The 57671-nt window shown below is 71.4% G+C and carries 49 protein-coding genes and 2 pseudogenes (1 of these 51 running past the window's edge); 41 read left to right on the top strand and 10 right to left on the bottom strand.

Annotated elements, in window-relative coordinates; all coding sequences use genetic code 11:
* Window positions 1–331, bottom strand: partial view of a YbaB/EbfC family nucleoid-associated protein gene (locus ETD85_RS12220; protein WP_138689779.1) — the 5' portion only. Its footprint begins 116 nt before the window's first position; the window shows 331 of its 447 coding nt (coding positions 1–331); it begins with the start codon at window positions 329–331; its stop codon lies off the left edge, out of view.
* A gap of 36 nt (window positions 332–367) precedes the next feature.
* A complete protein-coding gene (gene eccD, locus ETD85_RS12215; RefSeq protein ID WP_240779103.1) occupies window positions 368–1846 on the bottom strand; it encodes a type VII secretion integral membrane protein EccD in 1479 nt (492 codons plus the stop codon).
* A gap of 145 nt (window positions 1847–1991) precedes the next feature.
* On the opposite strand from eccD, the gene eccCa reads away from it, so the two are divergent.
* Genes eccCa through ETD85_RS12200 form a run of 3 tightly spaced genes read left to right on the top strand, consistent with a single transcriptional unit; the run spans window position 1992 to window position 7420 of the window.
* The gene (eccCa, locus tag ETD85_RS12210) at window positions 1992–5927 is read left to right on the top strand and encodes a type VII secretion protein EccCa (protein ID WP_240779102.1); all 3936 of its coding nucleotides are present in this window, start codon (window positions 1992–1994) and stop codon (window positions 5925–5927) included.
* A 21-nt stretch (window positions 5928–5948) separates the two neighbouring features.
* Window positions 5949–6263, top strand: coding sequence for a hypothetical protein (locus ETD85_RS12205; RefSeq protein ID WP_138689777.1), 315 nt, complete (start codon window positions 5949–5951; stop codon window positions 6261–6263).
* Entirely contained in the window at window positions 6260–7420 is a 1161-nt protein-coding gene (locus ETD85_RS12200; RefSeq protein ID WP_206058264.1) for a transglycosylase SLT domain-containing protein, read from the top strand. Before ETD85_RS12205 ends, ETD85_RS12200 begins: the two co-directional genes overlap by 4 nt.
* 60 nt (window positions 7421–7480) lie before the next feature.
* Here ETD85_RS12200 and ETD85_RS12195 read toward each other — a convergent pair whose 3' ends face one another.
* Together ETD85_RS12195 and ETD85_RS12190 are read right to left on the bottom strand one after the other, a co-directional pair.
* Complete coding sequence (locus ETD85_RS12195; RefSeq protein ID WP_138689776.1) at window positions 7481–8209, bottom strand: hypothetical protein; 729 nt, start codon at window positions 8207–8209, stop codon at window positions 7481–7483.
* Window positions 8209–8529 (bottom strand): hypothetical protein, encoded by a 321-nt coding sequence (locus tag ETD85_RS12190; protein ID WP_138689775.1) that lies wholly within the window; start codon window positions 8527–8529, stop codon window positions 8209–8211. Before ETD85_RS12190 ends, ETD85_RS12195 begins: the two co-directional genes overlap by 1 nt.
* Window positions 8530–8654: 125 nt before the next feature.
* Between ETD85_RS12190 and ETD85_RS12185 the strand changes: the two genes are divergently transcribed.
* Entirely contained in the window at window positions 8655–9077 is a 423-nt protein-coding gene (locus tag ETD85_RS12185) for a YbaB/EbfC family nucleoid-associated protein (RefSeq protein WP_138689774.1), read from the top strand.
* A 60-nt stretch (window positions 9078–9137) separates the two neighbouring features.
* Here the strand turns inward: ETD85_RS12185 and ETD85_RS12180 are convergent, their stop codons facing one another.
* The 3 genes from ETD85_RS12180 to ETD85_RS12170 form a co-directional block, all read right to left on the bottom strand.
* Window positions 9138–11144: a protein kinase domain-containing protein gene (locus tag ETD85_RS12180; protein ID WP_170246639.1), complete on the bottom strand. Its 2007-nt coding sequence runs from the start codon at window positions 11142–11144 to the stop codon at window positions 9138–9140.
* Window positions 11145–11238: 94 nt separating this feature from the next.
* Complete coding sequence (locus tag ETD85_RS12175; protein ID WP_170246638.1) at window positions 11239–12285, bottom strand: S8 family serine peptidase; 1047 nt, start codon at window positions 12283–12285, stop codon at window positions 11239–11241.
* 426 nt (window positions 12286–12711) lie between these two features.
* Complete coding sequence (locus ETD85_RS12170; RefSeq protein ID WP_138689771.1) at window positions 12712–13704, bottom strand: AraC-like ligand-binding domain-containing protein; 993 nt, start codon at window positions 13702–13704, stop codon at window positions 12712–12714.
* Between the two features lie 475 nt (window positions 13705–14179).
* On the opposite strand from ETD85_RS12170, the gene ETD85_RS12165 reads away from it, so the two are divergent.
* From ETD85_RS12165 to ETD85_RS12125, 9 genes are all read left to right on the top strand, one after another.
* Entirely contained in the window at window positions 14180–14794 is a 615-nt protein-coding gene (locus ETD85_RS12165; RefSeq protein WP_240779101.1) for an acyl-CoA-like ligand-binding transcription factor, read from the top strand.
* Between the two features lie 109 nt (window positions 14795–14903).
* Window positions 14904–16475 carry an MDR family MFS transporter gene (locus ETD85_RS12160; RefSeq protein ID WP_138689770.1) on the top strand — a complete coding sequence of 524 codons (1572 nt, stop codon included), beginning with the start codon at window positions 14904–14906 and terminating at the stop codon, window positions 16473–16475.
* A 260-nt stretch (window positions 16476–16735) separates the two neighbouring features.
* A complete protein-coding gene (locus tag ETD85_RS12155; protein WP_138689769.1) occupies window positions 16736–17500 on the top strand; it encodes an HAD family hydrolase in 765 nt (254 codons plus the stop codon).
* Between the two features lie 31 nt (window positions 17501–17531).
* Window positions 17532–18737, top strand: a complete 1206-nt coding sequence (locus ETD85_RS12150; protein ID WP_206058263.1) for a questin oxidase family protein — start codon at window positions 17532–17534, stop codon at window positions 18735–18737.
* A gap of 11 nt (window positions 18738–18748) precedes the next feature.
* The gene (gene upp, locus ETD85_RS12145; RefSeq protein WP_138689768.1) at window positions 18749–19411 is read left to right on the top strand and encodes a uracil phosphoribosyltransferase; all 663 of its coding nucleotides are present in this window, start codon (window positions 18749–18751) and stop codon (window positions 19409–19411) included.
* Window positions 19412–19500: 89 nt separating this feature from the next.
* Window positions 19501–23238 (top strand): non-ribosomal peptide synthetase family protein, encoded by a 3738-nt coding sequence (locus ETD85_RS12140; protein WP_206058262.1) that lies wholly within the window; start codon window positions 19501–19503, stop codon window positions 23236–23238.
* Window positions 23238–23468, top strand: coding sequence for a tautomerase family protein (locus ETD85_RS12135; RefSeq protein ID WP_138689766.1), 231 nt, complete (start codon window positions 23238–23240; stop codon window positions 23466–23468). The genes ETD85_RS12140 and ETD85_RS12135 overlap by 1 nt, the downstream gene beginning before the upstream one ends.
* On the top strand, window positions 23465–24394 hold the full coding sequence (locus ETD85_RS12130; protein ID WP_138689765.1) for a pseudouridine-5'-phosphate glycosidase: 930 nt from the start codon (window positions 23465–23467) through the stop codon (window positions 24392–24394). The genes ETD85_RS12135 and ETD85_RS12130 overlap by 4 nt, the downstream gene beginning before the upstream one ends.
* A 15-nt stretch (window positions 24395–24409) precedes the next feature.
* The gene (locus tag ETD85_RS12125) at window positions 24410–25549 is read left to right on the top strand and encodes an LLM class flavin-dependent oxidoreductase (RefSeq protein WP_138689764.1); all 1140 of its coding nucleotides are present in this window, start codon (window positions 24410–24412) and stop codon (window positions 25547–25549) included.
* Window positions 25550–25567: 18 nt separating this feature from the next.
* Here ETD85_RS12125 and ETD85_RS12120 read toward each other — a convergent pair whose 3' ends face one another.
* Window positions 25568–26395: a nitroreductase family protein gene (locus ETD85_RS12120; protein ID WP_138689763.1), complete on the bottom strand. Its 828-nt coding sequence runs from the start codon at window positions 26393–26395 to the stop codon at window positions 25568–25570.
* An 80-nt stretch (window positions 26396–26475) separates the two neighbouring features.
* On the opposite strand from ETD85_RS12120, the gene ETD85_RS12115 reads away from it, so the two are divergent.
* The 6 genes from ETD85_RS12115 to ETD85_RS12090 are packed head-to-tail and all read left to right on the top strand — an operon-like array spanning window position 26476 to window position 33426.
* A complete protein-coding gene (locus tag ETD85_RS12115) occupies window positions 26476–27678 on the top strand; it encodes an acyl-CoA dehydrogenase family protein (protein WP_138689762.1) in 1203 nt (400 codons plus the stop codon).
* Window positions 27679–27690: 12 nt separating this feature from the next.
* A complete protein-coding gene (locus ETD85_RS12110) occupies window positions 27691–28872 on the top strand; it encodes an acyl-CoA dehydrogenase family protein (RefSeq protein ID WP_138689761.1) in 1182 nt (393 codons plus the stop codon).
* Window positions 28869–29900, top strand: coding sequence for a BMP family ABC transporter substrate-binding protein (locus ETD85_RS12105; protein ID WP_138689760.1), 1032 nt, complete (start codon window positions 28869–28871; stop codon window positions 29898–29900). The genes ETD85_RS12110 and ETD85_RS12105 overlap by 4 nt, the downstream gene beginning before the upstream one ends.
* Before the next feature lie 6 nt (window positions 29901–29906).
* On the top strand, window positions 29907–31430 hold the full coding sequence (locus ETD85_RS12100; RefSeq protein ID WP_138689759.1) for an ABC transporter ATP-binding protein: 1524 nt from the start codon (window positions 29907–29909) through the stop codon (window positions 31428–31430).
* Window positions 31427–32515, top strand: a complete 1089-nt coding sequence (locus ETD85_RS12095) for an ABC transporter permease (RefSeq protein WP_138689758.1) — start codon at window positions 31427–31429, stop codon at window positions 32513–32515. The genes ETD85_RS12100 and ETD85_RS12095 overlap by 4 nt, the downstream gene beginning before the upstream one ends.
* Complete coding sequence (locus ETD85_RS12090; protein ID WP_206058261.1) at window positions 32512–33426, top strand: ABC transporter permease; 915 nt, start codon at window positions 32512–32514, stop codon at window positions 33424–33426. Before ETD85_RS12095 ends, ETD85_RS12090 begins: the two co-directional genes overlap by 4 nt.
* Here the strand turns inward: ETD85_RS12090 and ETD85_RS12085 are convergent.
* On the bottom strand, window positions 33411–33956 hold the full coding sequence (locus ETD85_RS12085; protein WP_138689757.1) for an OsmC family protein: 546 nt from the start codon (window positions 33954–33956) through the stop codon (window positions 33411–33413). The genes ETD85_RS12090 and ETD85_RS12085 overlap by 16 nt on opposite strands.
* Window positions 33957–34061: 105 nt before the next feature.
* Here ETD85_RS12085 and ETD85_RS12080 point away from each other — a divergent pair, with 105 nt between their 5' ends.
* The 22 genes and pseudogenes from ETD85_RS12080 (at window position 34062) to ETD85_RS11985 (ending at window position 56001) form a co-directional block, all read left to right on the top strand.
* Window positions 34062–35072: a helix-turn-helix domain-containing protein gene (locus tag ETD85_RS12080; protein WP_138689756.1), complete on the top strand. Its 1011-nt coding sequence runs from the start codon at window positions 34062–34064 to the stop codon at window positions 35070–35072.
* A gap of 84 nt (window positions 35073–35156) precedes the next feature.
* Window positions 35157–35633 carry a MarR family winged helix-turn-helix transcriptional regulator gene (locus tag ETD85_RS12075; protein ID WP_206058260.1) on the top strand — a complete coding sequence of 159 codons (477 nt, stop codon included), beginning with the start codon at window positions 35157–35159 and terminating at the stop codon, window positions 35631–35633.
* Between the two features lie 85 nt (window positions 35634–35718).
* Window positions 35719–36531: an SDR family NAD(P)-dependent oxidoreductase gene (locus ETD85_RS12070; protein WP_138689754.1), complete on the top strand. Its 813-nt coding sequence runs from the start codon at window positions 35719–35721 to the stop codon at window positions 36529–36531.
* 116 nt (window positions 36532–36647) lie between these two features.
* Window positions 36648–36773 (top strand): hypothetical protein, encoded by a 126-nt coding sequence (locus tag ETD85_RS66780; RefSeq protein WP_276617216.1) that lies wholly within the window; start codon window positions 36648–36650, stop codon window positions 36771–36773.
* A pseudogene (locus ETD85_RS12065) lies at window positions 36773–37585 on the top strand (YeiH family protein); the annotation flags it as partial. The gene ETD85_RS66780 and the pseudogene ETD85_RS12065, both read left to right, overlap by 1 nt.
* Window positions 37586–37743: 158 nt before the next feature.
* Complete coding sequence (locus tag ETD85_RS66775) at window positions 37744–37866, top strand: hypothetical protein (RefSeq protein WP_276617217.1); 123 nt, start codon at window positions 37744–37746, stop codon at window positions 37864–37866.
* 98 nt (window positions 37867–37964) lie between these two features.
* On the top strand, window positions 37965–38846 hold the full coding sequence (locus ETD85_RS12060) for an ABC transporter permease (RefSeq protein ID WP_138689753.1): 882 nt from the start codon (window positions 37965–37967) through the stop codon (window positions 38844–38846).
* Window positions 38847–38884: 38 nt separating this feature from the next.
* Window positions 38885–39913: a taurine ABC transporter substrate-binding protein gene (locus tag ETD85_RS12055; RefSeq protein WP_138689752.1), complete on the top strand. Its 1029-nt coding sequence runs from the start codon at window positions 38885–38887 to the stop codon at window positions 39911–39913.
* Window positions 39897–40679, top strand: coding sequence for an ABC transporter ATP-binding protein (locus tag ETD85_RS12050; RefSeq protein WP_138689751.1), 783 nt, complete (start codon window positions 39897–39899; stop codon window positions 40677–40679). The genes ETD85_RS12055 and ETD85_RS12050 overlap by 17 nt, the downstream gene beginning before the upstream one ends.
* A 40-nt stretch (window positions 40680–40719) precedes the next feature.
* Entirely contained in the window at window positions 40720–41589 is an 870-nt protein-coding gene (locus tag ETD85_RS12045) for a TauD/TfdA dioxygenase family protein (protein ID WP_138689750.1), read from the top strand.
* 209 nt (window positions 41590–41798) lie between these two features.
* Window positions 41799–42563: an IclR family transcriptional regulator gene (locus tag ETD85_RS12040; RefSeq protein ID WP_138689749.1), complete on the top strand. Its 765-nt coding sequence runs from the start codon at window positions 41799–41801 to the stop codon at window positions 42561–42563.
* Window positions 42564–42589: 26 nt separating this feature from the next.
* On the top strand, window positions 42590–42979 hold the full coding sequence (locus ETD85_RS12035; RefSeq protein WP_170246636.1) for a nuclear transport factor 2 family protein: 390 nt from the start codon (window positions 42590–42592) through the stop codon (window positions 42977–42979).
* 13 nt (window positions 42980–42992) lie between these two features.
* On the top strand, window positions 42993–44633 hold the full coding sequence (locus ETD85_RS12030; protein ID WP_138689747.1) for a phytoene desaturase family protein: 1641 nt from the start codon (window positions 42993–42995) through the stop codon (window positions 44631–44633).
* 13 nt (window positions 44634–44646) lie between these two features.
* A complete protein-coding gene (locus tag ETD85_RS12025) occupies window positions 44647–45027 on the top strand; it encodes a cupin domain-containing protein (protein WP_138689746.1) in 381 nt (126 codons plus the stop codon).
* A gap of 27 nt (window positions 45028–45054) precedes the next feature.
* A complete protein-coding gene (locus tag ETD85_RS12020; RefSeq protein WP_170246635.1) occupies window positions 45055–46110 on the top strand; it encodes an extracellular solute-binding protein in 1056 nt (351 codons plus the stop codon).
* A 2-nt stretch (window positions 46111–46112) separates the two neighbouring features.
* A complete protein-coding gene (locus ETD85_RS12015; protein ID WP_138689744.1) occupies window positions 46113–47891 on the top strand; it encodes an ABC transporter permease subunit in 1779 nt (592 codons plus the stop codon).
* The gene (locus tag ETD85_RS12010) at window positions 47888–49027 is read left to right on the top strand and encodes an ABC transporter ATP-binding protein (RefSeq protein WP_138689743.1); all 1140 of its coding nucleotides are present in this window, start codon (window positions 47888–47890) and stop codon (window positions 49025–49027) included. The genes ETD85_RS12015 and ETD85_RS12010 overlap by 4 nt, the downstream gene beginning before the upstream one ends.
* Complete coding sequence (locus ETD85_RS12005) at window positions 49020–50330, top strand: M24 family metallopeptidase (protein ID WP_138689742.1); 1311 nt, start codon at window positions 49020–49022, stop codon at window positions 50328–50330. The genes ETD85_RS12010 and ETD85_RS12005 overlap by 8 nt, the downstream gene beginning before the upstream one ends.
* Window positions 50309–52339, top strand: a complete 2031-nt coding sequence (locus tag ETD85_RS12000; RefSeq protein ID WP_138689741.1) for a prolyl oligopeptidase family serine peptidase — start codon at window positions 50309–50311, stop codon at window positions 52337–52339. The genes ETD85_RS12005 and ETD85_RS12000 overlap by 22 nt, the downstream gene beginning before the upstream one ends.
* Before the next feature lie 3 nt (window positions 52340–52342).
* The gene (locus tag ETD85_RS11995) at window positions 52343–53785 is read left to right on the top strand and encodes an aldehyde dehydrogenase family protein (RefSeq protein WP_138689740.1); all 1443 of its coding nucleotides are present in this window, start codon (window positions 52343–52345) and stop codon (window positions 53783–53785) included.
* A gap of 38 nt (window positions 53786–53823) precedes the next feature.
* Window positions 53824–55455: an amidohydrolase gene (locus ETD85_RS11990; RefSeq protein WP_170246634.1), complete on the top strand. Its 1632-nt coding sequence runs from the start codon at window positions 53824–53826 to the stop codon at window positions 55453–55455.
* A gap of 126 nt (window positions 55456–55581) precedes the next feature.
* Window positions 55582–56001 (top strand): HIT family protein, encoded by a 420-nt coding sequence (locus ETD85_RS11985; protein WP_138689738.1) that lies wholly within the window; start codon window positions 55582–55584, stop codon window positions 55999–56001.
* A 157-nt stretch (window positions 56002–56158) separates the two neighbouring features.
* Here the strand turns inward: ETD85_RS11985 and ETD85_RS11980 are convergent.
* Window positions 56159–57671: pseudogene (locus tag ETD85_RS11980) on the bottom strand (ATPase); the annotation flags it as partial.

Below are 57671 nucleotides of genomic sequence, written 5' to 3'. Positions count from 1 at the left end.
GGTATTTCATGGGGTTGTCGCCGGAGTCGCCGAATGTCGCGCTCATGGCCTCATGGATCTGCTGCTGGAAGTCGCGGGCGGCGTCCTTCAGCGCCGCCTTGATGAGGTCGGCAAGCTCTCCGGAGGAGAGGCGCAGAGCCTTGGGGTGCAGATCCAGCTCGCGGACTCCTTCCTGACCGTACTCGACGGTGACCAGACCGTGCTCGTCCTGTGCCCGGCCGACATAGGAGTCCAGCTTCTTCTGAAACTCCTCCATGAGCGCGAACTGCTCGCCGGCCCCCTTGAGCAACCTGTCAATGTCGATGTTCGCGAAGTCTCCGAACTCCTGCACAGTCTCCACTCCTCCCACAAAAGGGCAAGCAACGCATTAACCAGACAATCTGCGCACCCAGCCGTATATCTCCAACACGCCGACCGCGAGTGGGAACAACTCGACGATCAGCAGCAGTTCCAGAATGTCCCCGGCCCTGCCCCAGAACGGCGAGGGCTTTCCCGCAGCCAGGCTCATCCCGATTCCCACCGTCAGCAGGGAGACCCACAGCACGCAGATCGCCACAGCCAGCGCACCGGTGATCCCGCCCTTGAAGCTGAGTGCGAAGGCCACCATGACAAACCCCGCCATGCCGGAGCCGATCAGCCAGATCCGCTGGCCGAGACCTGAGAAGACGCGGGCGCGCATGATGAGCGTCAGGGAGAGCGTGACGGCCATGATGTAGGCCACCAGGCCGTCGTGCAGCACCAACAGTGCCTGAGCCGCCAGCGCGGCCAGTCCAATGGCGGTGATGAAACCTGTGGCGTAGCGCTGAGCGATCACGGTGCGCTCCTGGATCGCCGCCGCGTCTAGCCGCTGATTGTCAGCGCGCAGTTCTTCGGCCGTGGTGGGCATTGCCGGCAGCGGCACCCGGGCCAGCCGGAATGAGAGCGTCGGCACCAGCGGGCTCAGCGCCAGCAGCGCGGCGATGGCCACGGCCGCCACCCCGGCCGGCATGGCTCCCGTCACCATGACCACGGCCGCGCCGACCGCGCCGCACGTCGCGGCTATGGCCGTACCGAGGAAGCCGGGAATGCCGTGCGAGATCGCCATCCCGGCGACGGCGGCGCCTAGGGCCGTGCAGGCGAGCGCGGCGAGCAGGTGCGGAGCACCGATGCCGGCCAGGCTGCCCTCGCCGGCCGGGGCGAACAGCCCGGCCAGGAAGGCGTGCGGCAGCGCCGCGTGGCCGATCAGCGCGCCGGCGGCGGAATCGCCCATGGCACGCGCCAGCACGCTTCCCGCAAGGATCAGCACCAGCGAGAGCACTCCGAAGACGATCGTGCTGATCAGCGGGGGCAGGTCGGCCAAGGCGACACCGACGGCGCCGAGGACCAGGAGTCCCGTCGCACCGGCGGCACCGAGAGACCTGGTGTGCGCCGCCGTCCACGTGCTCGATCCGTTGACGCCCCTGGCGACGACGTCCGCCACGTCATCGAAGATCGCGGGTGGCAGGATCGACTCGCGTGGCCGGAGATAGAGGATCTCGGCGTCGAGCACGCCAAGCGTGCCGAGGCTCTGCTCCAGGTCGAGCGGAGCCCCACCGAGCCGCTGCAGCACCCATCCCGGGGACGACGTGGCGTCACCGCCCACTTCGCCGAGCACGCGCAGCAGCCCAGGCAGTACGTGCGGCAGCGGTATGTCGGCGGGCAGCGTCAGGTCGGCCTTCCGGCCGGGACCCACGATCGTGACATGGCACAACACCGGCAGGGGCAGCGGTATCTGCGCAAGGGCACCCTGCTGGATCGGCTCCGAATGCGTCGGCATGGGCGACTCCGCATCAGGCACAGACTCGGGCAGCGGCGGCTTCTGAACCATCGAATCCACGGTCCACTCCGTCCCACAAGCATCACGGACAGCACAGAACATAGCGGGTCACATCTGGTAGGAACGTCGCGTGAGCAAAGTGGTTGTCCGGCGCCCGGAGCGCCGCCCCGGCCCCAAGCCACCTCGCGGGGAAGTCATGCTGGAGTCTCCACCGGAGATTCCAGAGGTCCAGGGCCAGGGCTTCATGCTGGTACTCGCCTACCTGCCCATGGTGGCGGGGGCCGCGGCGATGGCGCTGATGTTCACCGCGGGGGGAAACGCCAACCCGATCATGTACGTCGCCAGCGGCCTGTTCGCAGTCTCGATGGTCGGCATGACCGTCAGCCAGATGGGGCGTCAGGCGGGCGAGCGTAAACATCGGCTCAACGGCGCTCGCCGCGACTACTTCCGCTATCTCGGTCAGGTCCGCAGGAAAGCCGGGCGCGCCGCCAAGCAGCAGCGCGAGGCTCTGGAGTGGAGCGGCCCCGAGCCGGACTCGCTGTGGTGGATCGCCATGGGACCCCGGTTATGGGAGCGCCGCCCCCGAGACGAGGACTTCAGCACCATACGGGTCGGCACCGGTGTGCAGAAACTGGCCATCCAGCTCTTCCCACCGGACTCCAAGCCCGTGGAGGACCTGGACGCGCTGTCGGCCGGCGCGCTGCGGAGGTTCATGCGCGCCCACTCCACGGTCTCCCGGCTGCCCGTGGCCGTCGCCCTCGCCTCCTTCGCCCGCATCCGGCTCACCGGCGACCTCACGGCGATACGCGGTCTCGTGCGCGCACTGGTCGGCCAGATCACTGTCTTCCACTCCCCCGACGACATGCGGATCATGGTCTGCGCAGGCCAGGAGCGCATGCCCCACTGGGAGTGGGCCAAGTGGCTCCCGCACGCCCTCCACCCAGACGCGCTCGACGCGGCCGGACCCGTCCGGCTGATGGCCCACAACCTCGGCGAGTTGGATCGGCTCGTCGGCGGCGAGCTCAGGGAACGGGCCAGATTTCAGCCGGGCTCGCCCTCTGACGCGCTGCCGTACCACGTGGTGATCGTGGACGGCGGGCACATTCCGCATGACTCGCAGCTCGGCAGCGACGCCATCCAGGGCGTGACCGTCATTGATCTGACCGACTCCACCGGCGCCGTCGAGGAGAGCAACACGCTGCGGCTGGACGTCCAGCAGGACGGCCTGCACATGGTGAAGATCGACCACGCGGGAAAGGAGCGGAAGACGAGGCTGGGCGCGCCGGACAAGTTGGCCTTCGTGTGGATGGAAGGGCTGGCCAGACAACTGTCCCCGCTCAGGGCCTCCTCTGTGAGCGGCGGCGACGGCGAGGACATGCTGGCCATCAACACGACGCTCACCGACCTGCTGGGCATCGGCGATCCCCGGAGGCTGGACCCGGCGATCACCTGGCGGCCACGGGCCGGTCGCAACAGGCTGCGGGTCCCGATCGGGCTCGGTGCGGACGGCCGCATGGTCGAGCTTGACATCAAGGAGTCGGCCCAGGGCGGCATGGGCCCGCACGGCCTGCTGATCGGAGCCACCGGCTCCGGAAAGTCGGAGCTGCTGCGTACGCTGGTGCTCGGGCTGGCCGTCACCCATTCCTCGGAGATCCTCAACTTCGTCCTGGTCGACTTCAAGGGTGGCGCGACCTTTCTCGGCCTCGACTCCCTCCCGCATGTCTCCGCTGTCATCACCAACCTGGAGGACGAGCTTCCCCTGGTGGACCGCATGCACGACGCGCTGCACGGCGAGATGGTGCGCAGGCAGGAGCTCCTGCGGGCGACGGGCAACTACGCCTCACTCCGCGACTACGAGCGCGCCCGTGAGCAGGGCGCCAACCTGTCGCCGCTGCCCACGCTCTTCGTCGTGCTCGATGAGTTCAGCGAGCTGCTGTCCACCAAGCCCGAGTTCATCGACCTGTTCGTGATGATCGGCCGCCTTGGCCGATCGCTCGGCGTGCATCTGCTCCTGGCTTCCCAGCGCCTGGACGAGGGCAGGTTGCGGGGGCTCGACACCCATCTGTCCTACCGGATCGGCCTCCGCACGTTCTCGGCCATGGAGAGCCGGGCCGTGCTGGGCGTGGCCGACGCCTACGAGCTGCCCTCGGCGCCGGGCAACGGCTATCTCAAGTTCGACACCACCGGTATGACCAGGTTCAAGGCCGCTTATGTCTCCGCCGCCTACCAGCCGGACACCAGGCGGGTGGCGGACGACGGGCAGCCGGCGGCGCGCGAGATCGTCGAGTACGGGTCGAGCTACACCCCGCTCCCCGTCGTCGAGAAGCCGGCGGAAGAGGCGCCTGCGGAGGCGGAGGAGAGCGGCCCTCAGCCCAGCCTGCTCGACGTCGTGGTCGGCCGGCTGCAGGGACGCGGCCCCGCCGCACATCGCATCTGGCTGCCGCCGCTGGGCGAGCCGCCGGCCTTGACCCACCTGCTGCCACGGTTGTCCGTGACTCCCGAGCTGGGGCTGTCCACGCCGGACTGGGACGGCAGAGGGCGGCTGCACGCCGTCATCGGCATCATCGACAGGCCCTTCGACCAGCGCCGCGATCCGTACTGGCTGAACCTGTCCGGCGCGGCCGGGCACGTCGGCGTCGCCGGCGGCACGCAGAGCGGCAAGAGCACCCTGCTGCGCTCTTTGATCAGCAGCATGGCACTCACCCACACCCCCCGTGAGGTGCAGTTCTACTGCCTGGACTTCGGCGGCGGCACGCTCTCGGCGCTGGAGGGGCTGCCGCACGTGGGCGGCGTGGCCAACCGGCAGAACGCCGACAGGGTCCGGCGTACGGTCGCCGAGATCTCGACCATCCTCCAGCAGCGCGAGCGGGACTTCGCCGACCAGGGCATCGACTCGATCGCGACCTACCGCAAGCGACTGGCCGAAGGCGGCATCGAGGGCGACGGCTGGGGCGATGTGATCCTGGTTGTGGACGGCTGGCTGACGATCCGGCAGGAGTACGAGCACCTGGAGCAGGTGATCACCGACCTGGCGGCGCGCGGGCTCGGCTACGGCATCCACGTCATGGCGACCACGAACAAGTGGTCGGAGTTCCGGCCGGGCATCCGCGACCTGTTCGGCACCAAGATCGAGCTCAAGCTCGGTGACGCCTACGAGTCGGAGATCGGGCGGAGCGCGTCGCTGGCGGTGCCCGAGGGCACGCCGGGTCGCGGGCTCACCAAGGACGGCATGCACTTCCTGTCGGCCCTGCCCCGTATCGACGGGCTGCGCCGCGCCGACGACCTCGCCGACGGGTTGCGCGCCCTCGTGGAGAGCGTCGACGCCGCGTGGCAAGGCCCGGCCGCTCCATCTGTGCGGCTGCTCCCGACGCTGCTGCCCGCGGCCGGCCTGCCGGGCCAGGAGGAGACCGGCAAGGAGCGGATCGCGATCGGCATCGACGAGGCGGCGCTCTCTCCGGTCGCCGTCGATCTGAGAACCGATCCGCACTTCATCGTCTTCGGCGACACCGGGTGCGGCAAGTCGAACGTGCTGAGGCTGATCATGGAGGGCCTCGTCGCACGCAAGACGCCCAAGGAAGCCAGGATGGTCGTGATCGACTACCGCCGGTCGCTGCTGGACACGGCGGTCACCGACCATCGCATCGGCTATGCCGCATCGAGTGCCGCAGCCGCCGAGCTGGTGCAGGAGATCCGGGTGGCCTTGCTCAAGCGTCTCCCGCCCGCGGACCTCACCCCTGAGCAGCTTCGCGCGCGCAGCTGGTGGAAGGGCTCCGACCTCTACGTCGTGGTGGACGACTACGACCTGGTGGCCACCTCCTCCAACAGCCTCCTGCAGCCGCTGGCCGAGCTGCTGCCGCAGGCCCGTGACATCGGATTGCACCTGATCGTCGCCCGTCAGATGGGCGGCGCCAACCGGGCCATGTACGACCCGGCGGTGCAGCGGCTCAAGGAGATGGCCAGTCCGGCGCTGATCATGTCGGGCAACCGGGAGGAGGGCGTGCTGTTCGGCAAGGTCCGGCCGCAGCCTCTCCCGCCCGGCCGGGGTTTCTTCGTGGACAGAAGACTCGGGGACCGGCTGATTCAGACGGCATTCCTGGAAACGGAGGAGCACGAGTCCCACGAATCTCACTGATGTCCACTATGCTCCGTCGGCATGGGCACAGGCTTCGTTGATGTTTCCTACCAGGCCTTCGACGAGTGCAGAACACGGGTCCGGACAGCGTCCAAGGAGTTCGATCTCGGCAACGTCCTCAAGGACAGCAAGTCGAAGGCTCCGGCCGAGCCGACGAGTGCCACGCTGTTCGGCACGCTGGACGGCGCACACGAGCTGGCCGCCAAGATGGACGCGGCCTGGACCGGCATCCGCGTTGAGATGAACAGCGGCCAGATCAAGCTGGAGAGCGTCGAGCGGGCGCTCGACGGTGTGGAGACCAACCTCCGCACGGCCGCGGCGGCTTCGGGCGCATGAGCATCCGCACACCGGACATCACCGAGTTACCCGGCGGCCAGGAGCTGGCGGGCCTGCTCCTGAAGGTGACGGGAAACCCTCAGGGCATCAGGGACATCGCCTCGGTCTGGCGGGCGTGCTCGTTCCAGACCGCGGACGCCACCTCCGCTCTCGTCAGGTTCGTCAACGACGTCGACCTGAAATGGGAGGGGGGCTCCGCGGACGCTTTCGACCGGCACATGCGTCTCTACCCGAAGGCGGGCGAAGGGTTCAACACGGCGGTCCGCGCCTGCGCCGAAGCGCTCGACAACACCGCCCAAGCGCTGGAGAAGGCCCGTTCCGACATCGACGGGCTCTGCAAGCAGGCGGTCACCAGCGCGGTCACGCACCTCCAGGACCACCTCGACAAGAACCCTGGCAAGACCGAGGCCGAGGCGATGGCCGCGCTGTGGGCCGGCGGTACCATGACCGGTCTCATGAACGGCAACATCGAGCTCGCCAAAGGGCATGTCAAGGCGGCCGAGGAGTCCGTCAATGCCGCCAGGACCATATTGGGTGGCCACGTCAAGATCGGTGGATCCGGAGAGAACGCCGGATTCGGCTTCTTCACCGGCATTCCCTTTGCCGGCGGGGCGGACTTCGATCCGGGTGACAAGAAGGTCGTCTGGACGAGGACGCCCGTTCAGGAGCAGACGCGACTGTCGGGTGGCGGCTCGGGCAACGGCTCCGGGGCGGGTGGCGGAGCCTCGTCGGGAGGGGGCGCCCCCGCGCCCAAGGCCGAGGTCGTCGAATGGATCAAGCAGGCGCTCACCATCATCAAGTCGCCCGAGATGGCGGGCACCATGCGCGAGCGTGGCATCGACGTCAGCGATCTGGACGCGAACGACGCCGACGATGTCCAGCGCATCTGGACGATCATCTATCACGAATCCGGCGGCGACCCCGGCGCCGTCAACACCTGGGACATCAACGCCAAGAACGGCGTGCCGTCCCAGGGCCTGATGCAGACCATCCCTCCGACGTTCAACGCGCACGCCCTGCCCGGCCACGGCAAGATCCTCGACCCGGTCGACAACATCATCGCGGGAGTCCTCTACACCTACAGCCGCTACGGCAACCTCGCCGGTCACCCCGGCATCGCCTCCCTCGCGCAAGGCGGTGGCTATCAGCCCTACTAGCACCGCTCTCCAGCGTCATCGCCGAGGCCGCCGATCTGACGAAGTGAGGGAAGTCACCGCTCATTCGGGCTTCGTGTCCGGTTCCTTCCAATCGAAGCGGCCGGCGTCCGGAGGCAGCTCTCCCGGCCTCGCCGGCGCCTGAAACGATGGGAAGGCGTTCACGTCGATGGCGGCCTGGGCGAAATTGATCTTCCCCGGGCCGGCCGGGGCCACATAGCTGAACTGGTGATCCTTCTTCACGATCGTCGCCATGACCTCGCCCGCGCCGCGCATGCTGGACACCAGCGTGAGCGTGAGCACGGCCACCGCACCGTTGAGCCCCGAGGCGATGAACTTCTCCAGCAGGCCGCCCCAGAGCGCGGTGTGCGGCGATGCCTGCAGCCGCTTGGCGAACATCAGCAACGTCCCGGCGGTCACGCAAAGGCTGGCGATCTTGAGCCAGTAGCCGCGGTATCCGGCTGCGACTTCGTCCATCATGCCGCCGACGTCGCCCAGCACCCCGCGCAGTACGCCGATCTCCCGATGGAACAGCCAGACGACCCGCTCGAACTCCTGCTGGTCCAGCGCGACCCAGCCGGCACGCGAAGTGTTGACCAGCTGCGGAAGGAGCTGTTTGATCCCGTCGTCGAGGCGCCCGGAGATGCCGTGCTTCCAGTTGGACGCCGCCTGGGCCATGCCCGGCTCGTTGGCGACGGCGGTGCCCGCGATGGTCGCCGCCGCCACCGTCCAGGGCGAGATCTTGCCCAGACGCTGGAGCATCCCCACCACACGTGGGCCGAAGGGATTCATCAGACGTACCGCACCTTGCTGGCGCTTTCCGCGGCGCGCCAGTTGAGCTCGGCCTGAGCCAGCGCCGCGCTCCATCCGTCACAGACGGCCTCGGCGTTGCCGATCTGCTTCTCCGCCCATTCGCGGAGGTCCTCGTACGTGCCACCCATCACCAGCTCACCCAGTACGCCGAAGCCCGGCGAAGCCACGCTCGTCGTGTCACAGAGGTCTTTGACGAAGGTCAGTGCCACCTTGAGCTCGCTGTCGACCCGGCCCCTCAGGGCGCCGATCGAGGTGGAGGTGACATAGAGGTCGCGTCCTGGGACGGCATCCGCGTTCATGTGCACGGATCTTCATGGACGAACCGGCGTCCCGGGTGCCGGCTCATGACGGGTTCATGATCAATTCGATCTCTGGACAGCCTGCGATCGGCGTCGGTTAACCGGAGGTCGATGGCGTGGCCGCCATGGATGCAGACGACACGCGACTCACCGAGCTGGACAAGTTCGTACAGGCGAGCGAGCGTTCGATGCGCGAGCTCGGGCAGGCCATGCAGGGCCTGCGCCGGCTTTCCGGCGCAGGCGAGAGCGCCACCGGCGCGGTCTCGGCACGTGTGGACGCCGACAGCAGGCTCGTCGACCTGGCCATCAGCCCGAGAGCGATGAAGCTCGGCTCCCACGATCTGAGCCGCGAGGTGATCGAAGCCGTCGCCGCAGCTCAGCTCGATCACGAGCGCCAGGCCAAGGCCCTGATCGCCTTCCTACCTGACGGCGACGGCCTGCTGGACGCCTTCCAGCGTGATCTGACCGAGGTGCAGGACACCTACACGGCCGAGACGCACGAGCGGCTGGACCGGATGCGTCATGCCCGGAGCCGCCTCCGGGACTGACCGCCCGCAGCGACGACGGCCTTGCCCGGAGGACTCCGGGCAAGGCCGTCCCGCGCTGAGTCAGCTGCAGTTCGCCCAGCCTGCGGCGGTACTTCCCGCACCGACGCTGCCGGAAAACTTCACGCACTTGCCTGGCGCGGAGAGCTTGACCGGTCCGGCGTAGTACTTGAAGTTTCCGCTGTCGGTCGCGCTGCCTCCGTCTTGGACGTCGAGCGTCGCGCTGACGGGGCTTTCCTTGCCCACGCCCACATACTTCATTGTCACCACGCAGTTCTGCTTGGTGCCACTGTTGTACAACTGGAAGGTCTCACCGCCGTTGAACGACTGCGAGCGCTGCACGTAAAACCCGGAGCCGCACACCTGCGCCGGCGTGTAGGGGTTCTTCGGCTCCGGCTGCGGGGGCGGTGGGGCCGCGGTCTTGGTCGGCGCCGGCGCGGGAGCGGGCGCCTCGGTCGTTGGCGCGGGAGCGGGCGCCTGCGTGGTCTTGGCGGGAGTCGGGGTCGGAGGCGGGGTCTCGGTGCTCTTCGCGGGAGTCGGGGTCGGCTCCTGGGACTGCTCCGGCGTCTTGGTGCTCTTCTCCGTCGGCTTCTCCGTCGCCTTCTCCGTGACCGTCTTGGTCGCCTGCGGAGTCTTCGCCTGCGTGGCGGTCGCCTGCGGGGTCTTCGGCGCTGTGGTCGTGGCCTGCGGAGTGGGAACCGGCTGGGTCGGCAGCGGGGAGGGCGTCGGCACCGTGCTGTAGACAGGCGGGGTCGGCACACTCGACCGCTCGTCCGTAGGCAGGATGAGCGGGCTCACGTCGTACGGATCGGCGCTGGGAGAGGTGGCCCACGGCACGGTCACCTCGGGCTGTGGCTGGTCGCCGTTCGGGTCGCTCAGCTGCGGAACCGTACCGTCGTGGAGGTTGGTCACCGCGCTCTTCCCCACGCCGGCCGGCTCGGGGGCATCGTCGGTGGCCTTGCCGTCGGCCGCGACGCCGACCGAGTTGATCCGCTGGGCGTCCGTGTAGCGGCTGGCTCCCCAGAGGCCCACACCTGACAGCACCATGAGCGCGGCGACCGAGGCGGCCAGGCCCACCGGGAATTTCCGGCGTGGGGCAGGCGTCCCCGCGACTTGTGCTTGCCACACCTTGGGCCGCGGCGGCTCCTGCATCGGCGGCTGCGGCGGACCCCACGACTGCGCGGGCGGTGGCAGCGGCGGGGGCGGGGGCTGCACCGGCACGCCTTCGAGCGGCTCGCCGCCGCCCGCCGGCAGCAGCGCGGGGGGGTCGTACATCCGTGGCGGAGCCGGGACTCCCGCCGGTGGCAGCTTTGCCGTGACCTCCGGCTCCAGTCCCTGGCCACCGAGCAGGCGCAACATCGCGGCGTAGGTGGTCGGTCGCTGGTCGGCGTCCTTCGACAACGCCGCGAGCACCACACCGCGTAAAGGCTCGGCCAGGGTGCCCAGCTCGGGCACGCCGGTCAGCACCGCGTCGGACTCATGGGCGAACGGGGCCTTCCCGGTGGCCGCGAAGACCACCGTGGCCGCCCAGGCGAACAGATCCGCGGATGAGCTGTACGGCTCGTCCTTCAGCTGTTCGGGCGAGCGGTAGCCGATCTCGCCGGCGGCTTCGCCGAGATCCAGGTCGGTCACCCGGAGACCGTCGGCGCCCATGATCACATTGTTGGGGGTCAGCCCGCGGTGCGTGATGCCCGCCAGATGCGCGGCGGTAAGCGCGGTCAGCGTGCCGATGGCCACGCGTTCCACCCCGTCGGCGCCGAGCGGCCCGTCGGCCGCCACCGTCTCGGCGAGGCTGTGCCCCTCCACATGCTCTCGTACGACGTACGGATGGCCGTCGTGCAGGCCGGTGTCCACCGTCCTGGTGATGTACGAACTGGAGATCCGCCGGACTCCGGTCGAGCGCGCGATCGCCTCGGATTCCGGCAGGCCGGTCAACAATTTGATCACCCGGAGAGGCGCGTTGTCCGACTCCTTGCCGAGGAAGGCCGCCCCGCGCGGTCCTTCCGGCAGCCGTCCGGACAGGACGTAGTCGCCAAGCCTCTTCGGGTCACCCGGCTGTAACGGGTGCATGTGTGGTCCCTTCATTTCGAAGCGCGGTAAGGCCGGATGACGAGCCAAATCAGGCTCGCTGCAGTCAGTGATCTCAACAGCCGGATCGGCGGCGCTAAACCGGCGGGCCAGCCCGCCGGAGTCGGCCCCTGCCACGTGGCAGCACCACCCCGAGCGCGCCGGCCACGGCCGCGAGGGTCAGCGCTCCCGCCGTCACGGCCAGCGAGATGTTCCGGGTCACGACGTCCTCCGCTGGCACCTTGGCGATCGCGTCCGCAGGGATCGGCGCCGGCGCAGGCGCGGCCACCACCGGTCGGCCCGCGGGCTCGAAGGGCAGCACGGCACTGACCGCCAGCACCGGATTGACCATGCCCGCCCCTGTGCCTTTGCCGACGGAGCCATCGGCCGTGGCGATGATACGCCGCCGCACCTGCTCTTGGTCAAGATGCGGGAACCTGGCGCGCACCAGGGCCGCTGTCCCGGACACGTAGGCGGCGCTGAAGCTGGAGCCCTCAAGGTCCAGCTTGTACGAGCCGCGCGGCCACGGGGCGATGATGCCGACGCCCGGTCCCAGGACACCCACGGGGGTGGCCGTGTTGGAGGAGTCGGCGCGGCGCCCGTCGGGAGTTGCCGAGCCGACGGCCAGTACTCCCTCGTAGGAGCCCGGATAGGCGGGCACGTCCTCGTTCTTGTCGGTGATGTTGCCCGCGGCGGCGACGATCACGATGTCTCTGGCCAGGGCGTTCCGGACGGCCGCCTTGAGGATGGGATTGTCGGCCGCCTTGATCGAGATGTTGATGACCTCGGCCCTCAGCTGAACCGCCTTGTCGATGGCCGCGGCCAGATTGGCGACGTGGCCCTCGGCCTGGTTGCTCTGCTTGAGCTCGATGACGGTCGACTGCGGGGCTACGCCGTGGAAGGCGACGCCCGGATAGACGCGCCCGGCGATGATCCCGGTGACGGCGGTGCCGTGACCGACGCAGTCGGTGTATCCGGTGCCGGTGAAGTCAATGAAGCTGGATAACCCGCGCAGCTGCGGATGTTTGATGTCAAGGCCGCTGTCGATGATCGCCACCCGTACACCGGCACCGGTGCTCAGCCGCCATGCGGTCTTGATGTCGAGCCGTTTCTGCGCCCAGGGCTCCCCGCCGGGCAGCTTCACCACACCCGCTGCGGGGTTGCACTCCTCGAACGCCGACGCGACGGCCGCTGGAGGGGCTGCTGCCGGAGCGGTGGCGAGACCGAGAGCCAGCACGGCTGTGGGAAGCACTCGACCGATCATGGCCGAGCACCTTACATTGTCTGGACCTGCCGGTCGATGAGGTGGCCGGCTGCGCTCATTGCCAACACATCCTGCGCTTTTCGCTAACGACAGCGGCAGATCCAGCGGTGCAGGCTGGCTTTCCGACGGATGCGACCCGATCGAGGATTGGTGTGCGTGCACGTGCATGTCAGGGCTGCGGTGCCCGCGCTTCTCGTTGTCCTGCTCGCCGTGCTGGCGCCCCGGATGCGGTGGCGAGGCACGTACGGCGGCGGGCCGTCCGGAGGCGCTGAGCAGCGGACGGCCCGGCGTACGGCAAGAGGTGGTTCATGCGTCCCGCGACCGGGTGGAGCGCTCCTCCCCATCTTGGCCGAGCGCCTGCTGGCGATGCTCTCTCGGGCTCATCCCATAGGCGGCGCGGAAGGCCCGGCTGAACTCCGCGGCGTTCCTGAACCCCCAACGGAGGCCGATCTCTCCGATCGGCCGCTCCCGCAGCAGCGGGTCGGCCAGGTCGGCCCGGCAGCGTTCCAGCCTGCGCCGCCGGATCGTGGCGCTGACGGTCTCCGGCTGCCGTTCGAACAGCACGTGCAGCGTCCGCACCGAGACATGGTGGTGGGCGGCGATGCCGACCGGCCCCAGCTCGGGGTCGCCGAGATGGTGGTCGATGAAGGCGTCGATCCGCGCGACCAGCGCCCGCTGACGGCTTTCGACCGGCAGCCGCCCCTCGGTGCCCAGGCGGCCGGCGAGGAACACGGCGGCCAGATCGACACCGATAGTGCCCAGCCGGGGCAGCTCCGCCGGATCGCAGCCGGTGGCGTGCTCCCGAAGCGCGGTCAGATAGCGGGCCAGCATCGCCCCCGAGCCGGTCCGGGCAGAAAGCTTGCTCGCCAGCAGCCGCTCCATGTCGTCCCGAGGCAGCGGCAGCGCCTCTCGCGGCAGGAACAGGAACGTGAACCGGGTGGACCGGCCGACGTTGAGGAAGTCGGTGGCGAAAGGGTAGGAGGTGTCGAACAACGCGATGTCGCCGGTCTCCAGGTAGGAGTCGTTGCGGCGTTGTTCCAGGCGTACCGGGTTGCCGTGTACCAGGAAGAGCCGGTAGCCGTCGGGGTCGTGCTGACGAATGTGGGCCGGGGTGCGCCGCCCCGTCATCGGCGACACCGCGAACTCCGCCACCCGCAGGCCCCCCAGGTCGACGGAGCTCGCCATGCCGCAGAAGTCGTCGATGTGCTCGGTGGACAGCGCCACGGGGCCGAACTCGTGTGCGCACAGGTGCGTCCACCAATCCAGGCGGTCCTTCTTCGGCACCATGTCGGTGGACACCGAAACCACTGGGCTCTGCTCGACCGTGCGATGGATCCAGGAGGTCCCGTACGAGTGATCGCACGCCGCCTCTACGCTCTCGGGCACCGTCCAAGAGTTGCGCAACTCCAGCCCCAGCCGCAAGACCGGTGGCGATCATGTCACTGGCCGATCCCGGCCACCGGCCTTCCGAGAATCCCGCTTGATCGAACGGGGTTCCGAGGCGTCTGACAGCCGCGAAGCGCCGAGAGCGCCCAGGAGCCTCTCACCCCATGTGTGGACCTCTTCATATTCGCCGCCCGGAGTTCGTCCACGAGCGCCCCCCTACAGATAGATCATTTAGCGAAGCCAGCAATCTCAAATCGGACTTGGCGCAATAACTCGCCCATATCGGGCAAGCCGAAAATCTCGGGGTCGCGGCCCCCATATGTGATCTGCCGCACTTCAGATACTGAAACATTGCAGATTCTGAAAGTTTTTCCCTACCCTGGACATCGTGACCATCGTGGACAGCGCTGACGAGCTCGGCCGGAGGGACCGCAAGAAGCTCGAGACCCGTACGGCGCTGGAGCACGCCGCCCTGACACTGGTGGCCGAGCGTGGCCTGGCGGGGGTCACGGTGGAGGACATCGCCGAGGCGGTGGACGTCTCCTCACGCACGTTCTTCAACTACTTCCCGGCCAAGGAGGACGCGCTCCTCGGCCCCGGCCCGGCGTCCGCCGCCGAGCTGCGCGAGAAGCTGGACGCCCTGCCCGCGGACGTACCGGTGCTGGAGGCGCTGCGGCTGATGTCGCGGATCGAGGCCGAGCACGTCCAGGAGCAGCGCGAGCAGTGGCTGCTGCGGCTGAAGGTGTTCGAGCAGAACCCGTCGCTGCTCCCGCGGCTCGTCGCCGGCGGCACCGAGACCGAACGCGTCGTCACGGAGACCGTCGCCCGCCGGGCCGGCGTCGAGCCGGGCACGACCGGCTATCCCGAGCTGGCCACCGCGGCGGCCATGGCCGCCTTCCGGGTGGCCATGATGCGCTGGAGTGCCGCAGGCGGCCATCCGGCGCTGGCCGACCTGGTCGACGAGGCGTTCTCCCAGCTCGCCGCCGGCCTGCCCAATCCGTGACCACCTCGGCCGCCTCTCCCCCTTTCGACCACCTCCCCTGAACGTCGAGCCGGCGCTGCCGCAGGAGTCCTGCGGCAGCGCCGGTCCCCACCTGAGAGATTGAGGAAAGATGACAACCGCCAGCGCGCAGCCCGAGGCCGCGGCGCCCACGTCCAGGAGAAAGGTCCTGCAGGCTCTGTCGGGGCTGATGGTGGGCATGTTCGTGTCCATTCTCGCCTCGACCGTCGTGGCCAACGCCCTGCCGCGCATCATCACCGAGCTGCACGGCACGCAGACCGTCTACACCTGGATCGTCACCGCGGAGCTGCTGGCCATGACGGCCACGGTGCCGCTCTGGGGCAAGATGGCCGACCTGTACAACAAGAAGCTGCTGATCCAGCTCTCGCTGGGACTGTTCGTGGTGGGCTCGCTGATCGCGGGCCTCACGCCGAACGTGGAGATCCTCATCGTCAGCCGCGTCGTCCAGGGCGTCGGCGCCGGCGGCATGACCGCGCTGGCCATGGTCGTGATGGCCGCCATGATCCCGCCGCGCGAGCTCGGCCGGTACGCCGGCATCTTCGGCGCGGTGTTCGGCGTCGGCACCGTCGCGGGCCCGCTCATCGGCGGCGTGCTCGTGGACACCTCCTGGCTCGGCTGGCGCTGGTGCTTCCTGCTCGGCGTGCCGTTCACGATCCTGGCCATCGTCCTGCTGCAGCGCACGCTCAACCTGCCGGTGGTACGCAAGGACGTCAAGGTCGACTACCTCGGCGCGCTGCTCATCACGGTGGGCGTGTCCACCCTGCTGATCTGGTCGTCGCTGGCCGGCAACCAGTTCGCGTGGGGCTCGTGGCAGACCGCCGCGCTCGTCGGCGGCGGCCTGCTCATCCTCGTGCTGGCCGTCTGGGTGGAGTCGCGGGCGGCCGAGCCGATCATCCCCCTGTCCATCTTCAGGAACCGCACCGTCGCCCTGGCCACCGTGGCCAGCGTGCTGGTCGGTGTGGCCATGTTCGGCGGCACGGTCTTCCTGTCGCAGTACTTCCAGGTGGCACTCGGCAAGTCGCCGACGGTCGCCGGCCTGATGAGCCTGCCGATGGTGTTCGGCCTGCTGATCTCCTCCACCGTGGCGGGCCAGCTCATCACCAAGTGGGGCCGCTGGAAGGGCTTCCTGGTGGCCGGCGGCGTCGTCATGCTCGCCGGGATGGGCCTGCTCAGCACCATCGACGGCCAGACCGGCACGGTGCTGCTCGGCGTCTACATGGCCGTGCTCGGCATCGGCGTCGGCATGCTCATGCAGAACCTGATGCTCGCCGCCCAGAACGACGTGCCCGCCGCCGACCTGGGCGCCACCACCTCGATGCTGACCTTCTTCCGCAGCATGGGAGGCGCGGTCGGCGTCAGCGCGCTGGGCGCGGTGCTGGCCAACCGGATCACCACCCTCATGGCGGAGAAGCTCGGCCCGATGGCCGCCGGCGGCGGGGGCGGCGACAGCAACGCCGTGCCCGACATCACCAAGCTGCCCGCTCCCGTCGTCCGGATCATCCAGGACGTGTACGCGACCGCCACCGCGGACCTGTTCCTGATCGGCGTCCCGCTCACGGCGCTCGCGCTGGTGGCGGTGCTGTTCATCAAGGAGAAGCCGCTCAACACGCTGTCGGGCGAGGAGCGCCTGGCCAGGGAGCGCGCCACGGCCGGCGGTCACTGAGCGGCCCCGGCCTAGCTGCCCGGGCGCCCGGCCGAGCTGCCCGGGCGCCCGGCCGAGCTATCCAGGCACCCGGCCGGCTCCACAGGCTCCCTGCCGTCGGCTCCGCCCCCCCGCGACCACCCCCGTCGTCGGGGGCCAGCTCTTCACGGCGACTCTGACCAGGGGCAACAGAAAATACCCCTAAAACCCACTTGATTTACAGCAAATACCCGCTTACGTTGAAGATCCCAATACCTCATGACCCCTGGCAGGCCCATGTCATGCGCTATTCGACCGTCTTCGACCTCGACGGAACCCTCGTCGACAGCCCCCGCGCCATCGTGGAGACCTTCACCGCGGCGTTCGGCGCGATGAGCGTCGCCGTGCCGGACGCCGGCGCGATCCGAGCCACGATCGGCCTTCCGCTCGAACGAGCCTTCGGCGGCCTGCTCGGCCTGCCGGCGGACCACGAGCTGGTGGCCGGCGGGGTGCGGCACTACCAGCGCCTGTTCAAGGAGATCATCCTGCCGCGCGCCCCCGAGCTGCTCTTCCCCGGCGTCGCCGACGGGCTGGCGGAGCTGCGCGATCTCGGGGTCACGCTCGCGGTCGCGACCAGCAAGTTCCACGCCAGCGCCGACGCGCTGCTCACGGCGGCCGGGCTGCGCGAGCACTTCGCCGTGGTCGTGGGCGCCGACCAGGTCACCCACCCCAAACCCCATCCCGAGTCCGGGCACCTGGTCCTCCGCACGCTCGGCATCCCGGCGGAGCAGGCGGTGATGGTGGGTGACACCGTGCACGACATCCACATGGCGCGGGCCGCCGGAATGCGCTCGATCGCCGTCACGTACGGAATCCACGGCCTGGCGGAGCTGTCCGCCGCCGAGCCCACCTGGATCGCCGGTTCCTTCGGCGAGGTCGTCGCCCGGCTCGGCACGGACCTGCTCCCCACGCCCGGGAGGGCCGGCCCGCCCGGCGTCCGCGGCGGCCGGCGGCCGGTGCCGGCCCGGCCTGCCGTTCGTGCTCCCGGGGTCGAGTCCGCCCTCTGAAGGCCCGTCTCCGACCGAAGGAGAGCCCGAAGTGCCCGACCGAGAACAAGTGATCGACGATCTCCTCGACGACCGTACGTACCACATCGAGTTCAACGGCCACCTCACCAACCACGCCAAGCACGCGGTCGTCGCGCTGGCCGGGCTGGGCGTGCCGGCCGCGGACGTCAAGGCGTACTACGACGCGTACGCGAAGCTCACCTCGTACGGGTTCGGCCTGGAGCCGCCGAAGCCCGACCGGCACCGCATCACGGAGGAGAACTGGCGGGAGCACCTGGGCCGGCGCACGAGTTTCTGGTCCTACTGCGGCTTCTTCGACCAGCGCGAGCGGGAGCTCGGGCTCGACGAGGTCCTGCGCCGCTACATGCCCGTGCTGCTGCCCGGCTGGACGGGGTCCTTCACCCACGCCACCATCCACCTCGGCTGGGCGCTCGACGCCGGCCACCGCTGGATGGCCGTCGAGGGCCTGGCGTACATGGCCTTCTCCTACTCCACGTGCCATCCCGAGCGGGCGGTCGGCCCGGGAACGCCCGACCCGTCCCCCGTGGACTCCCTGCTGCGCCTGGCCGGCGCGTGGGAGGAGCGGCGCGACGAGCTCTCGCACTGGGTGGCGGGGCTCCTCGCCGACACCTCACCCGTGGACGACGGCCGTATCCATCCCGAACTGCTGCGCTCGGGGCTGCAGTTCAGGATCGCCCGCACGCTGAGCGAGGGCCATCCCCTCATCTACGACACGCCCGCCTGGATCGACGGCGACGCGTGGGAGCCGCTGTACTACGCGGTCACCCTGCTCTACCTGTCGCATCCCGGCGACTTCGTGCTGCTCCACCTGATCACCTCGCTGTACGCGGTGGAGCGGATCGCCCGGCGCCTGCCCGCGGAGCAGCACCGGTTCGCGCTGCGCTGCTTCTGGATCGGGCTGCTCGGAACCGTCTTCTCCGGCGGCGACTTCCCCCGCCGCGCGAAGCTCGCCGCGCTGCACCGGCTCTTCGCCGACGCCGCCGACGACACCGCCGACGACGACGGCGGCGGCGGCGGCGGCGGGGTGGAGCAGGAGTGGCGCACCATCGTCGGCCGGGCCGTGCTCGAAGAGGAGGAGCACAACCCCAAGCTCGTCTACGTCCTGCGCCGGATCTGGGAGCGCAGCGGCCGCCGCGCCGTCTACCGGGTCGCCGCCGCCCAGTTCACCGCCACCCCGGACCTTCCGCCCACCTTCGAAGAGCCGCCCGCCGCGTGACAGGACCCGCCATGTCTTCTCAGCCGAACGTCCATCTCCTTCCTCAGACCCGCCAGCTCCGCGCGCTGCACACGGTCGTACGGGACCGGCACGCCGGCATCGACGCCTTCGTCCACCACTCCCGCCGCATCATCCGCCTCCTGCTGGAGGCCGGCCTCGACCAGCTCCCGTTCACGGAGTCCGACGTGACCACGCCGGTGGGCGCCACCTACCGGGGCCTGCGGCACGCCGTGGACGTCTGCGCGGTCGCCGTGGTCAGAGCGGGGGAGAGCATGGAGGCCGAGTTACGCGACATCCATCCCGGCATCCGGATCGGCAAGATCCTCATCCAGCGGGACAAGCAGACCAAGCTCCCGCATCTGTACTACTCGCACCTTCCCCACGACATCGCCGGCGGCCACGTGCTGCTCCTGGAGCCCATGCTGGCCACCGGCGGCTCCGCGAACGCCGCCATCGACGTGCTGCTCAAGGCCGGTGTCCGCGAGGAGCACATCGTCCTGATCGACTTCATCGCCGCGCCGGAGGGCATCCGGGCCGTCAGCGACGCGCACCCGCACGTCAAGATCGTCGTCTCCTCGATCGAGGAACGGCTGAACGACGACGCCTTCATGGTCCCCGGCATCGGCGACTTCGGCGACCGCTATTTCGGCACCACCGACTCGGGGGCACGATGATCACCATTCCTTCAGCCAGACCCGCGAGATCCGCCAGACCCGGCGGGCCCGCCAGACCCGCCAGGCCCGCCCGGCCCGACGGGCTCCGCGTGCCCGTCGGCGTGGGGGCCAGCCTGCCCGACCTCCTGCTCCAGCAGGCGGAGAGCAGGCCCGACGCGGTCGCCGTCACGGGCGCGGGAGGCACCCTCACCTACCGCGAGCTGGTGGCGGCCGCCGGCCGGCTGGCGGCCCGCCTCCAGGACCTGTCCGTAGGCGCCGACGACTGCGTCGGCCTGTACGCGGAGTCCTCGGCCGACCTGGTGACCGGCGTCTGGGGAATCCTCATGGCGGGGGCCGCGTACCTGCCGCTGTCACCGGAGTACCCCGAGGACCGGGTGCGTTTCATGATCGAGGACAGCCGCGCCACCGTCGTGGTGACACAGGGCCACCTCGCCGGGGATCTGGCCCTGCTCGCCCCGCCGGAGACGCGGATCGTCGAGGTCGCCGCCGCCGGGTCCGACCGGCGACCCGACCGGCCCGCCTGGAGGCCCGGCTCGCTGGCCTACGTCATCTACACCTCCGGCAGCACGGGCCGGCCCAAGGGCGTGCTGATCGAACATCACAGCATCGCGTCCCAGATGCGCTGGATGCACACGTGCGGCCACGTCGGCCCGCACACCACCGTGCTCCAGAAGACGCCCGCGAGCTTCGACGCCGCCCAGTGGGAGATCCTGGCCCCCGCGTTCGGCGGCCGGATCGTGACGGCCCCGCCGGGCGCGCACCGCGACCCGCAGGCGCTCATCGACACCATGACGGCGCACGAGGTCACCACGCTGCAGTGCGTACCGACGCTGCTGGAGGCGCTGGTCGAGACCGGCGGCCTGGCCCGATGCACCGCGCTGACCCGGGTCTTCTCCGGCGGCGAGGCGCTCAGCCGGCGGCTGGCACGGGCCTTCTTCGCCGCGCTGCCCGGCGCGTCGCTGATCAACCTGTACGGCCCCACCGAGTGCACCATCAACGCGACCGCCCACGTGGTCGAGCCCTGGAGCGTCGGCGACGGCGGTGGAACGCTCCCGATCGGCGTGCCGGTGGACAACACCCACTGCTTCGTCCTCGACGAGAGCCTGGCCCCGGTGGACATCGGGGAGACCGGCGAGCTGTACATCGGAGGCGTGCAGCTCGCCCGCGGCTACCTGAACCGGCCGGAGCAGTCGCGCGAGCGGTTCGTCCCCTCGCCGTTCGTCCCGACCCAGCGGCTCTACCGCACCGGCGACCTGGCGTACTGGAACCCGGACGGCACCCTCCAGTTCGCCGGCCGCGCGGACGACCAGATCAAATTACGCGGCCACCGGATCGAGCTGAACGAGGTGGCGCTGGCCGTCGAGCGGCACGCCTGGGTACGGCGGGCGGCGGCCGTCGTCGTCCCCGACGACCGGACGCGATCCCCGCACCTGGTGGTGTGCGCCGAGCTGGACCCCAGGGAAGCGGCGCTGATGGACCAGGGCCGCCGCTCGGCCCACCACCGCTCCAAGGCCGACCGGCTCCAGGTGCGGGCGCAGCTCGCCGACGCCGGGCTGCGCCCGGCGGAGGACCTGGCCGGGCGGCGGGTGGTGCCCCTGCGAGGACGGCACGAGTCCGCGGCGCAGCGGCGGGCGGCCTTCGCCCGCAAGACCTACCGGTTCTACGAGGGCGGGCCGGTCACTCGCGCGGACCTGCTGGAGCTGCTCGCCCCCAGGCCCGTCACCGCGCTCAGCCGGCATCTCGACGACCTCGGCCCCGCCCGGCTCGGGGAGATCCTGCGCTGGTTCGGCCAGTTCCGCAGCGACGAACGGCTGCTGCCCAAGTACGCCTACGCCTCCCCCGGCGCGCTCTACGCCACCCAGCTCTACCTGGAGACCAGCGGCGTGGCCGGCCTCTCCCCCGGCGTGTACTACTACCATCCGGCCGACCACGCCCTGATCCACCTCGGCCCGGCCGGCCTGCCCAAAGGACCGCGCCTGCTGGTGCACCTGGCCGGCCGGCGGGAGGCGATCCAGCCGGTGTACCAGGAGAACGTCCACGAGGTGCTCGAGTTCGAGGCCGGCCACATGGTCGGCGTCTTCGAGGACGTGCTCCCCGGGCACGGCCTCGGCATCCGCCCGGTGGACCGGATCTCCTCCGTGCGCGAGCGGCTCGGCCTCGCCCCGGACGACCACTATGTGGGCACCTTCGAGATCCGCCCGCACGACGCCGCGCCGTCCCCGGACCCCGTCGAGCTGTACGTGCAGGCGCATCCCGGCCGCGTGACGGACCTGCGGGCGGGCCAGTACCGCTACCGCGACGGCGGCCTGGAGCGGATCTCGCACGACCTCGTCCAGCGCCGGCACGTCGTCGCCATCAACCAGCAGGTCTACGACCGGGCGGCCTTCGGCCTCACCATGGTAAGCCGGGAGGTCCGGCCCTGGCTGGCGTACGTGGTGCTCGGCGCCAGGCTGCACCACCTGCAGCGCAACGGTCTGGGCATCGGTCTCATGTCGTCGGGCTACAGCTCGAAGAGCGGCCATCCGACGCCCGCCGCGCGCCGGGTGGAGGCCATCCTGTCCGGCGCCGGGCAGCCCGCGCCCGAGGCGATGTACTTCGCCCTCGGCGGCGGCGTCAGCGCCGAGCAGATCCGGGGCGAGGACATGCGGGAGGACGCCGTCCACATGAAGGGGCCGGCGGAGCTGATCAAGGACGAGCTCGCCCGGCTGCTGCCCGCCTACATGCTGCCCAACCGGGTCCTGGTCGTGGACGCCCTGCCGCTCACGGCCAACGGCAAGGTGGACGCCGCCGCCCTGAGATCGCTGGCCGGGGTGCGGCCGGTGATCCCGTACGCGCCGCCCGCGACCCGTACCGAGCGGTGGCTCGCCGAGGTGTGGGGCGCGACCCTGAAGTACGAGAACGTGTCGGCGACGGACGAGTTCTTCGCCTGCGGGGGCGACTCGCTGAGCGCGGTGGCACTGGTCAACCGGATCAACCGGGAGTTCGGCACCCGGCTGCCGTTCCAGGCGCTGTTCGACTCGCCGCGGCTGACGGACCTGGCGGCGCTCATCGACGGCGGGCGGGCCGAGCCGGCCACGCGGCTGGTGTCCCTGGGGCGCGGCACGCGGGGCCGGCCGGTGTTCTGCTGGCCGGGGCTGGGCGGCTATCCGATGAACCTGCGCCGGCTCGCCCGCCAGGCCGGTCACGACCGGCCGTTCTACGGTGTCCAGGCGTACGGGCTCAACCCCGGCGAGGTGCCCTACCCGAGCATCCAGGAGATGGCCGCCGCGGACCTGGCCGAGATCCGGCGCGTCCAGCCGGCCGGGCCGTACACCTTGTGGGGCTACTCCTTCGGCGCCCGGGTCGCCTTCGAGGCGGCCAGGCAGCTCGAGGAGGCCGGGGAGCGGGTGGACCGGCTCATCCTGATCTGCCCCGGCAACCCGGAGGTCCACGTCGCCCGCCACGCCCGCGAGGCGTCGTACGCGAACCCGGAGTTCCTGACGATCCTGCTGTCCGTCTTCACCGGGACGGCCGCGGGACCGGAGCCGGAGCGGGTGCGGGACGAGGACTCGTTCGTGGCTCACGTGCGCGGCCTGCTGCCCGAGCTGGACGAGCCGCTGGTGCGCCGGATCGCCCGCCTCGTGGGGGTGACCTACGGGTTCGCCTACCGGGCCGGGGAGCTGAGCGCGCCCGTGACCGTCATCAAGGCCGCCGGCGACGACGACTCGTTCGCCGAGACCGTCCCCGCCACCGTGACCCATCTCGAAGCGGACCACTACGGCGCGCTCAAGGAGCAGGGCGTCGCCGAGCTGGCCCGCGCCATCCACACGGCCATGAAGGAGTCCTGATGCCGCACGTCACCATCCAGCATTTCCCCCTCGACCTCACGCCCGGGCAGAAGCAGCGGCTGGCCGACTCGCTCACCGCCATCGTCGTGGAGCAGTTCGGCACCTACGCGGGCGCCGTGTCGATCGCGCTCGAACCGGTGGAGCCGGTCGACTGGGCCGAGTCGGTGTACGGGCCGCACATCGCCGGCCGCTCCGACCGGCTCATCAAGGCTCCGGAGTACGAGAGTTGAGCGGCGTTCCCCTGGTCGTCGCCGAGGAGGTCGCCGAGGCGCTGGCCGATGGGCGGGCGGTGGTGGCCCTGGAGTCGAACGTCATCACCCACGGCCTGCCGTACCCGGACAACGCCGCCACCGCGTACAAGGTGGAGTCGGCGGTCCGGGCCGGCGGGGCGGTGCCCGCGACGATCGGGGTGGACGGCGGCCGGCTGCTCATCGGCATGGGCGAGACCGACATCGAGCGCTTCGCCTCGGCTCCCGGAATCCCCAAGGTCGGCAACAGGGACCTGCCCGTGGCGCTGGCGCGGGGCGGGCCGGGCGCCACCACCGTCGCCTCCTCCCTCGTCGCCGCCGGGCTGGCGGGCATCCCGTTCTTCGCCTCCGCGGGCATCGGCGGCGTGCACCGGGGCGCGGCGACGACGATGGACGTCTCCGCCGACCTCATCCAGTTCACCCGCTCCAGGGTGGCGGTCGTCTGCGCGGGCGCGAAGAACATCCTCGACCTGGGCCTGACCCTGGAGTATCTGGAGACCCAAGGCGTGCCGCTGGTGGCGTACCGGTCGGACGACTTCCCGGCCTTCTACTGCGCGTCGAGCGGGCTGCGCAGCCCGCACCGGATCGACGATCCCGAGGTCGTCGCCCGCGTCGTCGAGAACCACTGGGGGCTGGGGAACGACAGCGCCGTCGTCATCACCACCCCGCCCCGCCCGGAGGACGCCGTGGACTCCGGGCTCGCCGAGTCCGCCGTACGGCAGGCCATGGCCGCCGCCGAGCGGGACGGCGTCACGGGCAACGCGATCACCAAATATCTCATGCGGGCCGTGGACGAGGTCACCGGCGGGCGGACCTCGCAGGCGAACATGGCCGTGCTCATCAGCACGGCCGAGGCCGGCGGAGTGCTCGCGGCCGCGCACGCCCGCCTTCTCCAGTCCCGTCGCTGAAAGGGAGCATCCGTCATGCCCGTGGAGTTTCTCGGCATCGCCTACACCAACAACGCCTCGGAGACCACCGCACGCTCCGGCCTGTCCTTCGACAAGGACTACACGCTCAAGCTCGCCCGAGCCCACGAGGACCACGGCTGGGACCGCGTCCTGTTCGCCTACGGCTCCGACACTCCCGTACCGGACCCGGCCGCAGGCTGGCTGGCCGCCAAGGTCGACCGGCTGCACATCCTGCTCGCCCACCGCCCCAATGTCTCCTACCCCACCTACGCCGCACGATCCTTCGCCACCCTCGACCACATCAGCGACGGCAGGCTCACCATCCACTTCATCACCGGCGGCAACGACCACGAGCAACGCCGCGAAGGCGACACCCTCACCAAGGACCAGCGCTACGCCCGCACCCGCGAGTACATCCAGATCGTGAAGAAGGTCTGGACCCGCACCGAGCCCTTCGACCACGAAGGCGAGCACTACCAGTTCCACGACTACATCAGCGACGTCTTCCCCGTGCAGAAGCCGCACCCCGGCATCTCCTTCGGCGGCTCCTCCCCGGCCGCCTACGGCGCCGGAGGCGCCGAAGCCGACGTCTACTGCCTGTGGGGCGAACCCCTGACCGACACCGCCCAGCAGATCGAATCCGTCTGGGCAGCCGCCCGCGCGGCCGGACGCACCGACCGGCCCCGCATCCAGGCGGCCTTCCGCCCCATCATCGCCCCCACCGAGACCCTCGCCTGGGAGAAGGCCCACCGTACGGTCGAAGCCATCCGCCGGCGCCGCGCCCAGGGCCGGCAGGCGCCACGCGGCCACCACCCCGACGGCCCGGAGAACACCGGCGCCCAGCGCCTCATCAGCATCGCCGCCAAAGGCGAACGCTACGACCGGGCACTGTGGACCCCCACCTCCGCGGCCACCGGCGGCGAGGGCAACTCCAACGCCCTCGTCGGCACCCCGGAAACCGTCGCCCAAGCCCTCCTCGACTACTACGACCTGGGCGTGGACATCCTCTCCGCCCGCGGCTACGACCTGACCGGCGACGCCATCGACTTCGGCCGCCACGTCATCCCCATCGTCAGGGAGGAGGTCGCCAAACGCGACCGCGAAGGCGCCGAACGCGGCCCCCACCTGCTGGAGAAGATCCTCGCCACCCACTGACCTGGCCGGGGCGCCGGATCACTTGAGAGGGAAGCCCTGCCGATGGAACGAGTCGCGGATGGTGTGCCGCCCGTCCAGCCCGCCCTTGTCGGCGATCCGCCAGGCGAGGCGGTCCTGTACCCAGTCGGCGGGCTTCTCCTGCTCGGTGTAGTAGCGCCCGATCCGCCGGCGGTAGTCGGCGATCGCGCCGGGGTCCGGCGGCGTGTAGGTCTCCTGGTGCAGGACGACGTCCTGGCCGAGGCGCGGCTTGACGTCGGCCGGGTCGTCCGGCGCGGGCACGCCGATGGCCAGGCCGAAGAGCGGGAACGTCCATTCGGGCAGTTCGAGCTCGGCGCACACCTCGTCCACGCGGTTGCGCAGCGCCCCGACGAAGGTGATCCCGTAGCCGAGGGACTCCGCGGCGACGGCGGCGTTCTGCGCCGCGAGGGCCACGTCCACGATGCTCGAGACCGTGCTGTCCAGGTAGTCGGCGCCCCCGGTCGGGAGGCCGTGCGCCCGCGCGATCGACACCGACCGCGACCAGTCGGCGACCCACACCAGGAACGCGCCCGCGTCGCGGACGAGCTGCTGGTCCCCCGCGTAGACGGCCAGCCGGTCCCGCCTGGCCGGGTCCCTGACGCTGACGACGCTGGTGAACTGGAAGTTCGCGGAGGTGGACGCCGACTGCGCGGCGGCCACGATGAGCCGCAGGACCTCCTCCTCGACGGGCTGCGGCAGGAAGGTCCTGACGGTGCGGTGGCGCAGCAGCAGCTCCACCACTTCGGTGCCGGGAGTGCCGCCGTCGTGTCCCGCCACGCCGAAGCGTCGCTCGAGCAGGTCGCGCACCGTTCTGCGCTCTTCTCTCATCCGTTCTCCAAAAGTATAGCTTGCAAATCAATCCTTATAACCGGATTCTCTAAAGCTGTACTTTAGATCAGGAGGACGGCGTGGGGAATCCGAACACACATCCGACACCGGTGATCACCACGGCGGAGGAGGCCCTGGAGGCCGCCCGCCGGATCGCCCCCGAGCTGGCGGCCGGCGCCGCCGACCGGGACACGGCGGCCGAGCCGCCGGCCGAGGCGCTGGCCCTCGTCGCCGGAGCCGGCCTGCTGGGCGTCTCGATCCCGCGCGACCTCGGAGGGGCCGGGCTGCCGGCCGCCGACCTCATCGAGATCGTCAGGATCCTCGCGGTCGCGGACTCCTCCGTGGCGCAGACCCTGCTCCCCCACTTCGTCCTGCTCGGCGCGGTCACCGGGCTGGCCACCCCCGGGCTGCGTGAGCGCGTGCTGCCCGACGTCCTGGCCGGCGGCCTGGTCGGGAACGCCACCTCCGAGCGGGGCACCAAGCATGCCTGGGATCCGCAGACGACCGTGGTCGCCGACGGCGACGAGGTCGTGGTGAACGGGCGCAAGTACTACGCGACCGGAGCGCTCAGCGCCGCGTGGGTGTCCGTGCTGGCCAAGGACGAGCAGGGCCGTCTCGTCACGGTCTTCGTCCCCCGCGACGCCAAGGGCCTGGAGCTCTCCGCCGACTGGACGTCCTTCGGCCAGCGCGCCACGGTCAGCGGCGGCGCCGTGCTCAATGACGTGCGCGTGGGCGCCGACCACGTGGTGCCGCTCTACCTGGCCTTCACGGGCCCGACCGTCGGGGGCGCCTTCGACCAGCTCATCCACATCGCGATCGACGTCGGCATCGCCCGCGCGGCGCTGGAGGCCGGGGCCGGCTTCGTCCGTACGCACAGCCGCCCGTGGTTCGAATCCGACGTCGAACGCGTCACCGACGAGCAGAGCGTGCTCGTCAGGTTCGGCCAGATCGCCGGCCGCGTGATCGTCGCCGAACTCGCGCTCGGCCGGGCGGCCCAGCTCCTCGACGAGGTGGTCGCCGTCGGTCCGGACGACGACAACACGGCGCTGCTGTCCGCGCACGTGGCGGCCGTGAAGTCGCAGGCCGCCCAGGTGGCCGTGCAGACCGCCAGCGACGTCTTCGAGCTCGCCGGCACCCGTGCCACCGACGCGGCGTTCGGGCTCGACCGGCACTGGCGCAACGCCAGGACGCACACGCTGCACGACCCGGTCCGCTGGAAGGAGTACCACCTTGGGAACTTCCTGCTCAACGATGTCCGCCCGCCGCGCAACCCGCTCAACTGAGGGATCGCCGCCGTGGCTGTGACCTCGAACCTCGACCCGATCAGAGCGGTGATCCGCGGCGTCTACGACGGCGCGGCGCGGCGGGACCATGAGCGCGAGCTGCCCGAGCAGGAGCTGCGGCAGCTGATCTCGGCGGGCGCCGGCGCGGTGCGCGTGCCGGTGGAACACGGCGGGCGCGGGCTTTCCGTCGGCGCGCTGGCCGGGCTCCTCATCGACCTCGCCGCGGCCGACTCCAACCTGAGCCAGATCCTGCGCGGCCACCTCGGGCTGGTCGAGCAGCTCCGGCAGCGGCCCGCCGGCGCGGGGCGGGACCGGCTGCTGCGGGCGGCCGCGGCGGGTGAGTTCTTCGGGCCGGCGGGGACCGAGCGGTCCGGCTCGGACCTGCGGGCGATGTCCACCTACCTGGAGGAGGAGGGGGACTCCCTCCTCCTGCACGGCGAGAAGTACTACACCACCGGCAGCCTGTTCGCCGACCGGCTCAGCGTGCTCGTCCCCTACCGGGGCGGCTTCGCCTCGGCGGTCGTCGCCAGGAGCGCGCCGGGCGTCGAGATCGCCGACGACTGGGACGGCTTCGGGCAGCGGCTGACCGCCAGCGGGACGGCGCGGTTCAAGGGGGTGCCCGTGGAGCGGGACCTGCTGTTCCCGCACGAGAACGCCGGGCTGAACGACTACATGGACGCCTTCTACCAGTTCGTGCACTCGGCCACCCAGGCGGGCATCATCCGGCGGCTGGCCGACGACCTGTCCGCGCTGGTGCGGGGGCGTACGCGCAGCTATCCCCTGGCCTCGGTCCCGTCACCGCGGACGGACCCGCAGGTGCTCGAAGTGGTCGGGCAGGTGCACAGTCACGCGTTCGCCGCCCGGGCCGCCGTGCTGTCGGTGGCCGAGAGCCTCGGCGGCTGGGCGGACGCCGACGGGCGCGACCCCGCCGCGCTGGAGGAGGCCGTCGTCCGCTCCGCCTCGGCGCAGGTGCTCAACACGAGGCTCGCGGGCGAGGCCTCCTGGATCTTCTTCGACGCCGCCAGCGCCTCGGCCGTCAAGAGCTCGCTCAACCTGGACCGGCACTGGCGCAACGCCCGCACGGTCTCCTCGCACAATCCGGCGATCTACAAGGCCACCCTGATCGGCGAGTACGCCGTCAACGGAACCCTCCCCGGTGGCTTCCTGAACTCACGCGACAAGGGAACACCATGAAGAACGGCAGGTTCGGGGCAGCCGTCGTCCTGGCGCTGGCGCTCAGCGGCTGCGGCGGGGCCTCCACGCCGGCGAAGGGCGCGGGCGGCCCGGAGTTCGTCTACATCACCGACGCGCCCATCGGCGTGAACCAGTTCCTGGAGCTGGGCAGGACCGGCACCCGGGACGCGGCCGCGGCCCTCGGCGGCACCTCCAGGACGTTCGAGAGCAACGACACCGACCAGTCCCGCCGCTCCAACATCGAGGCCGCCGTCGCGGCCCGGCCCAAGGCGATCGTGCTGATCACGTTCGAGTTCGACGACCTGTCGGTCGAGTACGCCGAGGCGCATCCGGACCAGCAGTTCGTGCTGATCGACTCCTGCCCCGACGGGACGGTCCCGGCGAACCTGCGCTGCGGGGTCTTCAAGGAGTACGAGGCCTCCTACCTGCTCGGCGTGGAGGCCGGGCTGCTCACCAGGAGCGACCGTGTCGGGACGGTGGCGGCGATCGACATCCCGTTCTTCCACCGCTGGTCGAACTCGTTCGCGCTCGGCGCCAGGAGCGTCAACCCGAAGGTCTCCGACCGGCAGCTCTTCGTCGGCGGCGACAACCCCGTCGGCGACCCGGCCCGCGCCAAGGAGCTTGCGCTCACCGTCGCCCAGGCGGGCGCCGACCAGGTCTTCGCCGTGACCGGCGGCGGCAACGGCGGGGTGTTCGAGGCGGCGAAGGAGACCGGCGCGCTCGCGTACGGAGTGGACGTCAACCAGTGCCCGCAGGCTCCCGGCAGCATCGTGGACAACGCGATCAAACGCATCGACGTCGTGGTCAAGGATCTGCTCACGAGCATCGTCCAGGGCCGGCCGGGCGGGACGAGCACCGCGTACGGGCTGGCCGAGCAGGGCTCAACCGTGACCAGCCTCACCGAGGACGCGGCCGGCAGCCAGTGCGCGATCATGAAGCACCCGGAGATCCTCGCGCGGGTCCGCGAGGCCCGCGACAAGATCGTCAGCGGTGAGATCGTGGTGCCCGACCCGGTGAAGGCCGGCTGAGCCGGGATGGTCCACCTCGAGCTGCGGGACATCACCAAGAGCTTCCCCGGCGTGCTCGCCAACGACGGGATCTCGCTGACCGTGCCGGCCGGGGAGGTGCACGCGCTCATCGGTGAGAACGGCGCGGGCAAGTCGACGCTGATGTCCATCCTGTACGGGCTCGTCCGGCCGGACTCCGGCCGCATCCTGCTCGACGGCCGGGAGCGGTCGTTCGCCTCGTCGCAGGACGCCATCCGCGCCGGCCTCGGCATGGTGTTCCAGTCGTTCAAGCTCTTCGGGGAGCACACCGTCGTCGAGAACGTGGTCTTCGGCGCCGAGCCCCGGCGCGGCTGGTTCCTCGACCGCGCGAGGGCCGCGCGGGAGGTCGGGGAGATCTCCCGGGCGTTCGGCTTCGATCTGCCGCTCCATACCCGCGTCGGCGAGCTGCCGGTCGGCGTGCTCCAGCGCGTCGAGATCGTCAAGGCCCTCTACCGGAAGGCCGAGGTGCTCATCCTGGACGAGCCCACCGCGGTGCTCACCCCGCAGGAGGCCGAGGCGCTGTTCGCGGTGCTGCGGTCGCTGGCCGCGGCCGGCAGGTCCGTCATCTTCATCTCGCACAAACTGGACGAGGTGCTGGCGGTCGCCGACCGGGTCACCGTGCTGCGGGACGGGCGCGTGGTCGCCACGCACGACGTCGGGCGGACCTCGCCCCGGGAGATCTCCGCGCAGATGACCGGGCGGGAGATCGAGCTCGGAGAGCGCCGCGCGGCCGGGGAGCGCGGCCCCGTCGTGCTGGACGTGGACCGCCTGCGGGTGGGGGCGCGCGACAGGACGCTGCTCGGCGGCGTCTCGCTCCAGGTCCACGCCGGGGAGATGGTGGGCGTCGCCGGCGTGGCGGGCAACGGGCAGGACGTGCTGGCCGGGGCGCTGGCCGGGCACATCCCCGTGGCGGGCGGCACGGTCACGCTCCTCGGGCACGACGTCACCCGGGCGGCCAACGCGCGGCGTCGCGCCGCCGGGCTCGCCCACATTCCCGAGGACCGCGACCGGTCGGGGACCGCCGCGCAGGGCGACGCGGTCGTCAACCTCGGCCTCGGCCACCACCGGGCGCCGCCGCTGCTGCGCTCGGGGATCCTGCGGCCCCGGGCGATGCGGGCGCACGCGGAGCGGCTGATCGCCCGGTTCGGCGTGAAGATCGCCGCACCCGGCACGCGGGTGGGCACGCTCTCCGGCGGGAACGCGCAGAAGCTCGTGGTGGCCCGCGAGCTGGGCCGCCACACCGCGTTCCTGCTGGCCGAGCAGCCGACCCGCGGCGTCGACATCGGCTCGATCGAGGCCATCCACGGCGAGCTCGACGCCTACCGGCGGCGCGGCGGGGCCATCCTGCTCGTCTCCAGCGAGCTGTCCGAGATCCGCAACCTGTGCGACCGGGTCATCGTCATGTTCGAGGGGCGCGTCATGGCCGACGTGGCGGCGGACACGGTCAGCGACGCCGACCTCGGCCTGCTCATGGCCGGGCGGGCCGCCGACCCCCAGGAGGCGCCGTCGTGACGCGCTGGGCGCGCGCCGTGCTGAGCGAGGGCACGGTCGTGGCGGTGACGCTGACCGTGGTGATCGTCGCCGTCCTGCTGCTGGCCACCGGATACGACCCCGTCAGCGTGTACGCCACCATGGCGGCCGGCTCCCTGACCGGGGCGGGTCTGGTGTCCACGCTGCAGCAGACGGTCCCCGTCGTCGGCTTGACCCTGGCGCTGTGCTTCTCCTTCCGCGCGGGCGTGTTCAACCTGGGCGGCGAGGGCCAGTTCGTGATCGGCGGCTGCGCCGGCGCGATCACGGCGCTCACCCTGCCGGGTCCGGGGCTCGTCGTCATCGCCGCCTCCCTGGCGGTGGCCGCCCTGGCCGCCGCGCTGTGGGCGGCCATCCCCCCGCTGCTCCAGGAGCACCTCGACGCGCCGATCTTCGTGACCAGCCTCCTGCTGAACTATCCCGCCATCGCCATGACCTCCTACGCGGTCAAGGCCTGGCTGAAGGACCCGGACAGCTCGCTGATGGCCACGCGGCGCATCGACGGCAGCCGCCGGATCGGGCCGCTCGCCGCCCCCGGCTCGGGGCCGGGGCGGGCGATCGCGGACCTCTTCGGCCCGGACAGCACCCTGACCCTCGTCACCTCCGGGCTGAGCTGGTCGCTGCCGGTGGTGGCGGCCATCCTGGCGTTCACCATCTTCGTCAACACCCGGCTGCCCATCGGCCTCGAGGCTCACGTGCTCGGGCTCAACCCCCGGCTCGCCCGGCACACCGGGGTGAACGTGGCCAGGGTCGTCCGCGTCCACATGCTCATCGGCGGCGCCATCGCCGGCGTCGTGGGGGCGCTCGTCGTCCTCAGCAGCCACTACCGCTTCATCGACGGCGGGCTCGACGGGACCGGGTACGCCGTCACGGCCCTGCTCGTCGTGCTGCTGGGCCGCAGCCGGCCGTGGGGCGCCGTGGTCGCGGGCTTCTTCTTCAGCGCGCTGATCGTGGGCGGTCAGGCGATGGAACGCGAGTACGGCCTGTCGTCCTACCTGTCGATCATCATTCAGGCCCTGGTGATCTTCCTGGTGACCCTGCGTCTCACCCGCGCCTGGAGGACCCGGTGAACGCCCTTGCCGCGCTGCTGTCCGAAGGCACCCTGGCGTCGCTGACCCGCGCGCTCACTCCCCTGCTCCTGCTGGGCCTGAGCGGCCTGCTGTGCCATCGGGTCGGCGTGTTCAACATCGCGCTCGAAGGCTTCATGCTGGCGGGCGCCTTCGCCGCCGTGGCCGGGAGCGCGCTCACCGGGCAGGCGTACCTGGGGGTGGTGGCGGCGGGGCTGAGCGGGGCCGTGATCGCCGCGGCGTTCGCGATCGGCGTGATCTGGCGGCGCGGTGACCCCATGGTGCTCGGCATCGCGGTCAACCTGCTGGTGTCGGGGCTGACCACGTACCTGCTGTGGGCCGTGTTCGAGGTGCGCGGGACCTTTCAGACACCGCAGATCAGGCCCCTGCCGCAGGTGGCCGCGGCCGCCTCGGAGCTGCCGGTCGTCGGGCCGGCGCTGGGGACGCTGAGCCTGCTCGGCGTGCTCGCGCTCGCGGGGCTGCCCGCCATGCGGGTCTTCCTCGACCGGACGGTGTGGGGGCTGCGGCTGCGCGGCGTGGGGCTCGACCCGGGCGCCGCCGAATCGCTGGGCGTCGATCCGCGGCGCTACCGGTTCGTGGTGATCACGTTCGCCGGCGTGCTGGGCGGATGGGCGGGGGCGCAGCTCTCGCTCGGCTCCGTGGCGCTGTTCACGGAGAACATGTCGGCCGGGCGCGGCTGGGTGGTCGTGCTCGCGCTGCTGCTCACCAACGGCAGGGTGGGGCCGCTCGTCGGCGTGCTGGCGGTGTTCGCGCTGGCCGACGCGGTCGGGATCCGGCTGCAGACGTACGGGTTCCCGGTGCAGCTGTCGGACGCGGCGCCGTACCTGGCGACGCTGGCCGTGATCGTCGTCGTGGGGATCAGGCGGCGCGGCCGGCGTCAGCTCGTCGAGTGACCTCGCGCCTCCTCGGGGCCGATGATGCGCAGGCTGGCGACCACCGGCGTCGGGCGGCGGATCGTGTTGGCCACCGGCGAGCCGCTGACGACGCGGTCCCACAGGTCGCGGACGGCCTCGTCGTCGGCCTCGGCGCTGACCCAGCCGACGACCTGCAGCGCCATGTAGCCGGCGGTGTCCGGCGCGGCCGGGTCGCCGGGCTGCAGCAGGTTGTCGAAGCCGCCCGTCACCTCGACGCTGAGGTGGCGCAGCGCGATGCCCCGCAGCGTCGCCTGCAGGACCATCCCCGCGGCGATGCAGGAGCCCAGGGCGGCCAGCACGTGCTCGTACGCGGTCGGCGCGGTGTCGCCCGCCCCGAACTCCGCGGTCTCGTCGGCGTCCATCCGGTGCGCCCTGGCGGTGGTGACGGTGTGGAAGCCGTTGTCCCACGTCGTGGTCGTCGTCCAGGGCCGGCTGACGGGCTGGACCCGCAACGCGTCGGCCAGCTTGGCGCCCAGCTCCAGGTGGAGCCGGGAGTCTATGCCGTTCACCGCCTGATCGTATCGCGCGAGATCGCGACGCCCCGGACTTGATAACCTGCAGCACGAGTCCGGGCGGCGCCGTCCGGGCGATCCACGACGGCGAAGGTTGGACAGGTGAGTTCAGCCCAGTTCGGCATCGGCCGCCTCGACGACCTGTTCCACGGGCTTCTCTGGGGCGAGAACATCGTGTGGGCGCTGGCCGACGGCCCCGACCCCGCCTTCGTCTCGGCGGTGATCGACGCCTCCCGCGCCGCGAACCCCGACGTACGGGTCTTCCGCGCCGGCGACGGCCGCCTCACCGCCGAAGACCGCGACCTCGGCCTCGACCCCGGCCGGCGGGCGGTCTACGTGATCGACCTCACCGGCGCGGGCGAGGACGACCTGGCGGCCCTCGTCAGAGACGTCGCCGGGCAGGTGTTCCGCGGTCAGGCCGTGGCCCACTGGCTGGCGCGCGGGCAGGAGGACCCCACCGACGGGCTCGCCCAGTGCGTCATCACCGTGGAGAAGGACCATCTGCGCATCGATCGCGCCGACGCCAGGCCCAGCACGATCCGGGGCGTGCTGCTGCCCTTCGAGATCGACGCCGGCGGGCGCCTGGAGGTGGGTCCCACGTCGGCCGCGGCCCTGCTCGGCCGCGGCATCCGGGCCCTGCGCAAGGACCGCCACTGGAGCCAGAGCCAGGTGGGCGCGCTCATCGGGGTGTCGGGCAGCGCGATCTCGCAGGCCGAGCGGGGTCAGCACGCGCTGTCGCTGGAGAGCGTGCTGGAGCTGTCGGAGAAGACCGGGATCCCGCTCGACCGGCTCCTGCGCGACACCCCGGCGAGCGAGGTGTTCGTCCACCGGCCGTGGCCGGCGGACTCGCCGGGCGTGCTGGTCGACGACCCGCGGCACGGCGTCAGGATGGCGAGCGTCACCGTCCCGCCGCGCGGGTCCGCGACCCCGCCGCAGGCCGGGCACGGGTCGTGCCTGCTGCTCGTGGCCGCCGGTTATGTCCGGGTGGTCCATTCCTCCTCCAGGTTCGTGCTGCGCCAGGGCGACGCGCTGCGCGTGACGGAGGGCAGCGTGCTCAGCATCAGGAACATCGGCGACACGGACGCGCTGGTCTTCTGCGTCTCCTACGGCTGACGCGGGGCGAGTGCGGCTCTCCGCCACCTTACCCATAAAACCTACTCGATGAATAGGTATTTGACGGAGCCCTACGATGGCGGGGTGAGTCATTCCGATCAAGCGGCACTGGCCCGGCTGGAGGTCGGAGTGTCCGCCGCCGTCCGGTGGAGCGAGAGCAGGCACGTCAAGGCCGAGGTCGCGCGCCGCTCGGGCTGCGATCTGCCCGGCAGCGAGCTGCGCCTGCTGGAGCACTTCGACGTCGCCGAGCCGATGCGCGTCTCCGACATCGCCGAGTGCCTGCACATCGACATGTCCACCGTTTCGCTGCAGTTGCGCCGGCTCCGCGCCGATCACCTCGTCGAGCGGATCCCGGACCCGGACGACCGCAGAGTCACCATGGTCGCCATCACCGACGCGGGCCGCGCCACCGTCGCCCGCGTGCGCTCCGCGCGGCGCGCCCTCCTCCAGGAGATCCTCTCCGGCGCCGGCCCGGCCGAGCTCGACCGGGCCGCCGACATCCTGCTGCGGGTGCAGGCCCACATGCTCGCCGGCATGCCGGCCCGGCCCGGCACCCCCTGACTCCGAGCACGGCCGGGCACCGGCTTGCGGCACCGCCGGCTAAGATGCTTTGATTTCTCAAAGTAAACACTTGGAGGCGGAACCCATGGCCACAGCAGTCATCACCGGCGGCACCGACGGCATCGGCCGGGCACTGGCCGACACCTATCTCGGCCGCGGGCACCAGGTCCTCGTCATCGGGCGCGACCGCGAGAAAGGGCAGGCGTTCGTGGACGCCGCCGGCGGCCGCGCCCGGTTCCTGCCCGCCGACCTCGCCCTCGTCGGCGAGAGCCGGCGCGCCCTCGCCTGGATCGCCGAGACCTACCCCCGCATCGACGTCCTCGTGCTCGGCGCGCGCTTTCACCGATCGACCCGCGCGGAGACGGCCGAAGGACTGGAGAGCAACTTCGCGCTCTACTACCTCAGCAGGTTCCTGTTCAGCCACGGCCTGGTCGGGCCGCTGAGCCGGGCGCCGCACCCGGTCGTACTCAACTTCGGCGGAGCCGGGCAGACCGGCCCGGTCCGCTGGGACGACCTGCAACTGCGGCGGAACTATCCGGGGACCGGCGCGCTGGGTCACGGCGCGAAGCTCTGCGACCTGCTCGGCGTGAGCTTCACCCGGATCCACCGCGACACCCCCATCCGGTACGTGCTCAACCACCCCGGCGTCGTCGCCACGAGCTTCGCCGGCGAATACGACCGCGTGGCGGCGGCGCAGGTCGAGCTGCTGAAGGCCACCGGCAAGACCGCCGAACAGGCCGTGGCGCAGATCCTGCCCTACCTCGACGATCCGCCCGCCCGGCTCACCGCGGTCCTGGAGGGAAGGCGCGTCCCCACCGACACCGGCTCCTTCGACCCCGCCGAGGCGGACCGCCTGCACCGCATCACCCAAGAGCTTCTCGCCGGACTCCCCCGATGACTCCCGGGACGGCGGCCGCGATCAGGCGACCGCGAATTCCATACTTTTCCTATTGATTTCAGGGGTATTTTTGCGGAAGATTCCCAACTGAGACCTACGTCACAGAGGGGCATCTCATGAGCGCGCAAGAACCCCCCGAGAGCCGCACCGCGTTCAACGAGGACTGGGCCGCCACCATCCTCGGCCTGGCCTTGCTCGTCCTGGTCCTCGTCGGCGTCATCCCGCCAGGGCTGGTGCCGTGATGGCCACCCCGGTCGCCGCCGGTCCCCGTACCTGGCAGTGGAGCGCACTGGGCGTCCTGACCGTACTCCTCCTGGGCGCCGCCACGAGATTCCTGGAAAAGGGGGTCCCCTCCTGGTTCGAGGGCTCGGCCCTGGCCAAGGCGATCGAATTCCCGGTCTACGCCATCGCCCTCGGCCTGCTCGGCAACGCCGTGCTCACCGCCTCCGGGTTACGGGAACGGCTGGCGGGCGGCTTCCGTACCGAGTTCTTCATCAAGACGGGGCTGGTCCTGCTGGGCGCGTCGATCAACCTCAAGCTGATCGTGACGGCCGCGGGGCCCGCCATCGTCCAGGGCATCGTGCTGATCAGCACGGTGTTCCTGTTCACCTGGTGGCTCGGCGGCAAGCTCGGGCTGGACGACAAGCTCCGCGCCCTGCTGTCGGCCGCCGTGTCGATCTGCGGGGTCAGCGCCGCCATCGCCGCGGCCGGAGCCGTGCAGGCCAAGCGCGAGCAACTCGCCTACAGCGCCAGCCTGGTCATCGCCTTCGCGCTGCCGTCCATCTTCGTCCTGCCCGCGCTCGCCTCCCTCCTCGGGCTGAGCCCCGCGGTGGCCGGCGCCTGGATCGGCGGCAACATCGACACGACCGCCGCGGTGACCGCCGCGGGCACCATCGTCGGCGAGGACGCCCTGGCCATCGCCACCATCGTCAAGGTCACCCAGAACGCGCTCATCGGCGTCGTGGTGCTGGCGCTGACCGCCTGGTTCGCCTTCCGGATCGAGCGGCGCCCCGACGCGCCCCGCCCCGGCCTGGCCGAGTTGTGGCGGCGCTTCCCGAAGTTCGTGCTCGGCTTCCTGGCCGCGTCGGTGATCGCGACCTGGTACCTGACCACGGTCACCGCGGGCGAGGCAAGGCGGTCATCGGCGTCGCGAACGACCTGCGCACCTGGTTCCTCATCCTGGCCTTCGTCAGCATCGGCCTGGAGTTCCGGGTGTCGGCGTTGCGCGAGGCCGGCTGGCGGCCGGTCGCCGTGTTCGCGGCCGCCACGGTGGTCAACGTGCTCGTCGCCCTCGCCCTGGCCGGCCTGCTGTTCTCGGGGTTCGCCACCGGCTGACGCCGTCCCTGATCGCTTCTGGAAGTTGGTAGGAGACATATGCGCACAAGCCCACGCGACGCACCCACCTCGGCCTGTCCCCTCCAGGAGCGACCGCGGTGACCTCGCCGTCCCCGGCGCCCACCGCCGCCGTCCCCGTTCAGGAGCACCTCGATCCCCGCGTCCCGCCCGGGGAGGGATCCGGGACGAGGCCGCGCCGGCGGGCGGCCCGGCGGCTGGGCGTGCGCGTGCTCGCCGTCGTGGCGCTGCTCGGCCTGTGGCAGCTGGCCGCCACCGCGGCGGGCAACCCGTCGTTCGTGCCCGCGCCCCGCGCCGTGTGGGACCAGCTCGTGCGGCTGTCCACGACACATGAGGGCATCCGCGGCTACAGCGGCAGCCTGCTCGTCGAGCACCTGGGGATGAGCCTGCGGCGCATCCTCATCGGGTCCGCGATCGGGGTGGCGGGCGGGCTGGTGCTGGGCGTCGTCCTCGGCACCGTGCCGTGGATCCGCGTCGTGGCCGAGCCGGTGGTCACGTTCGTACGGGCGCTACCGCCCCTGGCGTACTTCAGCCTGCTCATCATCTGGTTCGGGATCGATGAGACGCCCAAGCTGTGGCTGCTCGCCATCGCCGCGCTGCCGCCGGTCGCCGTGGCCACCGCGACCGCCGTGCACGGCGCGCCCGCCGACCTGGTGGAGGCGGCCAGAGCACTGGGCGCATCGCGGTGGGACGTCATCCGGGACGTGGTGCTGCCCAACGCGCTGCCGGAGATCTTCACCGGGGTACGCCTGGCCGTCGGCATCGCCTACTCCTCCGTGGTCGCCGCGGAGACCGTGAACGGCGTGCCGGGCATCGGCGGCATGGTCCGGGACGCCCAGCGTTACCTGCAGACCGACGTCGTGGTGCTGGGACTGTTCGCCATCGGCGTCTCCGGCCTGCTCATCGACGGCCTCCTGCGGGTCGCCGAACGACGGCTCATTCCCTGGAGGGGCCGTTCATGACCCTCCATCACCGCACGTCCCCGACAAGGAAGGCCGTCATGCGCGTGAAACTCCTGCTGCCCCTCGTACTCGCCCTGCTGCTGGCCGGGTGCGGCAACGGCACCGCGTCCGGCGCGGGCGGAGCGGCGGCCAAGAGCATCCGCATCGCCTACCAGGCGTTCCCCAGCGGTGATCTCGTCGTGAAGAACAAGAAATGGCTGGAGCAGGCGCTCCCCGGCTACACCGTCCAATGGACGAAGTTCGACTCCGGCGCCAGCATCAACACCGCCTTCGTGGCCAAGAGCGTCGACATCGCCGCCATCGGGTCGAGCCCGGTGGCGCGCGGGCTCTCCGCGCCGCTGAACATCCCGTACCAGGTCGCGTTCGTGCTGGACGTGGCCGGCGACAACGAGGCCCTGGTCGCCAGGAACGGCGCCGGCATCGAGAAGGTCGAGGACCTGCGCGGCAAGAAGGTCGCCACGCCCTTCGCCTCCACCGCCCACTACAGCCTGCTGGCCGCGCTGAGCCGGGCCAAGCTGCCGGAGTCGGCGGTGACCCTCGTCGACCTCGAACCGCAGGACATCCTCGCGTCCTGGACCCGCGGCGACATCGACGCCGCCTACACCTGGCTGCCGACGCTGAAGGAGCTGAAGAAGGGCGGCAAGACGCTGATCAGCAGCCGCCAGCTGGCGACGGCCGGCAAGCCCACGCTGGACCTCGGCGTGGTGTCCACCGCGTTCATCCAGGCGCACCCGGAGGCGGTGGACGCCTGGCGCAAGGTCGAGGCCAGGGCCCTCCAGCTGATCGCCGACAATCCCGACGAGGCGGCCACCGCCGTGGCCGCGGAGCTGAACCTCGCCAAGGACGACGCCAGGGACCAGCTCAGCCAGGGCGTCTTCCTCAAGCCCGCCGACCTGGCCTCTCCCGAATGGCTGGGCACCCCGAGCGATCCCGGCGCGCTGGCGCAGAACCTGGTCAGCGCCGCGCAGTTCCTCAAGGAACAGCAGAAGATCGACGCCGTGCCCGACCTGGCGACCGTGCGGCAGGCCATCTACAACAAGGGTCTTCCCGATGTCCTCAGCCCCTGACGCCGCCGCGGTCCACGCGTACGAGGTCGAGCACGTGTACGGCACGGGCGCCGGCGCCGTGACGGCGCTGGGGCCGCTCTCGCTCGACGTGCCGCCGGGATCGTTCCTCGTGATCGTCGGCGCGTCCGGCTGCGGCAAGAGCACGCTGCTGCGCCTGATCGCGGGCTTCGAGCGGCCCACCTCCGGCACCGTGCTCACCCACGGCGGCCGGCCCGCGCCGGGCAAGGGCGCCGGAATCGTCTTCCAGCAGCCCAGGCTGTTCCCGTGGAAGAGCGTGGGCGGCAATGTGGAGCTGGCCCTGCGCTACGCGGGCGTGCCCCGCGGCGAGCGCCCCCGCCGGGTCCGGGAGCTCCTGGAGCGGGTCGGCCTGCGCAACGTCGCCCACCGCCGGATCTGGCAGATCTCCGGCGGCCAGCAGCAGCGGGTCGCCATCGCCAGAGCGCTGGCCGCCGACAACCCGCTGCTCCTGCTCGACGAGCCGTTCGCCGCCCTTGACGCGCTCACCCGGGAGCGGCTGCAGGAGGACCTGCGGCTGGTGAGCGCCCAGACCGGCCGCACTTCGGTGTTCGTCACCCACAGCGTCGAGGAGGCCGTGTTCCTCGGCAGCCGGGTCGTGGTGCTCTCCCGGCGGCCCGGCCGGGTCGCGCTCGACCTCGACATCCACCTGCCACGCACCGGCCTGGAGCCCGACGAGCTCCGCGCCCTGCCCGAATACGCCGCCCTGCGCGCCACGGTCAGCCAGGCCGTACGCGCCGCCGCCGCCTGACGCCCGGCCCCGCTTCAGACCGCCCCGAAGGAGAGAGCACGTGTCCACGCCGACCGCCACCACGCTCACCCTCAACCCGCTCGGACCGCACTTCGGCGCCCGGGTCGAGGGGCTGGACCTGGCCACCGCCCGCGACGACGACCTGGCCGCCGTACGAGCAGCGCTCGTCGACCGCAAGGTGCTGTTCTTCTCCGGGCAGAGCCTCGACGACGACGGCCAGGTCGCCCTGGGGCGGCGGCTCGGCGAGCTGACCGCCTCCCATCCCGTCGTCGGCGGCGTGGACGAGGCGCACCCGGAGATCTACGCGCTCGACAGCGCCGACAACGGCTTCGCCGACGTGTGGCACACCGACGTCACCTTCATGCCCCGCCCCCCGCTCGGCTCGATCCTGCGCGCCGTGGTCCTGCCTCCCACCGGCGGCGACACGAGCTGGGCCGACAGCCAGCTCGCCTACGACTCCCTGTCCGCGCCGGTGCGCGAGCTGGCCGACCGGCTCACCGCCGTGCACGACGGCACCCGCGAGTTCGGCTACTACCTGGCCCAGCGCCGCGGCGGCCAGGGCAGTGTCTGGGACGGCGAGGTCGTGACCCGGCTGGAGCCGGTGGAGCACCCCGTCGTCCGCGTCCACCCCGAGACAGGCCGCAAGGGCATCTTCGTCAATCCCGGCTTCACCTCGCACATCGCCGGCGTCTCGGAGGCCGAGAGCCGCGCCATCCTGGACCTGCTCTACGCGCACCTCACCAAGCCCGAGCACATCATCCGTCATCGCTGGAGCCCCGGCGACGTCGCCATGTGGGACAACCGCGCGACGGCCCACTACGCCAACCGCGACTACGGCACCGCCCACCGGGTCATGCACCGCATCACCCTGCGCGGCGACCGACCCGTCGGCCCGGCGACCTCACTTTGATCCCAGCCATCTCGGCGATCACGACCTCATTCTCATCACGTGGCATTCTATGGTCTCCGTGCCGTAAATGCCGGAATTATCGGGTATTTCGGCTCCCGAGGGAGATCCAGCCGCACACGTAAATGATCATGATCTGAGCAAATTGCCTGGTGAAGACGCATAAGGTGCCACTTGACACCCATATGCGTACTACTTCATGATTCCTCACCATGGAAGCCGACTTCCGCCAGACAGAAGCAGCCCAGGGGAGCGCCTCCGGCGTCCGGGCGGTCACGCGTGCCCTGGGGCTGCTGTCCGCACTGGGCGGCGAGGGCCGCACGCTCACCGAGATGGCCGCCGCCATCGAGGTGAGCCTCAGCACGGCGTCCCGGCTGCTCGCCACGCTGAAGATGGCGGGCTACGTCGAGCAGAGCCCCGAAGGGCTGTGGGGGCCCGGGGTGGCGCTGACCGCGCTGCTCTACCGCACCGACCGCTGGGCCGGCGTCCGGCCCCTGGCGGGCCAGGCCGTACGGGCGCTCCGCGACGAGCTCGACGAGACGGTCGCCTTCTTCGTCCTGGCCGGCTCCGAGCGGCTGTGCATCGAGTCCGCCGAGTGCGGGCGGCCCGTGCGGCGCGTGGTCGCGCCCGGTGAGCGCGGTCCCGCCTGCCTCGGAGCCGCGGGCAAGGCGCTGCTGGCCTTCTGCGAGGACCGCCCCGACGACCTGGGCGTGCCCGGCGGGACGTTCACGACCGCGACCGGCACCACGCGCACCCGCGAGGACCTGCGCGCGGAGCTGGCCGAGATCGCGGCCAGGGGCTCGGCGTTCAGCGCCTACGAGTCGACGCATGAGTCCTGGTCGGTGGCGGTTCCGGTGCGGATCGCCGGCCGGGTGGCCGGCGTGCTGGCGACGGTCGTCCCCGCCACCCGCAACGAGCCCGACTACATCGCATTCATCACCCAGCGGACGATCGCGGCGGCACGGGGGGTCTCCTGATGCCGCGCGACCCACGAGAGGAAGCCGTGAGCAACCCGTCACCGATGCCGGCCGCCGAGATCGACCGGATCCGGGATCTGCTGTCGCAGGTCGCCTACATCCTCGACTCCCACGACTACGACACCATGGGGGCGGTCTTCGCGCAGGACGTCCACTTCGAGAACCCGGGGCGTCTGGTCGCGCACGGCCTCGACGAGCTCATCGCGTCCTTCAAGAAGATCGCCGACCCGGCCGTCAGCCACCACGTGACCAACGTGCTGGTGACGCCGGTCGACGAACGCACCGCCGAGTGTGTCTGCAAGGCCCTGACCCTGCGCAAGAACGGGGTGCTGGCGGCCGCGGAGTACCGCGACACCGTTCGCCTGGAGGCCGGCGGCTGGCGCATCACCTCCCGATCCATCCGCCCGCTCGGCTGAGCGCGTACCCACGATGAACGACCCCCAGGTCTTCGACGCCATCGTCATCGGCACAGGGCACAGCGGGCTGGTCGCCGCCCACTACCTGGCGCGGGCGGGCTGGTCGGTGCTCATGCTGGAGCGCCGCGACATGGTCGGCGGCACGTGTGTGACCGAGGAGATCTTCCCCGGCTATCGGGGAAGCAGCGTCGCCAACTCCAGCCACAGCCTGGACCCCAGGATCATCGCCGACATGGAGCTGGAACGGTTCGGGCTGCGGTTCACCCGGCCCGAGCTGGGCTCGCTGACCATGTTCGACGACGGCCGGGCGCTGGCCCCCTGGCCGGACAGGGAGCGCCGCCGCGCCGAGATCGCCAGGTTCGCCCGCGGCCCCGCCGACAGCGAGGGCTACTACGGGCTGCTGGAGTTCTTCTCCTCCCTGGCGCGCACGATGGACGTCTCCTTCTACGAGCCGCCGCCCAGCCTGGCCGCCGTCGCCGCGCGCTTCCGCACGCCGTACGAGCAGGAGGCCTTCGAGTCGGTCATGTTCGGCAGCGTCGCCGACATCATCGAGCGATACCTCCGCTCACCCGAGCTGCAGGCCTTCTTCGCCGGTACGGCCGTCGCCACGAACTTCGTCGGGCCCCGCACCCCGGGCTCGGGCTACCTGCTGCTGCAGCGCCCCCTGTGGGAGCAGTCCATGAAGCGCGTGGGCACCCACGACGAGAACGAGCTGATGATGAAGAACGCCGCCCCGCTGGGCGGCATCGGCGCCATCACCCAGGCCATGGCGGAGTCCGACAGGGCGCGCGGCGTGCGGATCCTGACCGGGGTCGAGGTGGCCAGGATCCTGGTGAAGGACGGCCGGGCGACGGGGGTCGCGCTGGCCGACGGGCGCGAGTTCCGCGCCGGCCGGGTGCTGTCCAACGCCAACCCCAAGCTGACGCTCACCCGCATGCTCACCCCGGCCGAGCTCGGCGAGGACGTCTACGCCCAGGCCGAGCGCATCAACATGAAGGGCTCCTCGGCCAAGGTGCACCTGGCGCTGAAGGGCACGCCGCGCTTCGCCGCCGCGGCCTCGGAGGAGGACAACCGGCTGTTCCTGGCCACCAACTTCCGCGTCGCCCCCAGCATCGACGTGCTGCAGCACGCCTACAACGAGGCCGTGATGGGCCGGTGGACCGAACGCCCCACCATCTCGGGGATCATCTCCTCCGCCCTGGACCCGTCACTGACCCCGCCCGGGTGCCACTTCGTGAGCCTCAGCGTCCGCGGCATCCCGTACCACCTGGCCGCCGGCACCTGGGACGAGCAGCGGGCGGACCTGGGCAAGGCCGTCATCTCCACGCTGGAGGAGCACGTGCCGAACCTGTCGGACATCCTGCACGACTTCCACGTCTACACCCCGCTCGACCTGGAGCGGGAGTTCGCGCTGGCCGAGGGCAACGGCGCGCACGGCGACATCGTGCCCGGGCAGATCTTCGACTCCCGGCCCATGCCGGGATGCGCCGACCACCGCACTCCCGTGCAGGGGCTCTACCTGTGCGGCGTGGGGACCTGGCCGGGCAATTTCATGAGCGGCGTCACCGGCTACAACGCCTCCCAGCGGATGCTGGCCGACGCCGCCCGGCCCCGGTCCTGGGCGGAACAGGCCGGCGCCGGCACGATCAACTAACTAGGAGTCAGCAGTGCTCATCGGACGTGGCATCCCGGGAGACCGGTCCTCGGGTTTGCGCTCGGAGACCACCACGGGAACGGTGTGGTCCGACATCGTGCTGGCCGAAGGCCAGACGCGCGCCATCAACATCTTCTTCTCGCCCTGCTCGCGTACGCACTGGCACACCCACGAGGGCGGCCAGCTGCTGTACACGGTGGCGGGCGAGGGCTGGATCCGCGAACGCGGCCAGGAACGCGTCACCGTCGGCCCCGGTGACGTGGTGTGGACCGAGCCGGGCGCCGAGCACTGGCACGGCGCCACGGACAAGGGGATGCTCACCCAGTTCATCGTTCACTTCGGCGCCGTCGACTGGCGGGGCGAGGTCAGCGATGAGGACTACTTCGCCGGATGACGGCGGCCAGCACGAATGGATCTTCCCATGTCAATGAGAACCGCTCTCCGCCGTTCCCGCACCTCCACGGTCGCCGTCGCCACCGCGCTGGCCTGCGGCCTCACCCTCGCCGGCTGCGGCTCGGACGGCGGCGGTGACGCCCTGTGGTACTCCGGCTTCGGCGGCACCTACGAACTGTCGGTGAAGAAGGCGCTGTTCGACCCGTACGCCGCCAAGGCCGGCGTCGAGGTCAAGATCGACAAGAACGGCTCCAACGTCACCCAGCTCAACGAGATCATCAAGTCGGGACGCCAGAGCCCCGACGTCGTCGACACCGAGACCGCGACCCTGGCGCAGTTCATGTCCAAGGGGATGCTCAAGCCGCTGGACAAGAGCAAGCTGGACGTCACCGACGTGGCCGACCAGTCGCTGATCAACGAGTACAGCGTCCCGTGGTACCAGTTCTCCCGCAACCTCTACTGGAACACCAAGACCTTCCCCGACGGCGGCCCCAGCACCTGGGCCGACGTCTGGGACCTCGCCAAGTACCCGGGCAAGCGGTCCTTCCCCGACCGTCCCATCGGCACCCTGGAGGTGGCGCTGCTGGCCTCGGGCGTGCCGAAGGACAAGCTGTACCCGCTCGACGTCGACCGCGCCTTCCAGTGGCTTGACAAGATCAAGTCCAACTCGATCTTCATCAACCAGGCCGACACGGCCATCGCCCAGGGCAACGTCGTCGCCGGCCTGTACACCCTCGGCCGGCTGCTGGACCTGCAGAAGGGCGGCGCGAGCGTCAAGTACAACTGGACCGGCGCGCCCGTCAGCGTCCAGTCGCTGACGATCTCCAAGAACGCGGCCAACCCCGGCAAGGCCCTGGAGGTGATCCAGCGCTCGCTCTCGGCCGAGTCGCAGCAGGCGATCCTGGACTCCCTGCGCTACACGCCGACGGTCAAGTCCGTGCTGGACAAGCTCACCCCCGAGCAGCGCGCCGACCTGCCCGGCACCGAGGAGACCAACAAGGACTCCTTCTACGTCGACGGCACCTGGTGGGCCCAGCACTACGACGAGGTCGTCAAGCGGTGGCAGACCTGGATCAACTCGTAACGATGCGACGCACGGACTCCGCGCAGCCGAGGGGATGGGGAGCACTCGCCCTGCCCGCGGTGCTGTTCATCACCATCGTCTATGTCGTCCCGATGGCGATGCTCCTGGTCAGGAGCGTCGTGAACGAGGAATCCGGCCTGGGCGCCTACACCGGGCTGCTGGGGGATCCCGGCTTCCTCGCGGTGCTCAGGAACACCGCGGTGCTGTCGCTGGTGTCGGCGGTCCTGTGCGTGCTCATCGGGTTCCCCATCGCGCTCACGATCGCCCGCTCCAGAGGACTGTTCCGCGCGTTCCTGTTCATCTGCGTCGTGGCGCCGTACCTGACCTCGGTGCTGATCCGGGTGTTCGCGATCCAGGTGCTGCTGGGCACCGAGGGCATCGTCAACAACGTGCTGGTGGCCATCGGGCTGGACCGCGCCGATCTGCTGTTCAACTCCTTCGCCGTCATCGTCGGGCTGGTGCACTCGGAGATCCCGATCGTGGTGCTGGTCCTGGTGCCGGTCATCGAGAAGGTGGACGTCAACAGGCTCCTGGCCGCGCGCAGCCTGGGCGCGGGACCGGCCGAGGCCTTCGCGCGGATCTTCTTGCCGGCGACCCGGCCGGGGCTGCAGGTGGCGTTCGTGCTGGCCCTGGTCTACAGCGCGGGCAGCTTCGCGGTGCCGCAGCTCCTCGGCGGGAACGCGGCCGGCATGGCGGGCTCCTTCGTCTACGGCGCGGTGAGCCAGGAGGGCGACACCGCCTCCGGCGCCGCCGCGTCGGTGATGCTGAGCGTCGCGATCATGGCCGTGCTCGTCCTGTTCACGCTGCTGACCCGGCAGAAGATCCAGAACGTGGTCGCCCCGCAGCTCATGAGCGCGGCGCCAGCCGGGCCCGCCGAGCCGGGCCGGCCCCGGCGCGGCGGCTCGGGCCGCTACGCCCGCCGCAGCGTGACCGGCCTGGCCGCGCGGCTGCTGGACCGCTCGCGGATCAGCTACGTGCCCGGCATCGTCCCCGCCGTCGCGACCGTGCTGGCGATCCTGGTCCTGCTGCCGCAGCTCCTGGCGATCCCGATCTCCTTCGCGGGCACCAGGGCGCTGGTCTTCCCGCCGAACTCCTACTCCACCCAGTGGTGGGCCAACATGTTCACCGCCGGCTGGCTGCGTCCGCTGGGGGTGAGCGTCCTGGTCGGCGTGCTCAGCGCCGTCTGCGCGACCGGGCTGGGCATCCTGGCCGCCATCGGCATCGGGCGGGCCAGGTCCAAGGTGGTGCGCGCCCTGTCGCTGCCCTACCTGCTGCTGCCGGTGCTCTTTCCCGCGGTGGTGGCGGCCGCCGCGTTCTTCATCTCCTTCCTGCGCGTCGGGCTCATCGACACCGAGGCCGGCTTCGTCCTGTCCCACATCGCGATCACGTTGCCGCAGGCGTTCATCATCGGGTTCGCCGGCGTGCAGGCGATCAACCCCGACTACGAGAACGCGGCGGCGAGCCTGGGCGCCTCGCGGCTGCGGACGCTGCGGCGGATCCTGCTGCCGTTGCTGGCCGGGCAGGTGCTGGCCGCGCTGTTCCTGACCTTCGTGACGTCCTTCGACGAGTCGACCATCGCGATCTTCCTGTCCGGCATCGACGTGCAGACGCTGCCCAGCCGGATCTTCGAGGCGCTGGCGCTGCAGACCGACCCCACCGTCGGCGTCACCGCCGTGCTGTTCATGGCGGTCGTGAGCGTCGGGGCCGTCGCCTGGCAGGTAACCAAACGGCTCAGACGCCGTACGTCCCCGGGAACCGCGACGGAAAGGAATGCGGCGTGAGCGAGTTCAGCCTGTCGATGCGCGAGGTGACCAAGGACTACGACGGCGTGCGCGTGCTCGACGTGCCCGAGCTGGACGTCAGGCAGGGTGAGTTCTTCTCGCTGCTGGGGCCGTCCGGCTCGGGGAAGACCACCGGCCTGAGGCTGGTGGCCGGCTTCGAGGCGCCCACCGCGGGCCGGATCATCATCAACGGCCAGGACGTGGCACGGGTGCGCGCCGAGAAGCGCAACATCGGGCTGGTCTTCCAGAACTACGCGCTCTTCCCGCACATGACGGTCGCGGAGAACGTCGCGTTCCCGCTGCACATGCGCTCCCTGTCCGCCCGGGACATCGAGCGAAGGGTCGCCGAGGTGCTGGAGCAGGTCGATCTCGCGCCCTTCCGCGACCGCAACGCCGCCACCCTGTCCGGCGGGCAGCAGCAGCGGGTCGCCATCGCCAGGGCGATCGTCTACGAGCCGGACCTCCTGCTCATGGACGAGCCGCTGGGCGCGCTGGACCGGCGCCTGCGCGCGCGGCTGCAGGGCGAGCTGCGCGGGCTGCACCACCGGCTGGGCATCCCCATCGTGTACGTCACCCACGACCAGGACGAGGCCATGGCCCTGTCCGACCGCGTGGCGATCATGAACGGCGGGCACATCGTGCAGCTGGGGGCGCCCAAGGAGCTGTACGACTCGCCGGCCAGCCTGTTCGTGTCGAACTTCCTCGGCGACAACAACACGCTCCCGGCCCGCATCGCGGGACCCGGACGCGCTTCCCTGGACGGCGGCGCGACCATGCCGATCAAGCGGACCGGCGCGCCCGCCGGCACCCCGGCCGACCTGACGATCAGGCCCGAGCGGCTGCGGCTGGTCGCCGAGGCGGAGGGGGCCGGGCAGCCCGACGGTCCCGGGTTCGACGGCGTCATCGCCGACGTGGTGGCGCTGGGGGCGATGACCCAGTACAACGTGCGGATCGACGGGGTGGGCGCGCTCTGGGCCAGCGTCCAGAACAGCGCGCACGCCTTCTCCGGCGTCCCCGGCGACCGGGTCGGGGTCCGCTGGGAGCTGGACGACGTGCACGTCTTCCCCCGCGAGCCCGGCGCGCCGGGCGGCCCGTCAGCGGCGGACGAGGCGACGATGGCCACCGCCGATGCGTGAGACGGCGGGAGACGCCCCGCGCTCCCCCGCATCCGGCGAGCTGCTGCTCGAACCCGAGGGGTACGCACCCGCCGACGGGTTCCGGCTCCCGCTGGAGTGGAGCAAGGGCAGGGCCGCCGCACTGCTGTCGGCCGTGGACCCCGACCGGCGGACCGACGTGCTCCTGGTGGACCCGTGGAACATCGTCTACTACACCGGCCTGTGGGCGCTGACCACCGAGCGCCTCCTGGCCGTCGTGCTCCCGGCCGACGGCGGCCCGCCCGTCTGGTTCTACCCGTACCTGGACCACGAGCTGGTCACGACGTGGTGGTACGGGGACGGCGAGAGCTACTTCGACGTGCCCGACTCCCCGCACGGCTCACCGCGGGCCGGCGTGGCCGTCGCGGCGCCGGGCGTGCCGCCGTGGCAGTGGCTGGTGGACCACCTGGCCCGGCGCGGCCACCTGGGACGCCTGGCCACCGACACCGCCCTGCCCGAGTCCGCGCTGCGCGTCCACGGCGTGGCCCAGCCCGCGCACGTGGGGACGGTGTGCCTGCGTCAGCGGATGTCCAAGACGCCCGAGGAGCTGGCGCTGGCCACCCGCGCCTACCGCTACTTCGACGAGGTCCACGCCTGGGCGCGCGACCGCCTGCTCCAGCGGGAGCCCGGCCTGACCGACTCCAGGCTCCGGCTCGAGATGACCGGCTGGATCACCGACCGCATCATGGCCGACCACGGCCCCGGCCGTGCCCCGCACACCACCGTCGGCATCAACGTCGACCTCGGCTGGGTCCGCGCGGGCGCCGTGACGGGCTACCCCCACCCGAACCAGGCCCGCTACGCCGTCATCCAGGACAGCCGCACCATCCAGATCTCCGGGATCATCCAGATCGGCGGCTGCGGCGGCGAGCTCTACCGCCCCTACCTGCTGCGCCCTCCGACCCCGTTCGAGGCCGAGCTGTGGACGGTGACACGTGACACCTGCCTCCTGCTGAAGGACGCGCTGCGGGCCGGCCGGACCGGAGGGGAGGTCGCGCAGGACGTCCACCGTTTCCAGATCGCCGCGGGCGTCCAGGAGTACGTCGCCACCCGCCCCTCGCACGGGCAGGGCATGGAGGGCCACCAGCCGCCCTACATCTCCCTGGGCGAGACGACCGTGCTGGAGCCGGGCATGTGCTTCTCGGTCGAGCCCGGCCTGTACGACCCGGCGGGCGGTTTCGGCGTCAACTTCTCCGACACCTTCGTCGTGCAGCCCGACGGCCCCGCCCGCCAGCTCTCGCGGCTGCCGTGGAGCGAGGACTGGTGCTGGCTGGGGCAGCCATGACCTTCGACGCGGCGGATCTGGAGTCCTCGGGGACCCGGCGGTGGCTGGCCGCGCGGGAGACGGAGCTGGAGTCCTATCTCGACCGCCCGGACCTACGGCCCCTGCGCGCGCGGGCCGAGCAGGCGCTGAGCGCGGCCGTGGGGCGCGGCGCGCTGGGCGCGCCGCAGGTGCGCGGGCGGTGGATCTTCACCCTCGACCGCCTGCCCGGCGCCGGCCTCCGCGTCGTCGTACGCCGGGAGACACGTGCCGGCCGCGTCCTGGCGGACCGGACCCGGGTGGTCCTCGACCCGGCGCAGCACGCCACGGGCGCGGGCCCGGCCGCCGTCGACTGGTTCTACCCCAGCGCGGACGGCGCGCTGCTGGCCTTCGGCCTGTCGCACGGCGGCTCGGAGCAGTCGGTGGCCTCCGTCCTCGACCTGCGCACCGGCCAGGTGCTCCCGGACCGCCTGCACGGCGTCCGGCACGCCGGCCTGGCCTGGCTCCCCGACGGGGGCGGCTTCTTCTACAGCCACTATCCGGGCAACCGGCACTACGGCCGGCAGATCCGGCTGCACCTGCTCGGGACCCCGCAGGATCAGGATCCGCTGACCTGGGCGGCCGCCTCCGAGGACAGCCTGGACTGGCCCGACGTGGAGCTCTCACCCGGCGGCGACCGGCTCCTGGTGCACGTCTCGCTCGGCTGGTCGGGCACCGAGGTGCACCTGGCCGACCTGCGTACGGGCGAGCGGACCTGCCTGGTCTCCGACGGCGAGGGCAAGAGCCGCCTGCACTTCACCGAGTCGGGCGCCATCATCGGCGCCACCAGCGTCGGCGCGCCGTACGGGCAGGTGGTGCGGGTCGATCCCGCGCGCGGGTGGCAGGTGCTCGTCCCGGAGAGCGACCTGGTCATCGACGACGTCTCGGTCAGCGACGACTCGCTGTTCGTGGTCGGCGAACGCGACATGAGCTCGCAGGTCGGCTACCTGGACCTGCGCGCGGACCGGCCCCTGCGCCTGGCGCCGCTGCCCGGCGCCGGCCACGTCGCCGGGCTGTTCCCGACGCCGGGGCAGTCCGTCATGCGCAACCGGGTGGTGCGGCATCTCGCCCCCGCCACGGCCGTCTTCTCCTGGTCCACCCCGGCGCGCAGCCCGTACCTGGCCGGTTGGGACGTCACGGGGGATCAGGTGTACGAGCTGGCCGCCTGGGAGCAGGACGAGCCGCCGATCACCGTACGCCGGGCCCACGCGACCGCCGGCGACGGCCGGGAGATCCCGATGATCGTCCTGGAGCCCCCTGACCTGCCGCCCGGCACCCCGCTGCCGACCCTGCTGCACGCCTACGGAGGCTTCGGCCTGTCGAGCACCGCGGCCTACTCCGAGGTCGGCCGCGCCTGGGTGGACCTGGGGCATCGCTACGTCATCGCCGGGATACGCGGCGGCAGGGAGCGCGGCGACGCCTGGCACCAGGAGGGCACCCGGTCCGGGCGGCAGCGCGTCTTCGACGACCTGTACGACGTCGCCGAATCGCTGATCTCCCGCGGCGCCTGCGATCCGGCCAGGCTGGCGCTGTGGGGCAGCTCCAACGGCGGGCTGCTGGCCTGCGCGGCCGTCGTGCAGCGCCCCGAGCTGTTCGCGGCGGTGCACGCCGCCGTGCCGATGACCGACATGCTCGCCTACCACCGCTTCTCCATCGCCCGGCTGTGGATGTCGGACTTCGGCGACCCCGACGACCCGGCCGACCGCGAGTGGATCACGGCCTACTCGCCGCTGCACAACGTGCCCGAGCGGGCCCGCTTCCCCGCCGTCCTGGTCACGACCGGGCTGCACGACACCCGCGTGCACCCGATGCACGCGCTGGCGTTCGTCCAGGCCCTGCGCGAGGCCCGCGCTGATCCGGACCGCCCGATCCTGCTGAGCGTCGACCGGCACGGAGGCCACGGCGTCGACAAGCCCAGCGGGCGCTACGTACACGAGCGCGCGATCGCCTTCGCCCTCTTCCTGCACGCCTTCGACCCGACACTGGAGAACTGAGACATGACCAAGGAGCACGAGCTGCTCATCGGCGGCCAGGCGCGTCCGGCCGAGGGCGAGCGGCACTTCCCCGTGCACGATCCGGCCACCGGCCAGGTGCTGGCCGAGGTCGCCGACGCCACCCGCCGGGACGTCCTGGCCGCGGTGGAGTCCGCGCACACGGCGCTGAAGGGCTGGTCGGGCACGCCCGCGTGGCGGCGGTACGAGGTGCTCAGGGACGGCGCCGACGCGCTGCGCCGCCAGGTGCCCGAGCTGGCCGAGCTGATCTCGGCCGAGACCGGCAAGCCCACCAGAGAGGCGCTCGGCGAGGCGGCCAACACGGTCCGCTTCTTCGAGTGGTTCAGCCACGAGACGCTGCGCCTGCCCGGCCAGGCCTGGCCGGAGATCACCCCCACCCGCGACGCGGTCGTCGTGGCCGAGCCGGTGGGTGTCGTGGCGGCGATCACCCCGTGGAACTTCCCGGCGTTCATGGTGGCCTGCAAGGCGGGTGCGGCCCTGGCCGCCGGCTGCGCGGTCGTGCTCAAGCCGGCCGAGCAGACCCCGCTGACCGCCCTGTTCATCGCACGGGTCCTGCACGACGCGGGGCTGCCGCCCGGCGTGCTCAACGTGGTCCCCACCAGTGACCCGGCCACCGCCGGCGAGGTCTTCCTGCGCGATGAGCGGGTGGACTGCGTCAGCTTCACCGGGTCGCGGGCGATCGGCGAGCTCCTTATGCGCGGGGCCGCCGCCTCGATCAAGCGCGTGCTGCTCGAACTGGGCGGCAACTCTCCCGTCGTGGTCCTGGAGGACGCCGACGTCGCGGACACCGCGCGCCAGCTCGTCCAGGCCCGCTATCTCAACGCCGGGCAGGCGTGCGTGGCCGCCAACCGCGTCTACGTGGTGGACGGCGTCGCCGGTGCCCTGCTGGCCGAGCTGCGTACGGCCGTACGGGCGCTCACCACCGGCCACCCGCGGCAGGAGGGCACCGACCTCGGCCCGCTCATCGACCTGGACGCCGTCGAGCGCATCGAGCGGCAGATCGACACGGCCGTGTCCCAGGGCGCCGAGCTGGTCACCGGAGGCCGGCGCCTGGAGGAGAACGCCGTCAGCGCCTTCGTGGAGCCCGCCGTCATCGCCGCGCCCGCCGCGCGGGAGCCCGCCGTGCTCGGCGAGGAGCTGTTCGGCCCGGTGCTGGCCGTGGTGACCTGCCGGGACGAGGCCGAGGCCGTCGAGCTGGCCAACAGCACCGAGTACGGCCTGGCCGCCTACGTCTTCACCGGCGACCGCGACCGCGGGTTGCGCGTCGCGCGGCGGCTGAAGGCCGGATCGGTCGGCGTGAACTGCGCGCTGACCAGCGAGCCGCAGCTCCCCTTCGGCGGCATGAAGGCCAGCGGCCTCGGCCGCGAGCGCGGACGCGCGGGCGTGGAGGAGTTCCTGGAGCTGAAGACGATCCAGGTAGCCCTATGAAGCCCGACATTTCACCGGACCCCAGAGGAGAAGTCAGCATGACCGCAGAAGCCGACACCTGCGTGGTGAACGCCCGCGTGATCACGATGGACCGCGACGGCACGATCGCCGGCGCGTTCGCCATCCGCGACGGGCGCTTCATCGCGGTGGGCGCGGACCAGGAGATCCTCGCCGCGGCCGGCGAGCGTACCCGCGTCCTGGACGCCGGCGGAGCGGCCGTGGTGCCCGGCCTCATCGACGCGCACTCCCACCTGGAGATGCTCGCCTATGCCTGGGAGGTCGCCGTGGACGTGCGCTCGACCAGGGTCGGGTCGGTGCGCGACATCGTCGCGGTGCTGGAGGAGGCCGCGCGCGAGGTCCCGGAGAACGAGTGGATCCTCGGCCAGGGCGAGCACTACCAGCACCTGAAGCTGGCCGAGGGCATCTATCCCGACCGCCACGACCTGGACCGGGTGAGCACCAGGCACCCGGTCATCTACCGGGCCAGCTACCACATCAACGTCTTCAACTCCCTGGCGCTGGAACTGCTGGGCGTGGACGACGACACCCCGGACGCGCCCGGCGGGCGCATCGAGCGCGACGAGGCCGGTGTGGCCACGGGCCGGACCTACGACATGTTCGCGCCGCTCAACGGCCCGCAGGCGCCGGTCGACGTGCTGGCCGCCGCCATGCGGAAGGCCGAACGGCGGTACTCGGCCGTCGGCGTCACCGCCGTGGGCGACATCCAGTTGCACACCCACGCCCTGGCCGCGCTCATCCAGAACGCCGGCAGCGGGGACCTGCGCCTGCGCGCCGTCGCCTACCCCAAGCTCCCCACCGTGCTGAGCAGGGATGACGTACGCTCCGGCGCGCTCAAGGAGCGGTTCGCCGGCATCGACCGCGAACGCCTGGCGCTGGGCGGCGTCAAGATCTTCCTGGACGGCGGCCTCACCGCGGGCGCGGCGGCGCTGCACGAGGACTACCCCCAGCGGCCGGGGTACCGGGGCGAGCTGGCCTACACCGACGAGGAGGTCTGCCGCCTGGTCGCGCTCGCCGACGACAACGGCATCCAGATCGCCATGCACGCCATCGGTGACCGCGCGCTCGACCAGGCCATCGCCGCCGTCGAGGCGCTGCCCGCGCACCGGCGAGGCGTGATCAGGCACCGCATCGAGCACGCGGGCAACATGTTCATGACCGACAAGCGGATCAGGCGGATGTCGGAGGCGCGGATCGTCCCCGTCCCGCAGCCGGCGTTCCTGCTCACCACCGCCGTCGGGTACGTCGATCACCTCGGCTCCGAGCGCATCGGCACGGTCATGCCGTTCCGCACGCTGATCGACTCCGGGCTGCCGGTGCCGGGCAACTCCGACGCGATCGGGATCACCGCCCAGCAGCACAACCCGTTCCCCGCCATGCAGGCGGCGGTGGAGCGCCGGGCCTCCGGCGGGGAACTGCTCGACGAGCAGGAGGCGGTCACCGCCGAAGAGGCCCTGCGCATGTACACGACGTGGGCCGCCCACTCGATCGGCCTGGAGGACGCCATCGGCTCGATCGAGCCGGGCAAGGCCGCCGACTTCGTCCTGCTCTCGGCCGACCCGACGGCCGTCGCCGTCACCGCCATCGGCGGCATCGAGCCCACCGCGACCTGGGTGAACGGCAAGGAGGTCTACAACGCCGGCGACGCCTGAGCCCTCGCCCGCGCCGCAGGCCCCCGCCGGATCCAGCGGGGGCTCCCTGGACGCGTGGAACCCGCTCCCGCTCGCCCGATCCGGCGCCGCTAGGCTGCTGCTTGATCAACTGGAGGAAAGGCGGCCATGACCGGTACCTGTACGTTTTGCGGCATCGTCGCCGGAGAGATCCCGGCGGAGATCGTCTACTCCGACGAGCACGCGGTCGCCTTCCTCGACATCTCGCAGGCGACCCGCGGCCACACCCTGGTCGTCCCCCGCGAGCACTGCCGCGACCTGACCGACATCGGCCCGGACCGCGCCGGCCTGCTGATGCGGAGCGCCGTGCACGCGGCCGCCCTGCTGCGGCGCGCGCTGGAACCGGGCGGGATGAACATCTGGCACGCCACCGGACCCACGGCCTGGCAGACCGTGTTCCACTTCCACCTGCACCTGCTGCCCCGCTACACCCCCGAGGATCTCAAGCAGGCGTGGACGCATCGGGAGCTGCCGCTGGCGTCGCTGTCGCCGCTGGCCGATCAGATCAGGACCGCCGCGACGTCCTGAGCCCCGGCGCGGCCCGGCCGGCGCCGCGCCTGCTCCGAGGTCGTCATCATGGCATCATCCCGTCATCATCCCGGCATCGTCGCCGGAGAGATCCCGGCATCGTCGCGGTCATCATCCCGGCATCGTCGCGGTCATCATCCCGGCATCGTCGCGGTCATCATCCCGGCATCGTCGCGGTCACCATCGGGGCGAGGCCGAGGCCGGCCAGCGCGGTCGCGCCGCGCTCGGCGTGGTCGCCGCCGGCGAGCACCATGGTCCGTGCGGCCTGGTAGCGGCAGCCGGCGGCGTCGAAGGCGTCCGCCGTGGCGAGCAGCGCCTCCTGGTCCCCGTCGAGCAGGGCTCCGGCCCGGTCCACCATGGCGGTGGCGACCGGGTTGCCGGCCACGATGGTCCGGGCCTCGGCCAGGTGGTCGCGGGCGTCGGGGCTCCCGGCGAGCACGGCGGCCTCGGCCCGCAACGCGACGTACCAGTGGAGCCAGATCCAGGTGACCCACTTCCACACCTGCCCGGGCGCGGGGGCCATCCGCTCCAGCGCCTCCGGTGCCCGCCCCTGGTGCAGGAAGAGCATCGCGTCGAAGATCGCTCCGTAGCCGTACGTACGTTCCGGCGGGTTGCCGAGCTGGTCGAGGACCTCCTGCCATTCGCCCCGGGCGTCATGGTCGGCGCGCAGGCCGTGGATCATCGCCACACCGGCCACCGCCGGGCAGAGGAACGACCGGGCCGGGCTGCCCGCCCGCCGCCACGCGTCGAGGAACCGGACGCTGCCGGTGAGCACCTCCTCCACGTCGACCGCCAGCGCTCCGACCACCAGCAGCCGGCACGTGGCCTGGTGGCCGACCTCCGCCAGCGACGGATGGGCGGCCAGTTGCCGGGCCCATCGGCGGGCGCCCGGCACGTCCCCCGCGCCGAGACCGGCCTCGGTGACCATGCCGAGCGCGTCGATCAGCTCCTGGGTGACGGCCGGCGAGACGGGCGCGGACGACAGGAGGGCGATCCGGCGCCGGGACAGGTCCGCGGTGGCGAACGTGTCGCCGGCCCAGCTCTGCGCGCAGGTCAGCGCGTCGAGAGCGGCCGACTCGGCGAGCGGGTCGCCGGCGCGGCCGGCGAGCTCGACCGCCCGCTCGGCGCGCTCGACGGTGTCCGGCACGGCGTTGTCTGGCGGGCCCTGGGCGGCGCCGAACGCGTCGGCTAGCACCGCGGCCTCGGCCAGCGCCACCGCCGCCTGCGCGGCCTGGTCGTCGCCGGCCAGCTCCCGCGCCTCGGTGATCAGCGCGAGCGCCTCATCCGCGGGCGGCACCCGCAGGAACGTGGCCGAGAACCGGTAGGCGTTGGTGGCGGCGGTCGCCAGGTCGGCGGCGGCGCCTGCGGTGTCGCCGGCGGCGCGGGCGGCGTCCGCGGCCGCGCGGCGCAGGCGGTGCATGTCATCACCGACCGTCCGGCAGCAGGCCACGGCCGCGGCCTGCCGGAGCATCGACGCGGTGCCCGCGGGCTCCATCGCGAGCGCGGCCGCCTGCTCGTAGCGCCGCTGGGACTCGCCGGTCAGGTTGCGGGTGAAGGTCAGCTCCGCCAGGCGCCGGGCGAGATCGTACGCGCCCGCGCGCTGCTCCGGCTGGTCGGCCGCCCACGCCAGGGCCGCGCGGAGGTCGTCGGCCACCAGGTCGAACCGGGCC

Origin of the sequence: Nonomuraea zeae (assembly GCF_005889725.1) — a bacterium.
Classification (GTDB): domain Bacteria; phylum Actinomycetota; class Actinomycetes; order Streptosporangiales; family Streptosporangiaceae; genus Nonomuraea; species Nonomuraea zeae.
This window is presented reverse-complemented; position numbering and strand designations above follow the sequence as displayed.

What these genes read in the sequence shown, in the direction of transcription:
- eccD (WP_240779103.1), bottom strand. Translation starts at nt 1,846, where the DNA reads ATGGTTCAGAAGCCGCCGCTGCCCGAGTCTGTGCCTGATGCGGAGTCG.
- eccCa (WP_240779102.1), top strand. Translation starts at nt 1,992, where the DNA reads ATGCTGGAGTCTCCACCGGAGATTCCAGAGGTCCAGGGCCAGGGCTTC.
- ETD85_RS12205 (WP_138689777.1), top strand. Translation starts at nt 5,949, where the DNA reads ATGGGCACAGGCTTCGTTGATGTTTCCTACCAGGCCTTCGACGAGTGC.
- ETD85_RS12200 (WP_206058264.1), top strand. Translation starts at nt 6,260, where the DNA reads ATGAGCATCCGCACACCGGACATCACCGAGTTACCCGGCGGCCAGGAG.
- ETD85_RS12195 (WP_138689776.1), bottom strand. Translation starts at nt 8,209, where the DNA reads ATGAATCCCTTCGGCCCACGTGTGGTGGGGATGCTCCAGCGTCTGGGC.
- ETD85_RS12190 (WP_138689775.1), bottom strand. Translation starts at nt 8,529, where the DNA reads ATGAACGCGGATGCCGTCCCAGGACGCGACCTCTATGTCACCTCCACC.
- ETD85_RS12185 (WP_138689774.1), top strand. Translation starts at nt 8,655, where the DNA reads ATGGATGCAGACGACACGCGACTCACCGAGCTGGACAAGTTCGTACAG.
- ETD85_RS12180 (WP_170246639.1), bottom strand. Translation starts at nt 11,144, where the DNA reads ATGCACCCGTTACAGCCGGGTGACCCGAAGAGGCTTGGCGACTACGTC.
- ETD85_RS12160 (WP_138689770.1), top strand. Translation starts at nt 14,904, where the DNA reads ATGACAACCGCCAGCGCGCAGCCCGAGGCCGCGGCGCCCACGTCCAGG.
- ETD85_RS12155 (WP_138689769.1), top strand. Translation starts at nt 16,736, where the DNA reads ATGCGCTATTCGACCGTCTTCGACCTCGACGGAACCCTCGTCGACAGC.
- upp (WP_138689768.1), top strand. Translation starts at nt 18,749, where the DNA reads ATGTCTTCTCAGCCGAACGTCCATCTCCTTCCTCAGACCCGCCAGCTC.
- ETD85_RS12135 (WP_138689766.1), top strand. Translation starts at nt 23,238, where the DNA reads ATGCCGCACGTCACCATCCAGCATTTCCCCCTCGACCTCACGCCCGGG.
- ETD85_RS12125 (WP_138689764.1), top strand. Translation starts at nt 24,410, where the DNA reads ATGCCCGTGGAGTTTCTCGGCATCGCCTACACCAACAACGCCTCGGAG.
- ETD85_RS12120 (WP_138689763.1), bottom strand. Translation starts at nt 26,395, where the DNA reads ATGAGAGAAGAGCGCAGAACGGTGCGCGACCTGCTCGAGCGACGCTTC.
- ETD85_RS12105 (WP_138689760.1), top strand. Translation starts at nt 28,869, where the DNA reads ATGAAGAACGGCAGGTTCGGGGCAGCCGTCGTCCTGGCGCTGGCGCTC.
- ETD85_RS12100 (WP_138689759.1), top strand. Translation starts at nt 29,907, where the DNA reads ATGGTCCACCTCGAGCTGCGGGACATCACCAAGAGCTTCCCCGGCGTG.
- ETD85_RS12070 (WP_138689754.1), top strand. Translation starts at nt 35,719, where the DNA reads ATGGCCACAGCAGTCATCACCGGCGGCACCGACGGCATCGGCCGGGCA.
- ETD85_RS66780 (WP_276617216.1), top strand. Translation starts at nt 36,648, where the DNA reads ATGAGCGCGCAAGAACCCCCCGAGAGCCGCACCGCGTTCAACGAGGAC.
- ETD85_RS12055 (WP_138689752.1), top strand. Translation starts at nt 38,885, where the DNA reads ATGCGCGTGAAACTCCTGCTGCCCCTCGTACTCGCCCTGCTGCTGGCC.
- ETD85_RS12050 (WP_138689751.1), top strand. Translation starts at nt 39,897, where the DNA reads ATGTCCTCAGCCCCTGACGCCGCCGCGGTCCACGCGTACGAGGTCGAG.
- ETD85_RS12040 (WP_138689749.1), top strand. Translation starts at nt 41,799, where the DNA reads ATGGAAGCCGACTTCCGCCAGACAGAAGCAGCCCAGGGGAGCGCCTCC.
- ETD85_RS12030 (WP_138689747.1), top strand. Translation starts at nt 42,993, where the DNA reads ATGAACGACCCCCAGGTCTTCGACGCCATCGTCATCGGCACAGGGCAC.
- ETD85_RS12020 (WP_170246635.1), top strand. Translation starts at nt 45,055, where the DNA reads ATGTCAATGAGAACCGCTCTCCGCCGTTCCCGCACCTCCACGGTCGCC.
- ETD85_RS12015 (WP_138689744.1), top strand. Translation starts at nt 46,113, where the DNA reads ATGCGACGCACGGACTCCGCGCAGCCGAGGGGATGGGGAGCACTCGCC.
- ETD85_RS12005 (WP_138689742.1), top strand. Translation starts at nt 49,020, where the DNA reads ATGCGTGAGACGGCGGGAGACGCCCCGCGCTCCCCCGCATCCGGCGAG.
- ETD85_RS11995 (WP_138689740.1), top strand. Translation starts at nt 52,343, where the DNA reads ATGACCAAGGAGCACGAGCTGCTCATCGGCGGCCAGGCGCGTCCGGCC.
- ETD85_RS11990 (WP_170246634.1), top strand. Translation starts at nt 53,824, where the DNA reads ATGACCGCAGAAGCCGACACCTGCGTGGTGAACGCCCGCGTGATCACG.
- ETD85_RS11985 (WP_138689738.1), top strand. Translation starts at nt 55,582, where the DNA reads ATGACCGGTACCTGTACGTTTTGCGGCATCGTCGCCGGAGAGATCCCG.